This is a genomic window from Paenibacillus apis, from assembly GCF_018333295.1.
Taxonomy (GTDB): Bacteria; Bacillota; Bacilli; order Paenibacillales; family Paenibacillaceae; genus Fontibacillus; species Fontibacillus antibioticophila.
The window spans coordinates 1-57427 of sequence record NZ_BORS01000014.1 but is presented as its reverse complement, the minus strand read 5'-3'; the positions used below and the strand labels follow the sequence as shown (position 1 = coordinate 57427).

At 51.3% G+C, this 57427-nt stretch carries 56 protein-coding genes, 1 pseudogene and 1 riboswitch (1 of these 58 cut by a window edge); of the genes and pseudogenes, 23 read left to right on the top strand and 34 right to left on the bottom strand.

What is annotated here, in order from left to right:
- Nucleotides 1-1858 carry the 3' portion of an anaerobic ribonucleoside triphosphate reductase gene (locus tag KI362_RS19030; RefSeq protein ID WP_301629497.1) on the top strand. It extends 119 nt beyond the left edge of the window, so the window shows 1858 of its 1977 coding nt (coding positions 120-1977); its start codon lies beyond the left edge, outside the window; it ends in the stop codon at nt 1856-1858.
- A complete protein-coding gene (gene nrdG / locus KI362_RS19025; protein ID WP_301629495.1) occupies nt 1855-2376 on the top strand; it encodes an anaerobic ribonucleoside-triphosphate reductase activating protein in 522 nt (173 codons plus the stop codon). Before KI362_RS19030 ends, nrdG begins: the two co-directional genes overlap by 4 nt.
- Nucleotides 2377-2821: 445 nt before the next feature.
- Here the strand turns inward: nrdG and KI362_RS19020 are convergent, their stop codons facing one another.
- The 5 genes from KI362_RS19020 to KI362_RS19000 form a co-directional block, all read right to left on the bottom strand.
- Complete coding sequence (locus tag KI362_RS19020) at nt 2822-3607, bottom strand: class I SAM-dependent methyltransferase (RefSeq protein WP_301629493.1); 786 nt, start codon at nt 3605-3607, stop codon at nt 2822-2824.
- Nucleotides 3608-3772: 165 nt separating this feature from the next.
- Nucleotides 3773-3988, bottom strand: a complete 216-nt coding sequence (locus KI362_RS19015) for a DUF4177 domain-containing protein (RefSeq protein ID WP_301629491.1) — start codon at nt 3986-3988, stop codon at nt 3773-3775.
- 75 nt (nt 3989-4063) lie between these two features.
- Nucleotides 4064-4780, bottom strand: coding sequence for an AAA family ATPase (locus KI362_RS19010; protein WP_301629623.1), 717 nt, complete (start codon nt 4778-4780; stop codon nt 4064-4066).
- A 32-nt stretch (nt 4781-4812) separates the two neighbouring features.
- On the bottom strand, nt 4813-6663 hold the full coding sequence (locus tag KI362_RS19005; protein WP_301629489.1) for an ABC transporter ATP-binding protein: 1851 nt from the start codon (nt 6661-6663) through the stop codon (nt 4813-4815).
- Entirely contained in the window at nt 6644-8428 is a 1785-nt protein-coding gene (locus KI362_RS19000) for an ABC transporter ATP-binding protein (RefSeq protein WP_301629487.1), read from the bottom strand. The genes KI362_RS19005 and KI362_RS19000 overlap by 20 nt, the downstream gene beginning before the upstream one ends.
- Nucleotides 8429-8637: 209 nt before the next feature.
- Between KI362_RS19000 and KI362_RS18995 the strand changes: the two genes are divergently transcribed.
- The 3 genes from KI362_RS18995 (at nt 8638) to KI362_RS18985 (ending at nt 11530) form a co-directional block, all read left to right on the top strand.
- Complete coding sequence (locus KI362_RS18995; protein ID WP_044480299.1) at nt 8638-8859, top strand: heavy-metal-associated domain-containing protein; 222 nt, start codon at nt 8638-8640, stop codon at nt 8857-8859.
- A gap of 66 nt (nt 8860-8925) precedes the next feature.
- A complete protein-coding gene (locus tag KI362_RS18990; protein ID WP_301629485.1) occupies nt 8926-10785 on the top strand; it encodes a heavy metal translocating P-type ATPase in 1860 nt (619 codons plus the stop codon).
- A gap of 28 nt (nt 10786-10813) precedes the next feature.
- Nucleotides 10814-11530: a Crp/Fnr family transcriptional regulator gene (locus tag KI362_RS18985; protein WP_301629484.1), complete on the top strand. Its 717-nt coding sequence runs from the start codon at nt 10814-10816 to the stop codon at nt 11528-11530.
- Nucleotides 11531-12845: 1315 nt separating this feature from the next.
- On the opposite strand, the gene KI362_RS18980 is transcribed toward KI362_RS18985, so the two are convergent.
- Nucleotides 12846-13436 (bottom strand): AAA family ATPase, encoded by a 591-nt coding sequence (locus KI362_RS18980; RefSeq protein ID WP_301629482.1) that lies wholly within the window; start codon nt 13434-13436, stop codon nt 12846-12848.
- Nucleotides 13437-13461: 25 nt separating this feature from the next.
- The gene (gene ssuE / locus KI362_RS18975) at nt 13462-14013 is read right to left on the bottom strand and encodes an NADPH-dependent FMN reductase (protein WP_301629480.1); all 552 of its coding nucleotides are present in this window, start codon (nt 14011-14013) and stop codon (nt 13462-13464) included.
- 184 nt (nt 14014-14197) lie between these two features.
- Between ssuE and KI362_RS18970 the strand changes: the two genes are divergently transcribed.
- Nucleotides 14198-15097, top strand: coding sequence for an SDR family oxidoreductase (locus KI362_RS18970; RefSeq protein ID WP_301629478.1), 900 nt, complete (start codon nt 14198-14200; stop codon nt 15095-15097).
- A gap of 88 nt (nt 15098-15185) precedes the next feature.
- Here the strand turns inward: KI362_RS18970 and KI362_RS18965 are convergent, their stop codons facing one another.
- Nucleotides 15186-15824 carry an NAD(P)-dependent oxidoreductase gene (locus KI362_RS18965; protein ID WP_301629476.1) on the bottom strand — a complete coding sequence of 213 codons (639 nt, stop codon included), beginning with the start codon at nt 15822-15824 and terminating at the stop codon, nt 15186-15188.
- Between the two features lie 164 nt (nt 15825-15988).
- Between KI362_RS18965 and KI362_RS18960 the strand changes: the two genes are divergently transcribed.
- Entirely contained in the window at nt 15989-16903 is a 915-nt protein-coding gene (locus KI362_RS18960) for a hypothetical protein (RefSeq protein WP_301629474.1), read from the top strand.
- 118 nt (nt 16904-17021) lie between these two features.
- On the opposite strand, the gene KI362_RS18955 is transcribed toward KI362_RS18960, so the two are convergent.
- The 5 genes from KI362_RS18955 to KI362_RS18935 all read right to left on the bottom strand — a co-directional run bounded on the left by KI362_RS18955 (nt 17022) and on the right by KI362_RS18935 (nt 21608).
- Nucleotides 17022-17243 (bottom strand): YezD family protein, encoded by a 222-nt coding sequence (locus KI362_RS18955; protein ID WP_301629472.1) that lies wholly within the window; start codon nt 17241-17243, stop codon nt 17022-17024.
- A gap of 43 nt (nt 17244-17286) precedes the next feature.
- On the bottom strand, nt 17287-18129 hold the full coding sequence (cysW, locus tag KI362_RS18950) for a sulfate ABC transporter permease subunit CysW (protein WP_301629470.1): 843 nt from the start codon (nt 18127-18129) through the stop codon (nt 17287-17289).
- 76 nt (nt 18130-18205) lie between these two features.
- Nucleotides 18206-19036, bottom strand: a complete 831-nt coding sequence (gene cysT / locus KI362_RS18945) for a sulfate ABC transporter permease subunit CysT (protein WP_044480309.1) — start codon at nt 19034-19036, stop codon at nt 18206-18208.
- Between the two features lie 90 nt (nt 19037-19126).
- The gene (locus KI362_RS18940; protein WP_301629469.1) at nt 19127-20188 is read right to left on the bottom strand and encodes a sulfate ABC transporter substrate-binding protein; all 1062 of its coding nucleotides are present in this window, start codon (nt 20186-20188) and stop codon (nt 19127-19129) included.
- A gap of 370 nt (nt 20189-20558) precedes the next feature.
- Entirely contained in the window at nt 20559-21608 is a 1050-nt protein-coding gene (locus KI362_RS18935) for a lactonase family protein (protein ID WP_301629468.1), read from the bottom strand.
- 318 nt (nt 21609-21926) lie between these two features.
- On the opposite strand from KI362_RS18935, the gene KI362_RS18930 reads away from it, so the two are divergent.
- A complete protein-coding gene (locus KI362_RS18930) occupies nt 21927-22406 on the top strand; it encodes a CcdC family protein (RefSeq protein ID WP_301629466.1) in 480 nt (159 codons plus the stop codon).
- A gap of 120 nt (nt 22407-22526) precedes the next feature.
- Here the strand turns inward: KI362_RS18930 and KI362_RS18925 are convergent, their stop codons facing one another.
- Together KI362_RS18925 and KI362_RS18920 are read right to left on the bottom strand one after the other, a co-directional pair.
- Nucleotides 22527-22736 (bottom strand): cold-shock protein, encoded by a 210-nt coding sequence (locus KI362_RS18925; RefSeq protein ID WP_044480313.1) that lies wholly within the window; start codon nt 22734-22736, stop codon nt 22527-22529.
- Nucleotides 22737-22831: 95 nt separating this feature from the next.
- Complete coding sequence (locus tag KI362_RS18920; protein ID WP_044480314.1) at nt 22832-23032, bottom strand: cold-shock protein; 201 nt, start codon at nt 23030-23032, stop codon at nt 22832-22834.
- A gap of 441 nt (nt 23033-23473) precedes the next feature.
- Nucleotides 23474-23586: riboswitch (TPP riboswitch) on the top strand.
- A 185-nt stretch (nt 23587-23771) separates the two neighbouring features.
- Here KI362_RS18920 and KI362_RS18915 point away from each other — a divergent pair.
- From KI362_RS18915 to KI362_RS18900, 4 genes are all read left to right on the top strand, one after another.
- The gene (locus KI362_RS18915; protein ID WP_301629622.1) at nt 23772-24764 is read left to right on the top strand and encodes an ABC transporter substrate-binding protein; all 993 of its coding nucleotides are present in this window, start codon (nt 23772-23774) and stop codon (nt 24762-24764) included.
- 224 nt (nt 24765-24988) lie between these two features.
- Entirely contained in the window at nt 24989-25285 is a 297-nt protein-coding gene (locus KI362_RS18910) for a thiamine-binding protein (RefSeq protein ID WP_212940189.1), read from the top strand.
- Entirely contained in the window at nt 25282-26055 is a 774-nt protein-coding gene (locus tag KI362_RS18905) for an ABC transporter permease (protein WP_301629460.1), read from the top strand. The genes KI362_RS18910 and KI362_RS18905 overlap by 4 nt, the downstream gene beginning before the upstream one ends.
- Before the next feature lie 10 nt (nt 26056-26065).
- On the top strand, nt 26066-26875 hold the full coding sequence (locus KI362_RS18900) for an ABC transporter ATP-binding protein (protein ID WP_301629458.1): 810 nt from the start codon (nt 26066-26068) through the stop codon (nt 26873-26875).
- A gap of 36 nt (nt 26876-26911) precedes the next feature.
- Here the strand turns inward: KI362_RS18900 and KI362_RS18895 are convergent, their stop codons facing one another.
- Nucleotides 26912-27526: an HD-GYP domain-containing protein gene (locus KI362_RS18895; RefSeq protein ID WP_301629456.1), complete on the bottom strand. Its 615-nt coding sequence runs from the start codon at nt 27524-27526 to the stop codon at nt 26912-26914.
- Nucleotides 27527-27790: 264 nt separating this feature from the next.
- Here KI362_RS18895 and KI362_RS18890 point away from each other — a divergent pair, with 264 nt between their 5' ends.
- Together KI362_RS18890 and KI362_RS18885 are read left to right on the top strand one after the other, a co-directional pair.
- Nucleotides 27791-28378 (top strand): DUF2087 domain-containing protein, encoded by a 588-nt coding sequence (locus tag KI362_RS18890; protein ID WP_044480319.1) that lies wholly within the window; start codon nt 27791-27793, stop codon nt 28376-28378.
- A gap of 85 nt (nt 28379-28463) precedes the next feature.
- Nucleotides 28464-29726 carry an MFS transporter gene (locus KI362_RS18885; RefSeq protein ID WP_301629453.1) on the top strand — a complete coding sequence of 421 codons (1263 nt, stop codon included), beginning with the start codon at nt 28464-28466 and terminating at the stop codon, nt 29724-29726.
- A 2-nt stretch (nt 29727-29728) separates the two neighbouring features.
- Here KI362_RS18885 and nfsA read toward each other — a convergent pair whose 3' ends face one another.
- Entirely contained in the window at nt 29729-30472 is a 744-nt protein-coding gene (gene nfsA / locus KI362_RS18880; RefSeq protein WP_301629451.1) for an oxygen-insensitive NADPH nitroreductase, read from the bottom strand.
- 63 nt (nt 30473-30535) lie between these two features.
- Nucleotides 30536-31102: pseudogene (locus KI362_RS18875) on the bottom strand (LOG family protein).
- Between the two features lie 151 nt (nt 31103-31253).
- On the opposite strand from KI362_RS18875, the gene KI362_RS18870 reads away from it, so the two are divergent.
- Genes KI362_RS18870 through KI362_RS18860 form a run of 3 tightly spaced genes read left to right on the top strand, consistent with a single transcriptional unit; the run spans nt 31254 to nt 32912 of the window.
- Nucleotides 31254-32108: an SPFH domain-containing protein gene (locus KI362_RS18870; protein WP_044480325.1), complete on the top strand. Its 855-nt coding sequence runs from the start codon at nt 31254-31256 to the stop codon at nt 32106-32108.
- A gap of 14 nt (nt 32109-32122) precedes the next feature.
- Complete coding sequence (locus KI362_RS18865; RefSeq protein WP_301629450.1) at nt 32123-32326, top strand: toxin-antitoxin system HicB family antitoxin; 204 nt, start codon at nt 32123-32125, stop codon at nt 32324-32326.
- Entirely contained in the window at nt 32307-32912 is a 606-nt protein-coding gene (locus KI362_RS18860) for a hypothetical protein (protein WP_301629448.1), read from the top strand. The genes KI362_RS18865 and KI362_RS18860 overlap by 20 nt, the downstream gene beginning before the upstream one ends.
- A gap of 98 nt (nt 32913-33010) precedes the next feature.
- Here KI362_RS18860 and KI362_RS18855 read toward each other — a convergent pair whose 3' ends face one another.
- From KI362_RS18855 to KI362_RS18840, 4 genes are all read right to left on the bottom strand, one after another.
- A complete protein-coding gene (locus KI362_RS18855) occupies nt 33011-35242 on the bottom strand; it encodes a heavy metal translocating P-type ATPase (RefSeq protein ID WP_301629446.1) in 2232 nt (743 codons plus the stop codon).
- Between the two features lie 69 nt (nt 35243-35311).
- A complete protein-coding gene (locus KI362_RS18850) occupies nt 35312-35518 on the bottom strand; it encodes a copper ion binding protein (RefSeq protein ID WP_071784209.1) in 207 nt (68 codons plus the stop codon).
- A gap of 46 nt (nt 35519-35564) precedes the next feature.
- Nucleotides 35565-35957, bottom strand: a complete 393-nt coding sequence (locus tag KI362_RS18845; protein WP_044480825.1) for a metal-sensitive transcriptional regulator — start codon at nt 35955-35957, stop codon at nt 35565-35567.
- A gap of 293 nt (nt 35958-36250) precedes the next feature.
- On the bottom strand, nt 36251-37957 hold the full coding sequence (locus KI362_RS18840; RefSeq protein ID WP_301629443.1) for an ABC transporter substrate-binding protein: 1707 nt from the start codon (nt 37955-37957) through the stop codon (nt 36251-36253).
- Between the two features lie 203 nt (nt 37958-38160).
- On the opposite strand from KI362_RS18840, the gene KI362_RS18835 reads away from it, so the two are divergent.
- The gene (locus tag KI362_RS18835; protein ID WP_044480331.1) at nt 38161-39021 is read left to right on the top strand and encodes a helix-turn-helix domain-containing protein; all 861 of its coding nucleotides are present in this window, start codon (nt 38161-38163) and stop codon (nt 39019-39021) included.
- A 1-nt stretch (nt 39022) separates the two neighbouring features.
- Here KI362_RS18835 and KI362_RS18830 read toward each other — a convergent pair whose 3' ends face one another.
- From KI362_RS18830 to KI362_RS18790, 9 genes are all read right to left on the bottom strand, one after another.
- Nucleotides 39023-40522, bottom strand: a complete 1500-nt coding sequence (locus tag KI362_RS18830; protein ID WP_301629439.1) for a glycoside hydrolase family 43 protein — start codon at nt 40520-40522, stop codon at nt 39023-39025.
- A 510-nt stretch (nt 40523-41032) separates the two neighbouring features.
- Nucleotides 41033-41317, bottom strand: a complete 285-nt coding sequence (gene qoxD, locus KI362_RS18825; protein WP_044480827.1) for a cytochrome aa3 quinol oxidase subunit IV — start codon at nt 41315-41317, stop codon at nt 41033-41035.
- A 10-nt stretch (nt 41318-41327) separates the two neighbouring features.
- A complete protein-coding gene (locus tag KI362_RS18820) occupies nt 41328-41924 on the bottom strand; it encodes a cytochrome c oxidase subunit 3 (protein WP_044480334.1) in 597 nt (198 codons plus the stop codon).
- Nucleotides 41921-43864 carry a cytochrome aa3 quinol oxidase subunit I gene (gene qoxB, locus KI362_RS18815; protein WP_301629437.1) on the bottom strand — a complete coding sequence of 648 codons (1944 nt, stop codon included), beginning with the start codon at nt 43862-43864 and terminating at the stop codon, nt 41921-41923. The genes KI362_RS18820 and qoxB overlap by 4 nt, the downstream gene beginning before the upstream one ends.
- Nucleotides 43865-43920: 56 nt before the next feature.
- Nucleotides 43921-44865: a cytochrome aa3 quinol oxidase subunit II gene (qoxA, locus tag KI362_RS18810; RefSeq protein WP_044480336.1), complete on the bottom strand. Its 945-nt coding sequence runs from the start codon at nt 44863-44865 to the stop codon at nt 43921-43923.
- 427 nt (nt 44866-45292) lie between these two features.
- The gene (locus KI362_RS18805; protein ID WP_301629435.1) at nt 45293-46270 is read right to left on the bottom strand and encodes a diaminopimelate dehydrogenase; all 978 of its coding nucleotides are present in this window, start codon (nt 46268-46270) and stop codon (nt 45293-45295) included.
- A gap of 311 nt (nt 46271-46581) precedes the next feature.
- Nucleotides 46582-47775, bottom strand: a complete 1194-nt coding sequence (locus KI362_RS18800) for an SLC45 family MFS transporter (RefSeq protein WP_301629434.1) — start codon at nt 47773-47775, stop codon at nt 46582-46584.
- Nucleotides 47776-47791: 16 nt separating this feature from the next.
- On the bottom strand, nt 47792-48526 hold the full coding sequence (locus KI362_RS18795; RefSeq protein ID WP_301629432.1) for a glycerophosphodiester phosphodiesterase: 735 nt from the start codon (nt 48524-48526) through the stop codon (nt 47792-47794).
- Nucleotides 48527-48680: 154 nt separating this feature from the next.
- On the bottom strand, nt 48681-49220 hold the full coding sequence (locus KI362_RS18790; protein ID WP_044480340.1) for a flavodoxin family protein: 540 nt from the start codon (nt 49218-49220) through the stop codon (nt 48681-48683).
- 251 nt (nt 49221-49471) lie between these two features.
- On the opposite strand from KI362_RS18790, the gene KI362_RS18785 reads away from it, so the two are divergent.
- Together KI362_RS18785 and KI362_RS18780 are read left to right on the top strand one after the other, a co-directional pair.
- A complete protein-coding gene (locus KI362_RS18785; protein ID WP_301629429.1) occupies nt 49472-49696 on the top strand; it encodes a PspC domain-containing protein in 225 nt (74 codons plus the stop codon).
- Between the two features lie 29 nt (nt 49697-49725).
- Nucleotides 49726-50397: a PspA/IM30 family protein gene (locus tag KI362_RS18780; protein WP_301629427.1), complete on the top strand. Its 672-nt coding sequence runs from the start codon at nt 49726-49728 to the stop codon at nt 50395-50397.
- A 1248-nt stretch (nt 50398-51645) separates the two neighbouring features.
- Here KI362_RS18780 and KI362_RS18775 read toward each other — a convergent pair.
- The 3 genes from KI362_RS18775 to KI362_RS18765 all read right to left on the bottom strand — a co-directional run bounded on the left by KI362_RS18775 (nt 51646) and on the right by KI362_RS18765 (nt 54645).
- The gene (locus KI362_RS18775) at nt 51646-52572 is read right to left on the bottom strand and encodes an SPFH domain-containing protein (RefSeq protein WP_044480345.1); all 927 of its coding nucleotides are present in this window, start codon (nt 52570-52572) and stop codon (nt 51646-51648) included.
- Complete coding sequence (locus tag KI362_RS18770) at nt 52572-53006, bottom strand: NfeD family protein (RefSeq protein WP_301629424.1); 435 nt, start codon at nt 53004-53006, stop codon at nt 52572-52574. Before KI362_RS18770 ends, KI362_RS18775 begins: the two co-directional genes overlap by 1 nt.
- A 244-nt stretch (nt 53007-53250) precedes the next feature.
- Nucleotides 53251-54645: an L-cystine transporter gene (locus KI362_RS18765; protein ID WP_301629422.1), complete on the bottom strand. Its 1395-nt coding sequence runs from the start codon at nt 54643-54645 to the stop codon at nt 53251-53253.
- A 348-nt stretch (nt 54646-54993) separates the two neighbouring features.
- Here KI362_RS18765 and KI362_RS18760 point away from each other — a divergent pair, with 348 nt between their 5' ends.
- From KI362_RS18760 to KI362_RS18750, 3 genes are all read left to right on the top strand, one after another.
- Nucleotides 54994-56706 carry an alpha-amylase family glycosyl hydrolase gene (locus KI362_RS18760; protein ID WP_301629420.1) on the top strand — a complete coding sequence of 571 codons (1713 nt, stop codon included), beginning with the start codon at nt 54994-54996 and terminating at the stop codon, nt 56704-56706.
- A gap of 135 nt (nt 56707-56841) precedes the next feature.
- Entirely contained in the window at nt 56842-57042 is a 201-nt protein-coding gene (locus KI362_RS18755) for a hypothetical protein (protein WP_301629419.1), read from the top strand.
- A 3-nt stretch (nt 57043-57045) separates the two neighbouring features.
- Nucleotides 57046-57306 carry a hypothetical protein gene (locus KI362_RS18750; protein WP_301629417.1) on the top strand — a complete coding sequence of 87 codons (261 nt, stop codon included), beginning with the start codon at nt 57046-57048 and terminating at the stop codon, nt 57304-57306.
- Nucleotides 57307-57427 lie beyond the last annotated feature (121 nt).

Below are 57427 nucleotides of genomic sequence, written 5' to 3'. Positions count from 1 at the left end.
GAACGGGGAGAGCTTCTCCGGCAAAATGAGTAAGCTTGGGAGTGAATATGCGAAATGGTATGCGAACCATTTTGTAATGCCGCCGCGCGTTGTTCAAGCGATCCGCGATAATGTCGTTTATGTCCACGACCTGGATCAATATGCGATTGGAACAACCAACTGCATTTTCATTCCGTTCGAGCGTCTGCTCCGCGAAGGCTTTAACACCGGAAACGGCAGCGTTCGTCCGCCGAATTCCATCATGACCGCGATGGCGCTTGTAGCGATTATTTTCCAATCTCAGCAAAATGCCCAATACGGCGGTGTATCGGCGAATAAGCTGGATCATGATCTGGCTCCTTATGTAGCCAAGTCCTTCAGTAAATACTTCCGTAAGGGACTGGAATATTTCGAAGAAGGCGAATTTACGGACGAGCTTGGCGAAGTCCATATGGGCCGTGCCGACCTGAAAGAACAATATCCTAGAACATTCAAATATGCCATGAAAGAGACCGAGGCTGAGGCGCTGCAGGGCGCAGAGAGTCTGGTCCATAACCTGAATACGATGTCCAGCCGGGCCGGTGGACAGATCCCTTTTACAAGCATCAACTATGGGACATGCACTTCACCGGAAGGACAGCTGGTTATCCAGGCTCTTCTGACGGCGACAATGCGCGGACTGGGCAACGGCGAGACGCCGGTATTCCCAATCCAGATCTTCAAGTGCAAGCAGGGAGTTAACCAGAATCCGGGCGAACCGAACTATGAGTTGTTCCTGAAGGCGGCAGAATGCTCGGCCAAAAGACTCTACCCTAACTTCGCTAATCTGGATGCCCCGCTCAATTTGGCTTACTATAATCCCGCTAACCCGGACACTGAATTTGCAACCATGGGATGCCGTACCCGCGTGCTGAGCGATCGATTCGGGCGTAACCATCTGTCCGGCAAAGGAAACCTGTCCTTCAATACGCTGAACCTGGTGAAGCTCGGACTGGAGCACGGTATCGCGCTTGGACGCCGCCGGACAGCCGATGAACGCGGCTTCTACAAGGAATTAGAGCATTATATGGATATTGCCCTGGAGGGATTGCTTCATCGCTTCCAAATCCAGGCCTCACAAAAGGCAAAAGCCTCGGACTTCATGATGCGTGAAGGCGTCTGGGAAGGCGGAGAACAGCTTGCACCCGACGATCAGGTCCGCGATTTGATCAAGCATGGCAGCTTGTCCATCGGATTCATCGGCATGGCGGAATGCATGAAGGCGATGTACGGCAAGCATCATGGCGAAGACGAGGAAGTTTACAAGAAGGCACTGGAAATCGTCGCCTTTATGCGGGCTTACTGCGACCGTCAGAGCGATCTTCATAATCTGAATATTACCCTGTTCGCCACGCCGGCGGAAGGATTGTCAGGCAAGTTTACGAAGCGCGACCGTGCAACGTATGGCAAGGTTCCGGGTATCGTCGATCGTGAATATTATACAAATTCGTTCCATATTCCGGTCTATTACCCTATCAGCGCAGCCAAGAAGATTTCATTGGAAGCCGAGTTCCACGAATTGTGTAATGCCGGCGCGATCTCTTATATCGAGTTGAACGGTAACGCCCGCAGCAATCCGGAGGCTTTCCTGAAAATCATTCAATATGCGCTGTCCCAAAATGTCAGCTATTTCAGCATTAACCATCCGATCGACCGCTGCTCGGCTTGCGGATTCGAAGGGATTATCGGAGCGAACTGCCCTTCCTGCGGAAAGCACGAGAATGAGGTTCATATCCGCCGTCTTCGCCGGGTAACCGGCTACCTGACCGGTGATTACCAGACTCGCTTCAATGCAGCCAAGCAAGCAGAGGTCCGGGACCGCGTTAAGCACCAAGCATGAATATCTGCGGCTACTATCCCGAGAGCATCAACGAAGGCGAAGGACTGCGGGCAGCCATCTTTATCAGCGGCTGTAGACACTACTGTAAAGGCTGCTTCAGCGTCGCTACCTGGAACTTCGATTATGGCGAGGAATTGACAGAGGTTAAAGAACAGGAAATTATTAATGACATTAAGAATAATCCGTTACTCAGCGGGCTGACGATTCTCGGCGGGGATCCGTTCTTCTCTGCGGCTGAGGTCAGCGGCTTCATCGATCGGCTGCGCGCCCAGGCTGGAGAGATTCCGATCTGGATTTATAGCGGGTATACCTACGAGGAATTGATTGCAGATAAAAATGCTGCCGAGTACGGCTTGCTGGCACGCTGCCAGGTACTGGTGGATGGCCGCTTTGTTCTGGAGCTTCGGGATCCCTCCCTGCTCTATCGCGGCAGCTCCAATCAACGGCTCATTGATATTCCGAGCAGCCTGGCGGAAGACAGAGTTGTGCTGTGGGAGCCGGCGCTCTCCTTTCAATAAATTGCAGAACATAAAGCAAAAAGCGGAGGGCTGTCCCGAAAGGTCGTCAAATTAAATGCCCAGCGTTGCCGGACTTTTGTACGAAATATCAGCCACCCTCGCTTCGGTGGACGGTTCCATGGCGGAGTTTTGTATGAAAAGTCGCACAACATCCCTCCCGCACCGCCTGAATCCAGGATTTTGAACGAAATATCGTATAAAAGCGTCCGTGAAGCGAGGGGTCGAGGGTAATTTGTATGAAATATCGTTCAAACTCCTCCAGTCGATGGCATCAAGGAGCAGTTATATACGGAAATTCGTACAAAAAGCATTCGCGCCGCGGCCACTTCCTACAAACACAAAAAAAGCCGAATGGAAAATATCACCTTTTCCTTCCGGCTTTTTGTGTTTAGAGACTTACTGGGACAGCCCCACCGCTTTTTTTTGCTATGTTCAAAGCTCTGGCTTACGTCGGCTTACGTGCAGTAATCATAAAACGATGCTCCCGGCTCGTGACTTTTCCGTCCCTTTGCAGCCGATTCTGTAATCTCATCAGCTGCGGATAACAACGTTCTACCGTGAAGCCCGGGAATTCCCACTCTATGATCCTGGCAAATTGCACAAGCGCCCCGATGTCCAGAAAGGTCAGTTCCGGAAAGTATTCCTCCTGTTTTAGAATCGAAAAGCCATGTTGTTCAAGCTCCTGCACTGTATTGTAAAGGTTGAATCCGGGATCCGTATGCGAAGCATCCTCTCCCAGCAGAAACCGGGACAGCTCCCGGTTGTTTTGTCCGCCCACCTGCTGAGTAAGGAACACACCTCCCGGCTTGAGAATTCGCCGTACCTCCGAGATGCAGAACGATTCGTGACGATTGATGACCATATCGAACATTCCGCTCTCGAAGGGCAGCTCTTCATCCTTTTCTACTGCTCTGATCTCAATCCCATAGGCCGGGAGCTTCTTCTTGCATAACTCCACATTCGGCGGATACGCTTCCGTCGCATAGGTGCTCCCTCTTGGAGGCGAGAGCGACAAAAGAAATTCACCGCCTCCGGTACCCATATCAAGCAAGGTCGTCTCATCCTTCATATGTTCAAGCACGGCCTTGCGGTAATTCCAAGGAAGTTCCTGTTCCAACATCCGGCCCGACAGACGGGAGAAGTCCCATCCCTGAAAACCCTGAGCTTCCTCCGCTTCCCAGTAGGCCTTAAGCTGAGCTTGCCCGTTGTGTCCATTCTCATTTCTCTTCATACGATTACCCCTCTCTTGGATTCATGGCTTGATCAAGAGCAGGTGCAGCCGTCCGATAACCTAACTTCCTTCAGCCCGGTACATGTGGTTATCAGCTTGTGCAGGCTGCACCGGGCAGTTACCGAAGAGCATCACATCATCCCTCCTTTAAACTTCACACTATACCTAAACTGGCGGCAATGAACCGTCCTTCGGTCTTTTAAAGACAACAATCACTTCCCTGGACGTCCCTTGACCATAACTTGTATCGAAGCAGGACACGACCTCCCATCCCTCTTCCCCGTACCGATTCAGCTCATCTTCAAAATCATCCTCATCCAGCTTGCCGCCCAAAAAACCGCCGGTCATCATTTTTAAAGTCCGGTATTCCCACTGTATCAAGCTATCTCCTCCGTTTTCCATAGACTTGAAAGTTCAGCCCGTATCCTTTTTCAACGCAGCTTCAATGCTAATAATTCATAGCAACTCGCGCAGCATACGCTCGCGGTTGTTGACGAATTCCTTCATGATGATGAAGTGCTCCGTCTCCTCCAGGGTCGTCTCGGCAATCCCATCAGGAGTCAGTTGATAGATCCGGCTATCCGGATAAGCCATTAGAATGGGCGAATGCGTTGAGATAATGAACTGCGAACGCTTGCCGATCAGCTCATGAATACGAGAGAGCATCGCCATCTGCCGAAACGGAGAAAGCGCGGCCTCGGGCTCATCGAGAATATAGAGGCCATGCCCGCTGAACCGGTTCATGAAGGCTGCAAAAAATGATTCGCCGTGCGACATTTCATGAAGCGATTTTCCTCCATAGGAATCAATGATAGGAGGCGCAAAGCTATTTTCCCGGTCTAATATATCAATTTCCGTCGCCAGGTTATAATAGCTCTCCGCCCGGAAGAAAAAGCCGTCCTTCGGCCGAGCCGCTCCGCGAGAAGGGCGCAAATATTTATACAGCTCGGAATGAGTCGCCGCGGTAGAGAACGTGAAGTTCAGTGTTCCGCCTTCCGGATTAAACCCCAGCGCCACGGCAACAGCCTCCAGCAGGGTGGATTTGCCCATGCCGTTCTCCCCTACGATATAGGTCACCTTAGGGTGAAAATCAAGACGGTCCAGACGAGACACCGCCGGAAGATCAAACGGATATTGCCGGAACGTAGGCACCTCGTCACGCAGCAGAATCATGCTCCGCAAATAGCTCTGCGCCTCATACAAGCTCACTGCGTGTCCTCCCCCTCTTCCTCAAAATGTCCCTGATGCAGCTCCTTATAAAATCCGCCCTGGCGCAGCAATGCCTCATGGTCCCCTTGCTCAATCAGCTTGCCGCCCTGCAACACCAGGATTTTGTCTGCCTGCCGAATCGTATTCAGCCGGTGAGCAATGACGAAGCTCGTCCGGCCCTGCATCAAGCGCTGCAAGCCCTCCTGGATCTTCAGCTCTGTCACCGTATCAATACTGCTTGTCGCCTCGTCCAGAACAAGGACGGACGGATTAGCCAGCATCGCCCGGGCAATGGCAAGCAACTGCTTCTGTCCCTGACTGATACCATCTCCTCCGACGCCAAGCCGTTTGTCATAGCCTTCCGCCAGCCTCGTGATGAAAGAGTGCGCATTCGCCAGCTTGGCGGCTTCCTCCACTTCTTCATCCGTAGCATCCAGACGGCCATAACGGATATTCTCGCGAATCGTACCTGCAAACAGGAAGGAATCCTGCAGGACAAAGGCCATATGTCCGCGCAGGCTGTCTCGCGTAATCTTCGACAGGTCATAGCCGTCCAGTGTAATGACACCCTTTGTAGGCTCGTAAAAGCGGGACAACAGCTGAATCAGCGTCGTCTTGCCTGCGCCGGTCGGGCCGACAAGCGCAATCATCTGCCCGGGCTCAGCGCGAAAGCTGATATTTTCCAAAATATCATCATCCCGTTCCTCATCGTAAGAGAAGCTGACTTCCCGGAATTCCACAGCCCCTTCTACCTCGCGCAGCACCTTGGCTCCGGACTCATCGCGGGATTCCTCCGGCTCATCCATTACTTCAAATACACGCTCCGCACCCGCGATGGCCGATAGCAGCGTATTCCATTGGTTCGCCAGATCGTTCAACGGACGGGTGAATTGCCGGGCATATTCGACAAACACGATAATCACACCAACCGTCACCTGACCATGAATAGCCAAAATTCCCCCAATGCCGGCGACGAGTGCGAAGCTGAGGTTATTCAGGGCATTCATCAGCTTGGGAATGAAGCCGGAGATCGCCTGCGCCCAGAAGCCGGATTCCCGGATGGCGGCGTTGCGCTGCCGGAACTCGCCAATCACCCGCTCCTCGCGGGAGAATGCCTTGATAATCCGCTGCCCGGACAGCGTCTCCTCGATATACCCGTTCAGCTCCCCGAGATCCCGCTGCCGCTGCTTGAAGAGCGGACCTGTCCGGCCTGTAATCCAGCGCATCCCTAGCATCATCAGCGGCACGACCAGGAAGGTGAGCAAGGTAAGAAGCGGACTCAGAATCAGCATCACGGTCAAGGTGCCGAGCAAGATCAGAACACTCGAAAAAATCTGAATGGCCGAGCTGTTCAACGTCACGCTTACATTATCGATATCATTTGTAACCCGGCTCATGATTTCCCCTTGCTGCCGCTTTGCAAAGAACGGAATCGGAAGCCGGTGCAGCTTGGCGAACAGATCCCGGCGCAGCCGGAATACGGTCTCCTGCGCAATTTCGATCATCCAGATATTTTGCAGCCAACCGGTCAATGAGGTTGCCCCGTAAGCAAGGGCAAGGCCGCCCAAGAACAGCAGCCACGGCTGGCCGCCGGCACCCTCAAGATAATCGTCGACTGCGACCCCGATCAAATAAGGACCCAGCAACGCGAGCCCCGAGTTGAGCAGCACCATGAACAGAACCAGCAGCAGCTTGTATTTCCGTTCCGCCAGATAAAGCCAGAGACGGCCGAGTGTGCCGGACCAGTTCCTGGCTCTCGCCTTCGGTTTCCTCCCGGTGCCGGCGCCTTGCTGAATAAGCTTGCCGGGATACGGATGGCGAAACGGCTCAGTAAGCGCTTTGAACATATCGATCTCCTCCTCCCTGCTGCGATTCCGCGATGCGGCGGTATAGAGGAGAATCCGTCAGCAATTCCTCGTGCTTGCCGCACGCGATCAAACGGCCCTCATCCAGCAGCAGAATTAAATCCGCGGAGACTGTCGAGCTGACCTTTTGAGTAATCAAGAATGTAGTGCAGGATAACCGGTCCAGCTCCATTAACAGTGCAGCTTCCGTCCGTGTATCAAGCGCACTCGTGCTATCGTCCAGAATCAGAATGGCAGGCCTTCGCACCAGCGCTCGCGCGATCGAGAGCCGCTGCTTCTGCCCGCCGGACAGATTCACCCCTCGCTGGCCAAGCATCGTATCATAGCCCTGCGGCAAGGAGAGAATCGTCTCATGGATTTGCGCCTGACGGGCTGCCTCCTGAATCTCCTCAAAGGCAGCATCTTCCCGCCCCCAAGCGATATTGTCGCGCACCGATCCGGAGAACAAAATCACCTCTTGCGGCACATAACCGATTCCGCTTCGGAGGCGCAAGGCTCCCAGCAGGCCAATCTTTTTGCCGTCAACGGCAATGTCGCCGCCGGTCGGTTCATATAAGCCGGGGATCAGTTGAACCAGTGATGATTTGCCGGAGCCTGTTGCTCCGAGAATAGCCACCCGTTCTCCCGGCCGGACATGGAAAGAAATATCCTCCAGTACCTTCAAATCGCTGCCCGGGTAACTGAAGCTAACCCGCGAGAACTCCACTTCCCCTTTCATACGATCATCTTCCTGCTTCTTTTCCATCCTATTAGAGACAGTCTTTCTCGAAGACTCCGGTTTCTCCTCCCACTGCTCCTCGGAAGGATCCTCGGTGCCCAGCACCTCGATGGTCCGAGCCGCCGAGGCCGAGGCGCGGGAGTACGAAGCCATAATCCACGATAAGGCCGACAACGCACCTACGGTGCGCAGCGCATAGTTCACAACCGCGACCACCTGACCAATTGAAGCGTTTCCAGCTGCAATGTCGATTTTGCCGAACCAGAGCACCGCGAGAATCCCCGCATTCATCATCAGTAACAGAACCGGAGTGGTTGTCTCGGACAACCGAAGCGCGGATACCGTGCCTTGCATCAGCTCGCCGCTGCGCTTGCGGAAGCGTTCATTCTCCTGATTGCGCCTGACAAATACGCGAATAAGCCGCATGCCGGTCATGTTTTCCTGAATGACGCCATTGACGGCATCCATCTGCTTCTGTACCTGACCGAACCGAGCGGATGTCCGATTGATCATCCATAGGACAAACCAGATAACCAGCGGAGTTAATACCGCCAGCATCAAGCCGAGTCTCCCGTGAACAACGACAGCCATGATCATACTGCCGAAGACAACGAGCGGCACCCGGGTGGCGAAGCGAAGCCCCATGAATACCATGTCTTGAAGCTGGGTCACATCGCCGGTAAGCCTGGTAATCAACGATGATGTCGCAAACCTGCCGAATACCGGATAGGACAGGCTCTGTACCTTTTCATAGAGCCGGTCACGCAGATCAAATCCAAAGCCCTGGCTGGCATGGGAGGCGAAGAAGGAGCTGGCTAGGCCCGCGACAAAAGCAATTCCCGCACTCACCAGCAAAATACCGCCCCACAACCAAACTACGTTCAGATTCTTAACCGCAATCCCCTTGTCAATGATCCTCGAAATAATCAGCGGCTGAATCAGCTCCACTGATAGCTCTATCAGCATCATCGCCAGCGCAGCACAAGCCGCAACCCGGTACTTCCTTAAAAACGATAGAACCGTCCTCATGAAAATCCTCTCCCTGCTGCGGTTACAAAATCCGAACCTGCCATATTTGAACCATACTGTTCCATTATAAAACAGTTGGACAGGAATGTGTAAAACGCCTCCTTCGTATCCATCGATAAACTTGAGGTACATCAAGGTGTTTCATCGCAAGCAGGCGTATGCTTAATTCATCAGATCTACCAAATACGAACATTGGAGGATGTATGTATATGAGTAAAGCCGTATTTTCCCTGGAGCCCCTGACTTGTCCGTCTTGCATCAAAAAAATAGAAAAAGCACTGCTTGGCACTCCGGGCGTGGAGGAAGCAAAGGTCCTGTTCCATTCAGGCAAAGTGAGGATCGCCTTCCAGGAGCAGCACGTGTCACTGGATGAGCTGTCCGATCTTCTCCATCGGCTTGGTTACCCCGTTCTGACAATGAAGCTGTCCTGATGCCTGATGGAGGTTGCTCAAAAAGTCAACTTTTTGAACATGCGCTAATATAGAAGGGAGTATGCTATGCAGACCAAAACCATTCATGTCATCACCTTGTTAGCGGGAATTTTACTGCTGTTAGCCGGAGTGCTCGAAATATCAGGAGCCGTCTCTTGGCGCCAGGGAGTCTTGCTAACCGCTACCGTCATTGCCGCTGCTCCGATTGTGACCAAGGCCTTCCGGGCAGCCGTTATGCGTATCGTTACAATCGAGCTGCTCGTCACCCTGGCAGTAGCCGGTGCAGTCTATCTGGGCGAGTACGTTGAATCAGCCGCCGTTACCTTTCTGTTCTTGCTAGGCTCCTGGCTGGAGTCCAGGTCATTAGCCAAGACTCGCAACTCGCTTCAATCACTTATTGCACTTGTGCCTGCCACCGCAACCGTCATTCGCGAAGGAAGCACCGCTTCTGTACCCGTCGATCAACTCCAGCAAGGCGACCGGGTAAGAATCCGCTCCGGCGAGAGAATCGCGGTTGACGGCACCATTGCTTCCGGACAGGCGGCTATTGATGAAGCGGCGGTCACCGGAGAACCGGGCCCGACCCTGAAATCGGCAGGGGATAAAGTCTATAGCGGGGCATTGATCGACAACGGCTCCATCGATGTCATTGCCGAACGGGTCGGCGAGGAGACCACCTTTGCCAGGATGATCCAACTGGTTGAAGAGGCCCAGGAATCGGGATCTCGCACTCAAAAATTCATAGATCGTTTCGCCGCCATCTACACGCCCGCAACCGTTCTTCTGTCCCTGCTCGTCTATGTGCTGACCGGGAAACTGGAAATGGCCCTTACCTTCCTTGTCATTGCCTGCCCGGGCGCCCTTGTCATCGGAGTTCCAGTTTCCCTGGTGTCCGGCATCGGCAACGGTGCGAAGCACGGGGTGCTTATCAAGGGAGGCGAAGCCATGGAACGGCTCTCCCGCATCGATACGGCGGTCTTTGACAAGACGGGCACACTAACCCAAGGACGACCGGAGGTTAGGGCGATCCGGATATTCGAAGGCGAGGAAAATGACGTGCTCCGGCTTGCCGCCGAAGCAGAGTCGGCTTCCGAGCACCCTCTTGGCTATACTGTCGTGCAGGAGGCCTTACGCAGAGGGATTCAACTTACCGGGCAACCGGAGCAAGTGGAGGTCGTAAAAGGCGGCGGAATACGGGCTGTCATCGCTGGACAGCAGATCGTCATCGGCAGCCGAAAGCTGCTGGAGACGAGCGGGATCGGCATCGGCAAGGGGCCGGATGAAGAGGCTGTGGAGCTTGAAAAGCTCGGCAATACCGTCGTTTTTATAGGCGTGGAAGGACGCCTGACGGGGATGTTCGCCATCGCCGATCCAATTCGGGAGGAAGCTTACGCCGCCATCCGGCATCTTCGCAGGTCCGGTGTGACACGAATGATCCTCCTCACCGGAGATAACCGCCATACCGCACAGCTTGTCGGCAATCAGCTTGGCTTGGATGAAGTTCATGCCCAGATGCTGCCGGAGCAAAAGGCGGCATTCATCCAGCGCTTAAGAAGCGACGGCTTTCGGGTAGCTATGGCAGGCGACGGCATTAATGACGCTCCGGCCCTGGCGACCGCCGATATCGGTCTGGCCATGGGCGAGGGCGGCACCGACATCGCTATGGAGACCGCCGATATCGTGCTTATGGCCGACCGGCTCGATCAATTCGCGCATGCCTATGGGCTGGCCAAGGCGACTGTCCGCAACATGAAGCAGAATCTCACGCTGGCCCTCGGCACCGCCCTGCTCCTTATATCCGGCGTCCTGTTTGGCCAGGTGCTGCTGGCCGGAGGTATGCTGGTTCATGAGCTCAGCGTCCTGGCGGTCATTCTGAACGCGATCCGGTTGAACCGTTTCCGCGGTCGTGCTACTGTTACCACATAAGAACCTTTTTTGCAGGAGGAATACTACTATGCAAGATTCCACAAGCTGCAGCTATGGCTGTCATCATAACTCCGACGCAGAGGAGCGTCAGCAATATTGTATTTCCATTGTTCCCCTGTTCAATCATCTGGATCTTGATGAATTGAAGGAGATCGTCCAGACGACTCGTTCCCACCAATTCCCCAAGGGCCAGATCGTCTATCATTCCGGCGAGACCTCGGAGGGCTTGTATATTGTCCATAAAGGCAGTATGAAAATTTACCGCCTCTCCGGCAACGGCAAGGAACAGCTGATCCGGATTCTCGGGCCCGGAGATTTTACCGGAGAATTATCGCTGTTCTCCGCATCCGTGCACGAATCCTATGCCGAAGCGCTCGAGCCCTTGGAGCTGTGCATCATGAGCCGGGACAGCCTGCAGAGCTTCCTGCTGAAATACCCGCAGATCGCTCTGAAGATGCTGGGCGAGTTCACCTCCCGTCTGGCGGAGAGCGAGAAGCAGGCCACTCGTATCGCTACCGAGACGGTCGAAACTCGCATTGCGATGTACTTATCCAATTTGTCTGAAATGCAAAAGAACAGCGGCATCACCTTGCCGATGAGCCGAAAGCACCTGGCCTCCTATCTTGGAACCACCCCCGAGACGATCAGCCGCAAGCTGGCCGACTTCGAAGCATCAGGCTGGATCTCGCAGCAGGGGCAGCGGCAAATCCAGATTCTGAATCTTGATGCGCTGCTGCTTGTATGACGCTGAATGATGCGAGTGTGCACTGCAATGTGAAACCATCTAAAGATTGATTCTGCGTTCCGGGGGCAACGTGTGAAGGTTGCTTTCGATCGCTGTTGCTCGCGGATTTCTTGGATTGAACTAAGCCCTTAGAAGGTAGAAATCCACTCGCAAAGGCGACCACTCCGTTTCTGCAGCAACCTTCACACTTATGCCCTTATTACGCAGGCTCTTCGGCTTTATAGGTGCCGGATGCACCGCACCCTCTCGATGCATTCAAACAGTAAATAGGCAACACCACATCATCATTGGGGGATACCTCCATTTCAACAAGCCCGCAGTGCAAGGCTATTCCAGCAGATTCTGCATAATACCGACCAAGTACGCATGCACAACATGCGTAAACCTCGCACCGAGTGCGGCTCTCAGGGCGCGGTGTTTCGCAGCATGACAGTGATCGTTCGTCCGCATAATCTTACGCATTTAGTGAAAAAAGTTACCTTAAATTCAGTGGAAATGATAGAAATCCGGATATAGTGAAATTTTTGTACTTAAAGTTGGCTAAAACGCGGGTTTGGCTAGTTACTGGTGATTTAAGGTAAGTTTTTTCACTAAAAGTGGGTATGTGCGTCGAATGAAGTTTTTAAGGTAAATAATTTCACTGGAGCGTAGCCGGATGAGGTGAGCTAAATGAGTTTGGTCAAGAAGGGCGGATGAAGTTCGGAGCAAGACTGGAATGCTAGTAAGACAAGTTAAGTTTGGAGAAAACTTCAGTATTGGCAGGACTGACGAAGTTTCTGTGCAAGACCGGAGCATCGTGAGGCAGGGGCGCAACTTTAGGCGCGGTAGGACATTGACGTCGGCGTAAGCTATCGCGCAAGCTTTCATTCGTGCTTTGCCCAAGGCTGTGCGTAGTTTCCTGCTTGTATGCCGCAGGGAGGTAAGTTAATAGCGGTGAAGGTATTGCTATGCAGCTTAGGCTTAGCTATGTGCAAACTCCATTGCAATTAAACTGCAAAGGCGAAGTGATCAGGGCATAAGTGTGAAGGTAAAAGCTTTCTGCAAGAAAGCTACTTCGGAAGCATAGAGCGTCAGCGTTCGCAATTGTGAGCGGATTTCTCCCTTGTAAGAACTTAGTCCAATCATAGAAATCCGCGAAGAACAGCGATCGTAAGATCGTTTCACACGGCGGCCCTGATTGGCGTCAGCCTGTCAACTGTGCCTGTGCACTACCTGCTATTGCACACTTCCCGCCATAACAAACAAACCCGGTCCCAAGGATATGTCGTTCACGCACGCACATAATCCCTAGGGCCGGGTTCTTTTTAGAAGAGGATTATTCTCCAGCTACGAACCGATACAGCTGCTCAATCTTCTCTTCGGTCAGTTCGCCGCTATTATCAAATACAAGAACGGATGATTCCGGGATCTCCCATTGAATATCCGGTACGAATTGGACGCGGTGCTTGAAGTCATCCCAATGCTCGAGCTTCCAGGTGTCGCGTTCTGTCTGGCGGTCAATGATACGCTCCTTCTGCAGGTCCATGTCCTTGAGCGTCACAGCAACCACCTTCACGTCTACTTCAGCATGAGTCTTGCCAGCTGCCGCGAGCACCTCTTCAATCCATGCCTTGTTTTTCAGCTCGGCCGTGAAAGGAGAAATCATGAAGACATTCTGTCCTGCAGCCAGATTCTCAATACAGATATCCTTGGTCGTATCATATTCCAGATCGCGCAGATGCTTCTTGTAAAAGTCGGAATCCCGATCATTCACGTCCAGCCCGTTCATTTCCAGCATCTTCTCCACGAACCTGCCGCCTACCGTATCCCGGTCCAGAAACGCAGCCTGAATCCGTTCTGCCAGCTTAAGCGCCACGGTTGTCTTGCCGGTTCCAGCCACTCCTACAAAAAATACTAATTTTTGCATGCGTCCAATGCTCCCTCCTTTTCACCTATGCATCCGCCGAGGCAATCCGACGCTTCGTCTCCTGTAACAGCTCCTGAATATTATCCCGCAGTCTGGCTTGCAATTCCTCTGCAATTTCGAAGCCGCCTTGCTCTGTTCTGGCAACCTGGGAATCCACGGTATAGACTCCGCCCAAAATATGGCGCGCACCCAGTGCGGATAAGACCGGCTTCAATGCATAGTCAATGGTCAGCAGATGTGCCAGGCTCCCCCCGATAAATAACGGGAGAATGATTTTCCCGGCCAATCCCTTTTGCGGAACAAGGTCCAAAAATGTCTTCAATACGCCGGTATAAGAAGCTTTATACACCGGACTGGCTATGATTACGGCATCCGCTTCGGCAACGAGCGCATTCGCCTTGACGATGGCCTCGCTCTCGAATTTCGTATGAATCAGATCCTCCGGTGGCAATTCACCCACATTGACATGATTTACTTTAATGCCTTCCTTTGCGAGCAGTTCTTCCGCCAGCGCGATAATTGCCGTCAACCTGGAGCCGGGTGTAGGTGTTCCATTGATCACTGTTACCTTTGTCATCAGCGTATCCCTTCCTTTATCTGAGGAGCAATTCCGATTATTCTAGTATACTTTGAATTGATGCTATCAATATTTTCAGCAAAAGTCAACGCACACTCCATACCAGCACGCTCTTATGGGCGGATGCATATATATAGCAAGAATGTTATATCGCGTACCCCACCCGAGAGGAGTTCATATCGTTATGATTCCAGTGTATCCCTATTACGGCTTTGAGCAAGTGTGCAAGGCGCAGCCGATCGCTTTTCCCCCTCAGCATCAACCGGTTCAACCAGGCCTGGAGAGCAAAATGCAGCCCAGACCTATCTTTGAAAATCCAGCCTATTGCGGCAGCGGCAAGTTAAAGGGGAAGACGGCTATCATTACCGGCGGAGACAGCGGCATTGGCCGGGCTACAGCCATCGCGTTCGCCAAGGAAGGAGCCGATCTCGTCATTCCCTATCTCTGGGAAACCTCCGATGCCGAGGAGACCCGCCGGCGCATCGAACAGATCGGCCAGCGATGTCTCTTGCTGAAGATTGATCTTCGGCACAAAAAGAACTGCGAGTATGTCATCGCCGAGACGATCCGCTGCTTCGGCAAGCTTGATGTGCTGGTCAATAACCATGGCGTTCAATACCCGCAGCAGAGCATTGCCGATATATCTGAAGAGCAGCTGTATCAGACGTTCCAGACAAATATTTTTCCGTTCTTCTTCCTGGTACAGGCCGCGCTTCCCCACTTGAAGCCGGGCAGCGCCATTATCAATACGGCCTCCATCACGGCCTATGCCGGTCACAAGACGCTCATTGATTATTCAGCGACCAAAGGAGCGGTTGTCTCCTTCACCCGGTCACTGGCTCTTTCGTTGATAGACTGCGGCATTCGCGTCAATGCGGTCGCTCCAGGGTCCGTCTGGACTCCGCTCATTCCGTCCAGCTTCTCCGCAGAGGAGGTTAAAACCTTCGGAACGGATGCCCCGATTAGACGGGCCGGGCAGCCGTTCGAGCTGGCACCGGCCTATGTATATCTCGCCAGCGATGATTCATCGTTTGCAACCGGCGAGGTGCTGCATGTAAATGGCGGTGCGATGGTGACTACTTAGGCGAGCACAGCAGCCATTGCTGCACCTTGCCGTCGCCCTGCGCCCCTTGAGGCGCAGACGGTTTTACTTAACGGCCGTTCAGTAACTATCAGTAACCAACGGTGAAACGCGCTTGATAGAATTGGGGGTCCTCCACCTCATCCAGCAAAGCCACGGCGAAATCCTCAACAGATATCCTGCTTTGATCCAGTTCGTCCTTCACCAGCTGCGAGATCCCGATTCGGAACAGGCCGGTTCGGGATCCCGGCTCGATGACAGCGGCAGGACTGAGCACGGTCCAGGCAGAATCCGAAGCCCGATATACCTGAAGCGCATCCTCGTGAGCTCGGGCCAAGGGCCTTATCTCATCCGGAAACTCAGGTGTGTCCAACAATCGGACTCCGTTCCCGACCTCCAATCCTCCTGCTCCGCCAACGGCAATAAGGCGGCGCACCCCGCCTTTTTGGACTCCTTCTATAAATGAACGCGTCGCTTCCACCAATTCGCTCTCCGCTCCGAACCTCGGTCCATAGGCGCTGATGGCGACATCACAGCCTTCCACTGCAGCTGCAATCGAATCCGGCATCAGCATATCCCCGCTCACCTTTATCACGCCTTCATGCCCGTCCTTGGACAAAGGCTTTTCCGGATCCCTCAGCACAGCTACGACCTGATGGTCCCTGCGCAGCGCCTCTTCCAAAATGGCCTTCCCTATTGTCCCTGTTGCTCCAAATAACGCAATTTTCATAAATGACTTCCTCCCGAATTCAAGATTCTGTTGCTTGCTATATGGTATTTCCTAATATTAGTTAAGCTAATTAAAAAGTTGGGCTAATGATTGTACGCTGGGCTTGATAATTATATTATCATTGTGCAATAGTGGAGGAAGGAATATCGAAAGGGTGATACCGTTTGTCACTGTCGGAATCGATGGACTCGCTCGTGTTCTTCGGAATGTCCTGGGTCGGAATCCTTGCAAGCGTCACAGGACTGCTCATTATTTATGGTGTAACGCTTAAATTCTCAATCGAACGTGAACACCGCCGGATCGACCGGATTGGAGCAACCCTGAAGCTGTATACATCAGCAGAAAGCGCACTGATCTCCGCACTTGAACAGAATAACCTAACTCGGGAGGATAGACAAATCCTGTTTGATCGGATGCTCGCCTGCCGGAGCGCTCCCTATATAACTACTGATTTGCTGATGCAGATATCCGCATGTGCTGAGGAGCCCGATACAGCTCGCCTGCCCTTATTGCTCAAGACGCTCCAAAGAGAGTGTGAACGCCTATGTATGGAGCGGGATAAGCTGCTTCATCGCTCAGAATCACCTGGATGGGGATATGCCCTATGGAAAACGATCCGTCCTGCTGTTCCATTTGTGTTTGCCATTGTAATATTAGTGTTGCTAAGAAGGTTGTTTTTTCTTATCTATGCGCTTAGCGAGCCCTCATCGACAAGTCTATTAGAGCTTGTGAATCCCTGGAGCGAATTCGGTTCTGCCTTGTTCTCGCTGCTGCTTCTGTATCCTGCAGTGATGGGGGGGAATCGGCCGAACGTCGGTTCCGTACTGCTGCGTCTTTGGTCTGTTCTTATCGCCGCATTGTATCTCTTGAACCTGCTCGGCGAGTCATTCGCTCCATACATTCTGGTATTGCAGCTGCTGTTATTTCTGGCCGGCTTCCGTCTTACCGGCTCAAAGCCGCGCAAATCCCGCCCTTTTGCGGGTCATTACCAGAAGGACTCCCAGGAATTGCTCTCACCGGCTATAGCAGAGTCTGATGCCCCGGATACTTCTTACCCGAGCGATTCCAACAACGACTAGTTCTCTGAAGTTAAGATAAACTTCATCCCATTAAAAATAAGGGACAAAGCAGGGAAAACCTGCTTTGTCCCTTATTTTGCATGCCGCATAGGCAGTCTAACCTCTGCTTCCGCTGAACTTAAATCTCCGCCTTGCGCCGAGGCTTCAGGTCCTGACGCGAAGGCCCTCCCTTTCTTCCGCTAGCTGTGCCGTTCAACTCATATCGCTTTCGTTCCGTGCGTTCTACTTGGACGATTTGTCCTTCATGAACCACGATGTTCAGCGATCCGAACTCCAATTCATCAAGCAGCTCAGCAATCCGGTCCAACCATACCCCATCCACTTTTAACGGTTTCGCCACGTCTGCAGCCCCCTCCCCAAAGGAACCTCAAAAATCTGTGCTGCTAATGGCTGCTCTTGCGTGTGAACCAGCCTTTCAGCAGCAATGTGACCAATGCCAGCAGCAGAAGCAAGGATGCTACAGCAAAGGAAGCCGAAAATTGATACTCGTTGTACAAAATCTCCACATGCAATGGCAAGGTGTTCGTCTCGCCGCGAATATGACCTGATACGACCGAGACAGCTCCGAACTCTCCCATCGCTCTGGCATTACACAATATGATGCCGTACAGAAGACCCCATTTAATATTAGGCAGCGTCACCTTCCAGAATACACGGAACCCTCGTGCTCCCAGTGTAACTGCTGCTTCCTCCTCCTGCTGCCCCTGATCCTCCATTAACGGAATCAACTCCCGGGCAACAAACGGGAAGGTAACGAACATCGTCGCGAGAATAATTCCCGGCAGCGCAAAAATGATCTTGATATCATGTGCCTGCAGCCACGGACCAAACCATCCGTGGGCCCCATAGACAAGCACATAGATCAGGCCGCCAATCACCGGAGATACGGCAAAGGGCAGATCAATCAGAGTCACGAGAAGCTGTTTGCCCCGAAAGCGGAACTTGGTGATCGCCCAGGCAGCTGCCACGCCGAAGATGGTATTTAACGGTACTGTTATAAGGGCAACCAGCAATGTAAGCCGCAGGGCGGATAAGGCATCCGGGTCGCGGATCGCCTCCACGTACACGCCCCATCCTTTCTTTAATGACTCCGTAATCACCACTGCCAGCGGCAATACGATCAGCCATAACAGCACCAGTACAGCCGAGCCGATCAGAATCCATTTCACCGCTCCGGTAGAACGGGTAGTCTGATTCCTTGACACCGGGGCTTTAGCTGTATTCATAGGTACAGAACCGGCCATTTGCATACTCCTCTCCGAATTTCCTTAGGTCAGGTCGCGAGTCTTCTCCAATTCATCCTTAGCGTGCGGTCTTGCGAACCCAGCGCTGAAGTGAATTGATCAGCAGAAGCAGCACGAACGAAATCGTCAGCAGGATAATGGCTACCGCAGTGGCTCCAGCGTAGTCAAACTGCTCCAGCTTCGACATAATCAGCAGCGGGGCAATCTCGGTCTTCATCGGCATATTGCCGGAGATAAAGACCACGGAGCCGTACTCGCCGATTCCCCGCGAGAAGGCCAGCGCGAAGCCGGTCAACAGCGGAGGGAGCAGCTCTGGAAAGACCACTCTCCAGAAGGTGCGAAAACGGCTGGCGCCAAGCGTAGCAGCGGCCTCTTCCACCTCTGCATCCAAATCCTGCAGCACCGGCTGCACCGTTCTGACGACAAAAGGAATGCCTATAAACATCAAGGCAAGCGTAATTCCAATCGGGGAAAATGCAAGCCGGATCCCCAGCGGCTCGAACCAGGAACCGATCCAGCCGTTCTGGGAATAGATGGCGGTTAGCGATACGCCTGCAACTGCCGTAGGAAGCGCAAACGGCAGGTCGATGATCGCATCAAACCATCTTTTTCCGGGAAAATCATATCTGACCAGCACCCAGGCCAGCAGCAGACCGAGCAGCGTATCGATCAAGCCTGCCGCCGCTGCGGTCATAAAGCTGACTTTATACGAAGCGAGCACTCGCGGATCCGTAGCAACACTCCAGAATTTCTCCCAGGTCAACCCGGTCGAATTAAGCAGCAGAGCAGATAGCGGGATTAATACAACAAGGCTCAGATATACAACGCTATACCCCATTGTCAGCCCGAAACCCGGGAGCACCCCGCGTTTGGAGACGCCAGTTTGCATCAAAAGTTCATCCTTTCCTCGGGCTTCGCTACGGCTTCCTTCCGGTCCGTAAAATGCCCCTCCGCTTCGTGCGGTCGGTAATGGTCAAGATTATTTCGGAGCATAAATCTGGTTGAATATGCCTCCATCATTGAAGTGCTTCGGCTGAGCCTCGGCCCATCCTCCAAATACCTCGTCAATGGTAAACAGTTTGATCTCCGGGAACTGATCCGCGAACTTTTCTTTTACACGATCCAATGTCGGACGGTAATAATTCTCGGCTGCGATGGTCTGGCCTTCCTCCGAATACAAATATTCCAGATAGGCAGCAGCAACCTCGGCGGTTCCCCGTTTATTCGCGTTCTTATCCACGATGGCAACCGGCGGCTCCGCCAGAATACTCTCCGATGGATAGACGATATCAAATTTGTCCGGACCAAGCTCCTTCACCGACAGCCACGCTTCATTCTCCCAAGCCAGGAGCACATCGCCAAGTCCCCGTTCCACGAAAGTGGTAGTAGCTCCGCGGGCGCCGCTGTCAAGCACCGGCACATGCTCGAACAATTCCTTCACAAACTCCTGTGCCTTAGCTTCGTCATTATTATTGTTATGCAGCGCGTAACCCCAGGCAGCGAGATAATTCCAGCGTGCTCCGCCTGATGTTTGAGGATTTGGGGTGATTACCTCGACCCCGTCCTTGATCAAGTCATCCCAGTCCTGGATATCCTTCGGATTCCCCTTGCGAACCAGGAATACAATCGTGGAGGTATAAGGCGAGCTGTTCAGCTCATACTCACTCTGCCAGCCCTCATCAATCAATCCGGTTTGTTGAATCGCGTCAATGTCATAGCCCAGCGCCAGGGTGACGATATCCGCCTCAAGTCCGTCGATGACCGCCCGGCTTTGCTTGCCGGAGCCGCCATGCGATTGCTTGATCGTTACCTTTTGCCCCTTTGCCTTTTCCCAATAAGCAGCAAATGCCTTGTTATATTGCTCGTATAATTCTCTAGTCGGGTCGTAGGATACATTCAAAAGTTCTACGCTTCCCTTGCTTTCACCGCTGGAATCTCCGCTTGCGCTCTTCGCATCCGAATCTGATCCGCAGGCGGCGAGCACCGCCGTCATTGCTACAACTATTCCCAGCAGAACTCCCTTTTTGATCCCCTTTTTCATCGTATCACTCCTCATCCTCTTCCCGAATTTTCATTTCTCTCAGCAAGTATTTCTGGTTTTACAGGTTTTGCCGATACAGCAAACGGAGTAACGCGCTGCCTCCTGACCGGTCAGACCGAGCCGCTACCCGTGTCTGCCAAGGCAAGCAGAGCGTTCCTCCGTGTGTACGGCCAGAACAATTTGATTATTCCTACCTGTTTAGTTTGTTATGGTGCTATTCTATATGGCTGAGCATGGGTTGTCAAACCTTTTTTTTACAAAAAAAAGAACACCTTACGGTGTTCCAAGCAATTATTTTAAATGAAACCGCATGTTTAAAAAGCCGGCTGCTCAACACCGGGAAGGTTGCGACAACCTGAAGAGAACCGCCTCATAAAGGTGCTATGCATGACGGTTGCTTAAGCGCCAGTCTATGCTCTGTCGCTGTCAGCCCTCCAGTGGCCGGGTCCCTGCGAAATACGGCAATATCGTCTCCGTTCTGGTTCGCGATCAGCACAAAGCGTTCAAGCACTGCAAAATTACGCGGCCAGTTGATTCTCCCGCAGGTCCACTCCGGCGTCTCCAGCGCTCCCGTCTCCAAATTCACTGTAAGCTTGACGATACTGTCATGGCCCCGATTGGAGCCGTATACGTATCGGCCGTCCGGAGACAGATGGAGGTCAGCCGGGTAATTCTCTCCCCCAAAGTCCTCTGGTACGGTTGAAACATGCTGGAGAATCTCCAAATGGCCTTGAATGCGGTTATAGGCAAATACCGTAATCGTACTGTTCAGCTCATTGATCGCATAGGCATGCTCCCCGTTCGGATGAATAAGGAAGTGGCGCGGCCCTGAACCCGGCGGAAGCTCCACTTTTCCTGCCGTAGTCAGCTTTCCTTCACTTAGATCGTAATAGATAATCTGATCCAGCCCCAGATCGCATACATAAGCATAGCGTCCGTTAGCATCAGGAACAATGCTATGGGCATGAGCCGCCTCCTGCCGGTCCTCGCGGAATCCCTGGCCCACATGCTGGACTAGGGCCGCAAGCTCGGCAGCGGCTCCCCGCTCATCCAGCACATAACGATTCACATGGCCGCTGGAATAGTTGGCCGCATACAGGCTGCCCCTTCCATCCAACGATAAATGACATGGATCCGCACCTTCTGTCGAAATCCGAGCCAGTTGGGTCAGCTTCCCGTTCTCCCGATCAATTTCATAACTGAACACTGCCCCCTCACTTTGCTCGCTGACAGCATAGAGACGGGTATAATCCTGATTGACGACCAGGAACGAGGGGTTCTTAATACCCGAAGCGCCATGCAGCAGTTGAAGCGCTCCCGTGTTGTTATCCAGCTCGCAGAGATGAATGCCATCGCTGCTCTCCTCTGCATAAGATCCTACATAGAACAACAGCTTATCATCCCGGTTTATGTTATTCATTATAATTCCTCCCTGGAGGTTAATTGAAACAGAAGATGCAGAATATGTTATAATGTTCTAAATAAGTTGAACTAAAGATTGTACACTGGAGGCAACGTGTGAAGTGTTCTTACGATCGCTGTTGTTCACGGATTTCTTTGACTGGACTAAGCCATCATAGCGTAGAAATCCGTTCACAAAGGCGAACGCTAACGCTTCTTCAGCACACTTCACACTTTTGCCCTTTCTGTGTATTTTTTTGTTCAACTTATATAGCTTATAGAGGATGTTCAACGAAGTATCACTTAATGATCTGCTGTCAAGAAAGGGATCTGTTAAATGAGCCAACTATTAGATTCGCCGTATTTCCAGCTGTTCTTTACAATCGGGGCCGCATTGATGGCCATATCGGTCCTTATCGTCCGGCTCAAGGCGAGCCGCCGGCCTGTGACGATCAGGAAGATTATCATCCCTCCGCTGGGAATGGCTACCGGCTTCCTAATGTTTATTGAGCCGCAAATGCGAATCCCATGGATTTGGGTGATTGTCGCGTTTGCTGCCGGATGGTTTCTGTTCTCCTACCCCTTGGTTCGTACCACCCATTTCGAGACAGTTGATGGAGAAGTGTATGCCAAGCGTTCACCAGGCTTCGCCTATATCCTGATCGGACTGCTAGCTGTTCGCCTTGCTCTGCATGAGGTCGTAGAGCAGTATATTTCCGTGCTGCAGACGGGCTCCGTCTTCTTCATCCTTGCGTTCGGAATGATTCTCCGCTGGAGATTGTTTATGTACACGAAATTCAAGGCGATTCAGCATTAGTTCCAAGATATTTCATTTCATTCGGAGATGCAATCCCCTGCTCTCATGAAAACAAGCTGCCTTCCGGCCTTTGCCGGGAAGCAGCTTGTTTGTTGTTGCAGAATCAGTGTTAATCTGGGACTAACCTTCGGATTTCAGGGAACTGGAATTAATCAGCTGAGGCAAGAGCTTGGTTCCCTTTACCATTTCAGAGGAACACAGCGGACATACCGGATTATAATCAAACGCAAAGTTATCCCTCATCCATCCGTTGCAATCATCGCTTATGCAAGACCAAACTGCGGTGTTCTCCTCAGGAATCTCTTCAATCGTTTTTTTACGGTAGTTCATGATTACCTCCTAGAATGTTATCTATTGCCAGCGTGCCGAAAAAGAATACAAAAGCCGCCCTCAACGCGGGGGCGTTAAGGGCAGCCGGCTCTGCATTACAGTTTTACGACATTCTCGGCTTGCGGCCCGCGATTGCCCTGAACCACATTAAATTGAACGCGAGCGCCTTCGTCCAGCGATTTAAAGCCATCGCCGGTAATCGCGCTGTAATGAACGAAAACATCCTTGCCGCCTTCAACCTCGATAAATCCGAAGCCTTTTTCGGCATTGAACCATTTTACTGTTCCAGTTTCCATGTTTGTTGCCTCCTCGATACAGATTAACATGTTCCTTTTTTCGTAAAAAAAATTCACACATTGAAAAAAGTTCACTTTAAGAGGTTGTTCAAAAAGTCGTCTTCCCAGGACGGAGTTGTTCGAGGAGTAAATTCGACATCGAATCTTGAATTCAGCCGGGCCTTCCGTTGCTCACGTAGATCTGTCTACGCTCCGCTACTCAGTCCCTAGCTTCATCCAACCTTCTCGGTCCTGTAAACCCGACTTTTTGAACTCGCACTTTTAAAAAATTGACACTCTTTTCAACATGCGAATATCACTTCTTTAAATTTCCAGATGTATTAATTATACTCTGCTGGAAATTAAAAAGCAAATCAATCAGCAAGGATACCCGAGGAATTTTCAGCTTGCCTGCTGGACAGACGGGGGTTACGTGTCTATAATGACTAGTGTATCCGCAGTTACATAGTTCGGGGGAGCTGGAATAAGGCCGGCTGAGATTGTATCCCATCAAGATACTGACCCTTTAACCTGATCTGGGTAATGCCAGCGTAGGAAGAATGACAGAGCATGGCTCGCATATTTTGCCATGAACCTACGCGTCCCGCATTCGGGGCGCTTTTTTTATCCCAATACGCCGTGCAAGGAACTCTATCGCATGTTCTTCACGGTTCAGGAGAACGTAAACCTATCGCTGCGGAAATTCATGCACTAGAAGGAGTGGATTTCTGTGAAGAAAAAAACGCTGTTCCCGCTCGCTATGGCCATCTTGATTGCAGCCATGCTTGCGGGCTGCGGAAATCAGGGCAGCACTACAGACAGCTCTGAAGGAACAAATGGGCAAGCAGCCCTGAAGGACGTAACCGTTGTGCTGGACTGGAGCCCCAACACGAATCACACCGGACTTTATGCCGCCAGGGAATTGGGGTATTACGAAGCGGAAGGATTGAATGTAGAGATCGCGCTCCCGGGCTCGGGCGGCGCAGATGCTATGGTTGCTTCCGATGAAGTGCCCTTCGGCGTAAGCGTTCAGGAGAACGTGACCCAGAGCCGCTTGCAAGGGGTTCCGCTCGTCTCGATCGCGGCGGTCATCCAGCATAACACGTCAGGCTTCGCGGCTCCGGTAGATCGCGGAATCAAATCGCCTAAGGATTACGAAGGTAAAACTTACGGCGGCTGGGGATCCCCTGTAGAGGAAGCGATTATGAAGTCCATTATGGATGTGGACGGCGGCGATATATCCAAGGTCAAGCTCGTCAATATTGGTGAGGCAGACTACTTCACAGCCGTGAAGCGGGATATTGATTTTGCGTGGATCTTCTATGCGTGGACCGGAATTGAGGCCGAGCTGCGCGGAGAACCGCTGGACATGCAATATATTAAAGATTATTCGGACCAATTGGACTACTATACGCCGGTCATCGTCACCAATGAGAAGACCATTGCAAATGATCCGGACCTGGTGCGGGCATTCATGCGTGCCACCTCCAAGGGTTATCAGTATGCAGCCGAGCATCCGGAGGAATCTGCAGATCTGCTGCTGAAGGCTGTGCCCGAGCTGGACAAAGAGCTGGTGCATGCCAGCCAGAAATGGCTAAGTCCGAAATATCAGGATGATGCACCACGTTGGGGAGAACAAAAGCCGGAAGTCTGGAAGAACTATTCCGACTGGATGTACGAGCGCGGACTGATCGAGCAAGAGCTGGATATCGACAGCGCCTTTACGAACGACTTTTTACCTGAGACGAACTGAATTTATTATTCAACTGATATAAGTGTGGTGAGCAAGTAGCCGGAGAGCCGGTATGGAGCTGAAACAGCGGAAGCGGTCGCCTTTAAACCCTGATTTCAACCTTATCAGGTCCAATTCCCAGAAATCCGGGTTTAACAGCGAGTGTAAGCCCATACCGGCCGCAGGCTCCTATTGTTCACCACACTTACAGATCACTTAATCTAATTCAAGAGAGGATGTTCGCTATGTCAAACACATTGCTCAGTATTCAGATTATTCCTAAGACACCTAACGGTGAGGATTCCATTCCTTATGTAGATCGTGCCATCGAGGTTATCCAGAGCTCCGGGGTCAAATATCAGGTCAATGCCTTGGAGACAACGATGGAAGGAGACCTGGATGAGCTGCTGGAAATCGTGAAAAAGATGAATGTGGCGGTCGCTGAATTCGGAAGCAACAGCATCATTTCGCAGGTTAAAATTGTATACAATCCTGAGAAAGGCGTCAGCATGGATAAGCTGGTCGAGAAATACCGTCCATGAATTCCCGCCGTCTCTGGAACAGGATTTGGCCGCCGCTTGCGGCGGTCATCCTGTTTATACTGGTATGGCAAGTATCCACCTCGCTATTTAATATTGAACAGTGGGTTTTGCCCAGCCCTTCAACCATTGCCGATCAGGCCGTATCTGAAGCCGCTGGCCTCTGGGTCCATACCTTCGCAACGCTTCGCCTGATGCTGCTTGGTTTTGTTATCGGGAGTGTTGTCGGGCTTTTGGTTGCTTTTCTGCTGCACTATATTCCTTTTCTAAAATCCGCCTTATACCCGCTAATCATCCTGAGTCAAAACGTGCCTACGATAGCGCTCGCACCGCTTCTGATGATCTGGTTCGGGTTCGGACTGCTGCCGAAGATTATCGTCATTACACTTGTCTGCTTCTTCCCTGTCGCCGTAGCCGCCATGGACGGACTGACGCGCACGGACCGGGTTATGCTTGACTATATGCGAATGTCCGGGGCATCGAGACGGGCTATCTTCACCAAGCTGGAGGTTCCTCACGCGCTGCCGTCGATTTTCTCCGGATTGAAGATCGCGGCAACCTATAGCGTTATGGGGGCCATTATTGCCGAGTGGATCGGGGCGGACAAAGGAATCGGATATTATATGATGCTGCAAAAAGCGTCATTCCGGACAGACCGCACTTTCGTCGCCATCGCAGTGATTGTCATCGTCAGTCTCGCCATGTTTGCTTTGGTCGCTTTGCTTGAGAAATGGCTGATCCGCTACAATCCAACAGAGGATAAACAGAAATGAGGGGAATTCAATGAACATGATTCAATCCCAGCAACCGAATCTTCCAGCCGCTGCGCTTGAGCTTCAGAGCATCAGCCTTGCGTTCGCCGATGGTTCACAGCGACTGCCCGTATTGAATGATATCTCCCTCACTGTGCCCTCCGGTCAGTTTGTCTCCATTATCGGACCCTCCGGCAGCGGAAAAAGCACGCTCTTTCATGTGATTGGCGGTCTGCTTCGGCCGGAACAGGGGCTTGTACGGATACACGGACAAGATGTGACTGGAGAGCGGGGCTATATCAGCTATGTTCCGCAGAGGCCTGCACTATTTCCCTGGCGAACGACCCGTGATAACATTTTGCTGGCAAGAGAAATCTCCGGAGGTATCGATCAGCATGTTCGCGCCGAGGCGGAGAACTGGATAGCGAAGGCCGGATTAAAGGGCTTCGAGAAGGCTTATCCTCACATGCTGTCCGGAGGAATGCAGCAACGCGCCTCCTTCCTCCGCGGTCTGATTGCTCCGCAGGAGCTGCTCTGTCTGGACGAGCCCTTCAGCTCGCTGGATGAATTAACCCGTCATGAAATGCAGGAATGGCTGCTGGAGCTATGGGAGGAACAACGCCGTTCTGTCTTGCTCATCACACACAGTATTGAGGAAGCTCTCTTGCTCTCGGACACGGTCTACCTGTTCTCCAATCGACCCGCCTCCATTATCCATAAGGTAGATGTCCCCTTTGAGCGGCCCCGCCGCAAGGATATTGCCAATGATCCCGAATTTCTCAGGCTCAAGCGCGAGGTCAGTGAACGTATGGTTGAACAACAACGCAAAAAGCCAATCTGAGCAGCGTTTCCCGCTCGGATTGGCTTCATTTATTTATTATAAGGAATATATATTCAGCGTTTGTTCCGATATTTCCATCATTGCATGCACGATTTCCGGGTCAAACTGAGCGTTGGCATTGCGGATCAGCTCGAGTCTCGCCTCGCTCAGACTGATTCTTCTCCGATAAATTTTGTTTGATGTCATGGAATCAAAGGCATCGAGCACCGCACAGATCCGAGCCCCAAGCGGGATATTCGTACCTGCAAGCCCGTCGGGATATCCTCTGCCATCCCACCGCTCATGGTGATGCCTTACAATCGAGATGATCTCGGGGCTAAAGCCGGGGTCTCCCTCCAGCATCTTCGCACCGATCTCCGGATGACTGCGGATGATCTTCCATTGCTCCTCATTAAAGCTATCCCTTTGCGTGATCAATTCCCGAGAGATGGCCGTCTTACCGATATCATGCAGAAAGCATCCTCGGCTCAACTGGCCTGCGGCCTCCTCGCTCAGCTCCAATGGAACAGCTATCTTCTCGGCCAGCATGGCCAAGCGCGACGAATGGTGATAGATATCCGGATGCGTATCTCTCAGCTTCTTAATCCATATTTTCGCTTCCGGACCCCGTTCCCATCCCAAATTATCCACGTTGATATTTGAAGCAACCAACAGCCTGCCTCCTAATACCTGTTTCACAAGTCGTTATATTTTCTGTTCTACTTTTGGAACACTTTTACATTATAGGTCAAAAGTTATGAAATGCATAGAAATAAGCGACAACAAACTTTCAAAATACTAACTTTTCGCCAAAAACAGGCCTTTAGTTGCATATAAAACTACCTGCAACTTTGTCGATTGACTTGTAAGCCCGATCATGGTAATTTAATTATATTCTAATTAGACATATGTTTAATTTGTTGGGGAGGGATCAAAATGCAGATTGATCGTATTGTTCAGTTCCATAAGACGATGGGCGATATTACCCGTGTACGCATAGTTGCTTTGCTAAGAAACGGTCCCCTTCACGGTCAGGCATTGGCCGGAAAGCTGGGAGTGTCCCCTCCGACGATTACTCATCACATGACTAAATTAAGGGAGGCGGACCTCATTTACGAACGTAGAGAGAAGAATACAATTTATTTCTATTTGAATGAGAAGAGCCTGAATCTTCAGGCGGAAGCGATATTAAGCATCGGGGGCGGCGGAGCGGAGCCTTCTTCTCGTGAGCCTGCCGGAGACCTGGCCCTGCAGAAACAGACGGTCATCAAGAATTTCTTTACCAAGGAAGGCAGGCTCAAGCATTTGCCGGCCCAGCAGAAGAAGAAGCGGATCGTACTTGAGCATCTGGTCGAGGGCTTGAAGCCGAACACGAAGTATACAGAGAAAGAGATTAATGAGTATATCAAGCAATACCACGAGGATTATGCGACGATCCGGCGCGAATTTATAATGCATCAATACATGTACCGGGAGAATGAAATTTATGAATTGAACCCTCGGGAAATCTGGGAGAAGCCTTAATGGCTTCCCTACTTTTTTTGGAATGTTAATTAGATATATGTCGAATTAGGTTAATATCAAATTTACTTTATAGTAAGGAGTTATCATGCTTATTCGAAAAGGAGTACTTCACCACGAAAGAGATTATGCAAAATTATTCGGGGCTGGAATCGTGAACGGAATTGGCGATCGCATTAGCCAGGTGGCTGTGCTGGGGCTGCTGTTGTCATTAACTGGCTCCGGGCTTGCCGTAGGAATCGCGTTCGCAATCCGGCTCGTTCCCTACCTGATCTTTGCGCCGCTTGGCGGCTGGTTGGCAGACCGTTTCCCCAAGAAGCGATTAATGATTGCTGCGGACCTCATCAGGGCCGCCTTCGCCCTGCTTCCGTTATTCGTCAGAGACGTTGGGGACATCTGGATCATCTGGTTATCCATGTTCCTGCTGTCTGCCGGAGAAGCGCTCTATGTCCCCGCCCGGATGTCAGCAATCCCGCTTCTGGTCAGGAAGGAGCATCTCCTGAACATCAACAGCCTGGAAGAGGTAATGACCGGCTTTATTTTAATTTTCGGCTCCGTAACCGGGGGCGCGGTGGCGGTCTGGCTCGGTTCGGAGGCCTCGTTCTTGTGTAATGCCGTATCCTTCCTGATATCCGCACTGCTGCTGGCGAGGCTGCCTCAGCTATCCAGGACTGCGCAGCATGACGAGCACGCTCAGCCGCAATCAGCCTCCCCAGGCTCCCTGGATCATTCACAATTAGAGCCGATGGCACGCAGACAGGGATGGGCTGAATTCAAGTCCTTGCTTGCCGCCTCTCCCTACCTGCGACTCATGCTCTTTATCTTTGCGGTATGGCCGATCGGTGACGGGATCTTTAATATTTTGCTCAGCATATATGCCACAGAGGTGTTCCATGCGGGTGATTTTGGAATCGGGCTCATGTACGGGGCGCTAGGCATCGGGCTTGTCGCTGGTTCAGCCTTGACCGGAAGATTCGCCGGTCAGCTTCGGATCGCCGCGATCCTCACGCTGCTCGCCGAAGGAATATGCCATATCCTCGTCAGCCAGAGCGGTTCTATGCTGATTGCCGCTGGACTTATGGTGCTGACAGCTGCCATCTCCAGTATCGGCGGAGCCTGCAACCAGACCCTTCTGATGAATACCGTACCGGAGTACCTGAGAGGAAGATTCATGGGCATGCTCGGTTCCATGCAGAACACGATCATGGGAATCTCCATGTTCCTGAGCGGATTTCTGCTGGAGGTTCTCACCCCGAGGATGCTTGGACTGGCCGGAGGCCTATTCCTCATGACGATGGGCGCTTGCTTCACCGCCGTTTACCTGTTTTTCCGCCCTCGTCTGCAGGCTTGATGCTATTCCTTAAGGAATCCCCTATCCCGCAAAAATGACTTCATATGCGCCCGGGACGGGTGAACAAGCTTCTCCGCCATCAGGACCGACCATGGCGTATCCTTCGCACCGCCGGTTCTCTCCCGCAGGTACTCCGCCATGACCTCATCATACCGCTCCACAGCGACCTCCCCTTGCTGCGGGCGGTAATGTTCCCAATGGAGCACCGCTTCCTGCGGCAGCCGTGGCCGCTGTCCGGGGTTCTGATCGGGGTAGCCGAGACACATGCCGAATACCGGATAGTCCAGCTCTGGCAGACCCAGCAGCTCGGACACCTCCTGACTGTGGTTCCGGATACCGCCAATATAGACTATGCCAAGTCCCAGTGATTCCGCAGCCACTGCCGCATTCTGTGCTGCAAGCGCCACATCCACGGTCGCCACAATGAAGTTTTCCGTCGTTTGCTCATAGCTTTGCTTCTCGGGAAGATGACGCTCCGCAGCGCGCTTCAATCGTGACAAATCACCGCACCAGACCAGAAACACCGGACACTCTGCGATGTAAGTCTGCTGTCCGCACAGCTCCTTCAGCTTATCCTTTTGCTCCGGGTCCGTAACTGCAATCACCATATACGCCTGCACATTGCTGGAGCTGGAGGCCATCTGCCCTGCAGCAACTATCGTCTCTACCTGCTCCTTCGTCACCGGTGCATCCGAATACTTCCGGATCGAGCGATGATTCATCAATAATGAGATCGTATCATTCATATCGGATTCCGCTCCCTTCAATGAACTAATGAATAGGGTGTGCTGCATCAAACGTCTTTCCTATTACACTTGATATTGCCGAATACCGGGCGGTATGTAGCTTTCAATAAAAGCCTCAATTTGCCCGATCGAATCTGAAAACAGGATTTTACTCCGATCTTCCGTGCTCAAGAAGCCTTCATCCACCATTTTGCTGTAAAAGGAATCCACAAGATCGTAGTACCCGTTTTTATTATAAAAAATACACGGATGCTCATTCTGTCCGATTCTCGCCCAAGAGACGCATTCCGTAATCTCCTCCAGAGTACCGGGACCGCCAGGCAGGGCCAGATACGCCTTGCTTAAATCCATCATATATTTCTTGCGCTCCGGCATGGAATCTACCACGATCAGCTCCGTCAGATGAGGATGCGCCAGCTCACGGTCGCGCAGGAAGCCCGGAATAATCCCAATAACCTCTCCGCCATGACTCAAAACGGTATCCGCCAATATCCCCATCAATCCTGCTCTTCCGCCGCCATAAACCAGCACATGACCCTAGCGGGCGATCCACTCCCCAATCTCAACCGCCGCCTCCTGATAAACAGGCGAGTTGCCCAAACTTGCTCCGCAATATACCGCTATATTCATCTACCTGATCCGTCCTTTCCTGCTTAGTCGCTTAATTATCATAACACAGAACATATGTTTGTCTCTATCCCGAAGTTACCTATTTACAGTAATATACAAAAGTGATATCATTAAAATATCAAATCAATATCCACTATAAGGAGTGCTCGCTATGTTAAAAGAGAAAGAGTTGTCCTATTTGAACGGGTTTGCTGGCCTGCTGTTTATTGTTCTTATCGGCGTCGCAGGAGGCTATTTGATCTCCCTTCAATCCACACTCCCGCTAATTGTCGGGATTATCGCATGTGCGATTGCGTTTATTCTGCTAACCGGACTTACCATTGTACAGCCGAACCAGGCCCGCGTCCTGACCTTCTTCGGCCGATATCTGGGGGTCATCCGCAAGAGCGGCTTCTATCTTTCGATTCCATTTTCCACACGCAAAGCGGTATCGCTCCGCGTTCGCAACTTCAACAGTGCCAAGCTGAAGGTGAATGATGTGAACGGAAATCCGATCGAGATCGCAACGGTCGTTGTCTTCTCCGTCGTGGACTCGGCGGCCGCCTTGTTCGAGGTTGATGAATACGAGACTTTTGTCGAAATTCAAAGCGAGACGGCACTGCGCCATGTAGCCAGCAAATACGCTTATGATCAACCGGACGGTACGGGCTTCTCCTTGCGGGGCAACACCGAGGAGATTGCACTGGAGCTGACCGAGGAACTGCAAAAACGGCTTGAAATTGCCGGCGTAAAGGTCATTGAATCCCGTCTCACCCACCTGGCTTATTCCACTGAAATCGCAAGCGCCATGCTGCAGCGCCAACAGGCCGAGGCCATCATCGCCGCCCGCGAGAAAATTGTCGACGGTGCCGTTACCATGGTACAAATGGCTATCGAGCGCCTGCAAAGCGACAATGTCGTCGAACTGGATGATGAGCGCAAAGCAGCTATGATCAACAATCTGCTTGTTGCCGTCGTGGCCGACCGCTCCGCCCAGCCGGTCATTAATACAAGCTCGCTGTACTAAGGGACATCCAGACGATGCCAGCTAAAAAAAGCTTCCCTTTGCGTCTTGACCCATTGTTGTACGAAGCTTTGGAGCGCTGGGCGGCGGATGAATTCCGAAGCGTGAACGGCCATATCGAATATTTGCTGCGGGAGGCTCTAAGGAAAGAGGGACGGCTGCCTTCTCCGAAGCGCGCTCCCGGCAAGGAGGTCAAGGATCATGCAGACGAAGACGAGTAAGAAGCTTAATAAGCCTTGGTGGGTATCCAAGGCCACGACTGTGCTGCAGCAATTTGCCCAGACCGGAGGCGGCTCCTTCGTTCCCGCTTCCTTCAAAAACTGGAAGTATACCGGACAGCATGTACGCATCGAGCTGGGACATGGGCGCGGAACATTATATGTCACCATAAAAGATTCCGGCTCCGAGTCCTCCCAGCTCATTACGAGTATCCAGTACTCCTTTCAGCCTCGAAGAAAGTTTCAGTTTCATCTGTGCAAGGTCAATCGGCTGATCTTTATTCCGTTTCATTCGGAGCTGAAGGATGCGTCTATGCCGAATTCTGCGATGCAGAAGAGCTTTCACGCCAAGGCCACTCACCCTAGCCTGCTCCGTCAACTGTTGAAGTTCGAAGGGCTTCAGGAAGTGTTGGAGAGCAAGCCGGACGCTTATATCTCGCTGAAAACAAAGGATCGCAGGCTGCTGCTAACCTTGACGGAAGCGAGCAAAAACCCCGATGCCGACAGCTTGAATCAAGGAGTACGGCTTATGCGGTATTTTATCGCGGCCCTGGAGGAGCATGGAGTCATTCGGGAGAATTATCGTTAAGAATGGTTAGAGCACATCAAAGCCTTTCCCTTGCCGGAATCACTCCGTTGCGGGAAAGGCTTTGTGTGTTAGTCCTTCCATATTCCAATTACCGATACCTACAGCTTCACTCTCTGCAAGCGAAGCGCGTTGAGAACCACCGATACCGAGCTGAGCGCCATAGCCGCTCCCGCCAGCCATGGAGCCAGGAAGCCCGCCGCAGCGACCGGTATGCCGATGGAGTTGTAGGCGAGCGCCCAGAACAGATTCTGCTTGATATTGCGCATCGTGCGCTTGCTCATCAGAATCGCATCCGGCACGCCTTCCAGGTCGCCCCGCATCAGCGTCACATCCGCGGCCTCCATCGCCACGTCGGTGCCCGTACCGATGGCAATGCCGACATCGGCCATGGCGAGGGCGGGCGCATCGTTGATGCCGTCTCCGACCATCGCAACCTTGCGGCCCTGCTCCTGCAGGCGCTTCACTTCGGCTGCCTTACCCTCCGGCAGCACCTCGGCCAGCACCTCATCGATGCCGACCTCGGCGGCAATCGACTTGGCGGTCCGTTCATTATCGCCCGTGATCATGACCACCCGAAGGCCGAGCTCCTTCAGGCGGGCTACCGCCTGCCGCGAGCTGTCCTTCACCTGGTCGCTCACGGCCAGCATGCCGGCGTACTGCCCGTCGACGGCCAAGAGCAGCACGGTCTTGCCGGCCTCCTCGAGGGCCGTCATCCCGTCCAGGGCCGTGCCGGCGTCCACGCCCTCACGCGCCATCAAGCGGCGCGTTCCAGCCAGCACGCGGCGGCCCTCCACTACGGCGGCGATGCCATGGCCCGGCACCGCCTCGAACGCGGAAGCCTCCGGCAGCTCGTGGCCCCGAGCACGGGCCCCGGCGATCACCGCTTCCGCGAGCGGATGCTCCGAGCTGCGCTCGGCCGCACCGGCCAGGCGCAGCAGGTCCGCCTCGTTCCAGCCATCGGCAGGAACGACGCTCTCCAGCTCAGGCTGGCCGCGCGTGATCGTGCCGGTCTTATCCAGCACGATCGTGTCCAGCGCCTGAGCGCTTTCCAGATGCTCGCCGCCCTTGAACAGAATGCCGTATTCGGCCGCACGGCCCGAACCCGCCATGATCGAGGTCGGCGTCGCCAGACCCAATGCGCACGGGCAGGCGATGACAAGCACTGCGATTGCTTTTTCCAGCGCCCCCGCAAAGCTGCCCGGCTCAACGATAAAGAACCAGACGAGGAACGTTACCAACGCGATCCCGACGACAATCGGCACGAAGATGCCGGAGATGACATCCGCCACCCGCTGAATCGGCGCCTTGGAGCCTTGCGCTTCCTCCACGACCCGGATGATCTGGGCCAGTGCGGTCTCGCGGCCAACCTTGGTCGCCCGGATGCGGAGCGAGCCATTCTTGTTGACGGTAGCGCCGATGACAGCATCGCCCTCCCGCTTCTCTACAGGAATGCTCTCCCCGGTCAGCATCGATTCATCCACCGCCGACGTGCCGAAGACAACCTCGCCATCGACCGGGATCTTTTCCCCCGGCTTTACAATAATTACGTCTCCGGGCACAACCTCTTCAATCGGCACGCTGATCTCTGCCCCGTCCTTAAGCACCAGCGCCGTCTTCGCCTGCAAGCCCATCAAGGTTTTGATCGCTTGGGAGGACCGTCCCTTTGCCATCACCTCGAACCATTTGCCCAGCAGGATCAGCGTGATCAGCACCGAGCTCGTTTCATAATACAGCTGGGGGGTATGTCCGTGGCTCATCGACAAGCTGTCCAGACTGAGATACAGACTATAGAAATACGCCGCCGACGTCCCCAGCGCAACCAGCACATCCATGTTGGCGCTCTTGTTGCGCAGGGCCTTGTAAGCCCCGATATAGAAGGTTCCTCCGATCAGGAACTGAACCGGTGTGGCCAGAATGAGCTGGAACCACGGATTCATGAACAGCTCGGGGGTCCAAATAAACGAAGTGAACGAAAAATGCCCGGCCATCGCCCACAGGAGCGGAAAGGACAGTACCGCCGAGACGATCAGCCGAAGCTTTTGCTTGCGGATCTCCGCCTTTCTTGCCTCATCCGTGTCCTGCTCGGATTGCTTCAGAGCCGCCTGATACCCGAGCTGGCTCACCTTCTTCAAGATGTCATCCATCGACACTTGACCAGATGTATACTTAACCTGAGCTGTCTCCAGCGCAAAATTGACATTGGCCTCCACGCCTTCCATCCGGTTCAGACCCTTCTCGATCCGGTTGGCGCAGGCCGCGCAAGTCATCCCCGTAATTTGCAGGGTTGCCGCTTGATCACTGGCCGCAGGATTTGTCTTTGCCGTTTCCATACCCACACTTCCTTTCGATGCTTCATACCCCTAGGGGGTATATAGAAGGCGACAGAAATTTCTTTCTGTCTATTCGCCTACCACGTCATAGCCTTGCTCTTCAATGGCTCCCTTGATCGCTTCAACCGTAACCTTATCCGCGTCGTAGGCTACCGTGACACTCTTTGCAGCCAGATCTACCTTCGCTTCAGCGCCAAGCTCTTTTACCGCGCCTTCCACAGACTTTACGCAATGGTTACAAGACATTCCTTCTACCTTCAAGGTTACATTCGACATCTTATTCATCCTCCTAAAAGTTTTATAAAGCAAGCTCAATTTCCTGCTACTTCATCAGCTTCTGAACGGTTAACAACAGCTCATCAACTACTTCTGTCTCTCCCGCCTGAATGCGTTCGATCACGCAGCTCTTCATGTGTCCCTCCAAAAGAAGCTTGCCCACACTATTTAAAGCCGATTGAACAGCCGCAATCTGATTGAGCACATCATCGCAATAGGTATCCTTCTCGATCATCCCTTTAATTCCGCGAATCTGTCCCTCGACCCGGTTCAACCTGCTGATCAGATTGCTCTTCACCGCATCGGAGTGGTGACTGTGCCTTGCATGAGCATGCTCGCCAGCCTCATGAGAACAACATGCTTCCGGCTTGGCCGCTTGATCCTGATGTCCGGCAGCACCATGACCAGATAGCTTGCTTAACTCTTGTTCATTCACCATCTTCACTTCCTCCTCCCCATCCTTTTGTCCAGGGAACAACAGTCTATTCACATCAAACTTCCTGCTGTTGAGTACATCATACTATACCCCCAGGGGGTATGTAAAGAGACCTTCTTTTTTTATTTTTCACACATACCATTCAATCTATGTATCACACTCGCACTGATAAAGAGCATTTAGCAACTTTCTTTACGCGCTTGTTTCGACGCCCGAGCAGATTACGCATGCATAAAAAATCCGGTAATGCCTCGCTATGACGAGGGATTACCGGGGAACGTATCTGCTGTCCAGTTTTAATCGATAGCCTTGCCTGTAAAGAGCTCAACTCTTGCTTTTACCAGCGCTGTGTATTGCTCCTCCATTTCTCTAGCTCCAGCCTTATCTAATTCGGCGAGGAATTCATCATACACCTGATCGAACTTATCCGGCGCTTCCAAGATGGCTGCTGGAATTCTCTTTTGGATAATATCCTGTGTTTTCTGATATGTAACCTGATAGTCTCCATCCGTCGGAACCTGCATATTGTACAAGGCTCCCCACTCTTTGACCGGAAGCTCCTCCTCACTAGGGAACAGATCCTTCCAGGTCGTGGCGCTATAAGCAGCGAGAGTTTCTTTTTCAACCTCCGAATAACTGGCGATAATCTGCTCCGGGAAATTGGTTGTATAATAGTTGCCTGTGGCATCCTTCACGCCATCCCCGTAACGCGGTCCGAAGATGGTGTATAGATCAATCCCCGTCTCCTTGGCAAAACTGTTGGTATCGTTTACTTTTCGATCGAGTACATCCTCAGGGATGACACGAACGCCATCTTCCACGTTATAGTGTTTCCCCTCGATTCCCCAGTTTCTCAGCACCTGGCCCTCGTCCGATGCCAGCCAGTCAATGAACTTGATCGCACGCACCGGATTTTTGCAAGCGGTTGTAATACTGATTCCGTAGCCGTCCACTCCGAAAGACTGCATCGCATGGTCCTTGTATTCTTCACTCAGTGTCACCGGAAAGTGCGCGTAGGTGTACTCGTGTTTGCCCGCGGCTTTCAGTGCATTCTCCGCTTCACCGTATTCCCAATCCACTGAGGTCAGACCCAGGACACGGCCGCTGGCGATTTTGGCTTTGTATTGATCTTCTTTTTGGACAAAGGAATCCTTATCCAGCAATCCGTTATGATACAATTTGTTCAACCAGCGGAAATATTCCCGTTCTACCGGTCGTTTATAATGAAGCACCGCTTCATAGGTTTCAGGATCCACATGATATTCGCCGTCATTCATTCCATTCGTAGTGTTATTGGCTTGATTCGTTACGGTTATCATCATTTTCCAGCCATCCGCATTCAGCGTGAGAGGAATCGTCGGTTGTCCGTCCGTGGTCGGATGTTTCTCCACATAGGCTCTAAGTACGTTCTCAAAGTCATCGATCGTTTTGACTTCCGGATAACCAAGCTCCTTCAGCACGCGATGCTGAATCTGGAAGCCGTTTACGGCATCAAAATATTGCTGTCCAACGCCGATATTGGTCGGAATTGAATAGATCGCCTGATCCTCAATACTGTATTTCATGCGGTTCATATTTTCGCTCATCAGCTTTTTAATATTAGGGGCATGCTCCTCGATCAGTTCCGTAAGGTCGATAATCGCCTCACTGTCTACCAGCTTGCCAAGCTCGCCTTTTGCAAAAATAAGATCAGGATAATCGCCGCTGGCCGCCATAAGTGAAATTTTATCCTGGCCGCCGCCGCTGCCAACATCAAACTCCGCATTCAGGGTAACTCCGGTTTTAGCGGTGATTTCCTTGCCGACTTCATCCTTCATGTTATTCCAGTTCGGGCTTGCATCAGCACCAAAAAAGGTAAACGAGATCGGACTATTCTCATCTCCGCCGGTTCGATTCCCCGAATTTGAATCCACGGCATTATTTCCTGAACTACCGCAGCCTGCAGATATGAGCAACATACCAGCCAGTGCAAAAACTCCAATTTTTTTATTTAAGCTTCGCATCTAATCATCCTTCCCCCTGTCTATTTCCTGATTCATTTCAATTGAATGCGCTTACTTTCATCGAAGCGAACCACCCTGGCCGGCGAATGGTGGTCTTGCTTACAGGTATTATTCTAGCGTACCGAATAAGACCGAACCTTGATTTTCAAGTCATCCAATAGCATGATATAGACATGTATGCAGGCTAAGGGGGCATTGAGGTCATGACGAACGTCTACTTGAACTGGTTTACAATGGATGAGGATTTCCCTTTCTTCATTCAATATGGAGGCCATGATGAAGACACCAACACCCATAACCATGAGGATTTCTCCGAGCTGGTCATTGTCCTGAACGGGCATGCCACACATATCGTGAATAATGAAGAAGCTTTTATCAAGAAGGGCAATGTGTTTGTCATTAACGGCAGCACCTCCCATGCCTATAAAGAGCCTCAGGACTTCAGGATCTGCAACATTATGTATAAACCGGAGTTGCTTGAATCCGCCGCCCAGGATCTGCGGACACTGAACGGCTTTCAGGCGCTGTTTATTCTAGAACCGTTCTATCGGAACATTACGACGTATAAAAGCAAATTGAGCTTGACCATGTCCAGTCTGGAGTATGTGGCGCATCTGGTCGCTGCCATGATCGAGGAATACGAATCCCGGCTTCCCGGCCGTCAAACGATGCTTACTTCGCGCTTTATGGAGCTCGTCGTTTACTTATCCAGACATTATGACCATGGTGAAAAGGATCTGGACAGTGCCATGATGCATCTGGCGAATGCCGTCTCCTACATTGAAGATCACTACCTCGAGCCGATTACGCTGGAACGCATCGCTGCGAAATCCAATATTTCCATTCGGCATTTGAACCGGATTTTCAAGGCCTATTATCAGACCACGCCGATCTCTTACCTTCAACGGCTTCGTCTTGAAAGAGCCTGTATGCTCCTCAAGCAGACCCACTTATCCGTCACGGAGATCTCTTATACCTGCGGATTTAATGACAGCAATTATCTTACCCGCCAATTCAAAAAAGCTTACGGCGTGTCGCCGCAAGCCTATCGGAAGAACCGATGAACTAGCTCACCGGTTCGTAGTCGAACCAGTCGAAATACGCCGGAGTCGCATGCTCTGAAGGACTTGTTGCATACATCGCAATAAAGACCCCTGTAAAGCCGCCGGCGATTTCCGTGGACAGCAAATGCGACTCGCCCCAGCCCATCTCAAGCACCTGCGAATCCATCGTAAGGAACGAAGCTTCGAACCTCTCCGGAAGCGCACGGATTTGCAGCACGCCACTCCCCTCCGGGCAATCGCGAAGGTCTTCTACCTTCATCGAGCCGACCGTCCGCCGGAATACCAGAACCTTCCGGCTTCCTTCGAGTCTTACAGCGAGCTCATAATGATACTTGCTGTTCATGTATATGGTTAACCCCGCCTCTTCCCCCTCGTTCAACGGCTCAAATTCTATCGCTGCTTGTATGCGGCTGGAGAAATGACTGAGCCGGCGCCCGACAAAGGCTGGAGAACCGTAATCGCTCAACGTCGTTGGTTGACCATATAAGGTCAGATATCCAGGGCGCTTTTCCAACGACCAGCTGCCCAGCTTCGGATTCCGCAAAAAGGCCCATTCCCAGCCCAGACGGGATTCGTCGAAATCATCTCTTACCGGCCTCTCAGGCCAACGGGTCTCGGGGAGCTCGGGCGCCTCCATCACGGGATGAATATGACCATGATTGCCGATGATCGGCCATCCGTCCTCCGTCCAGGATACGCCGGCAAGAAATACTTCTCTGCCCAGATGGTGGCGATACGGATAGGATACCGGTCTTATTCCCAAGCATACCGCCCACCAGCTGCCGTCCTGGGCTTGGACCAGATCCGCATGGCCGGTAGCTTGTATTGAAATGTCCATGCTCCGGTTCGAAAGAATGGGATTGTCGGAGAAGGATTCATAGGGACCGTACGGATCTGCGCTCCTGGCAATGGTCACCATATGGCCGTATTCAGTCCCGCCCTCGGCGATCATCAAGTAATAGAAATCCTTGATTTTGTATATGTGAGGGGCCTCAGGATGGGCCCCGCCGGCCCCCTTCCAGATCAGGCGGCTCTCGGTCAGCATCCTTCCGGTCTCGATATCGATTTCACATTGATAAATACCGCCGATACGCGCAGATTGAAGGTACACACGGCCATCGTCGTCGAACAAAAGGGAGGGGTCTATGCCATCCTGAGCAACTGTTATCGGCTTGGACCAGGGACCTTCCGGATTCCTCGTCTTCACGTAGAAGTTTCCGATTCCGCCCACATTGGTGGTCACCATATAGAACCACCCCTTATTATAACGAAGGGTGGGCGCATAGATACCGCTAGAATTCCCTGCACCTGCAAGCAGCAGTTGCTCTTCGGTAGTTAAACAATGGCCGAGCTGCCGCCAATGAACCAGGTCCTTGCTATGAAAAATAGGTACGCCCGGAAAATATTCAAACGTGCTTGTAACCAAATAATAGTCCTCACCGACTCGGCAGATGCTGGGGTCAGGATAAAAGCCAGGGATAACGGGGTTCGTGAACTGCATCCATTGCACTCCTGTCTGAATCGTATTTAGCGTGCTGTATAAGTTGAATCAATATGCTTACTTCCAGAGGCAGCGTGTAAAGTGTTCCTACGATCGCTGTTATTCGCGGATTTCTTTGATTCAACTAAATTAGGATAAGGCAGAAATCCGCTTTCAAAGGCGAACACTATCGTTTCTTCGTAACACTTTACACTTATGCCCTTTGAAGTAGTTTTGAATTCAACTCATATAGAATACTTCTCCGTCTTGCCGGAGGAAGCTCTCAATCCCTATTATATTTCACGATAGGACATGGAACCTTCACTTTCGGGTCATGCTACTAGCATGATATAGACATTGTGATATTCGTTTTGTCCTGCCTGGTTTTTAGCTGCAAATACTCACTTCTTCAGTTCAACGCAAAATAGTAAAGACCCTGAGCATCACAAGGATGCTTCAGGGTCCTGACAATTCAGCTCTATTCAAATCTGCTAACTCATGTTCATCCGAGCCTCAGGCTCTCCCGATCGATTACTGGTAGCCCCAGATCATCGTGAACAGGGTTCCGAATATCGTCACCAGGCCTACAAACAAGGCATAGATGAGGTTAGTGTAAAGTGCCGTCTTGGAGCCGTTCTCCCCGATATGCATGAACAGGAAGAGCTGGACGCCCATTTGAATCGCCGCGCTGATGATGAGGATCGTCATGCCTACTGCCGCAGACATATCCAGGAAGACTACGGACAGGGCAACAACCGACAGCAGCAGGGATAATACATAGCCCAGAATGTGCTGAATCGGGAACAATTTTTTCATGTCACTCATGTCACATCATTCCTTTCAAGTATACGAAGCTGAAGATGAAGATCCAGACGACGTCAAGGAAGTGCCAATACAGCGAGAAGATAAAGGTCTTGTTCGAAGTATCGAGCGTGAAGCCCTCCTTCTTGATCTGCAGCAACAGTCCGCCGCCCCACAGCAGACCCAAGGTCACGTGGAGGCCGTGCGTGCCGAGAAGTACAAACAAGCTGGACAGGAATGCGCTCGTCTGCAGCGTTGCTCCTTCATGCACATAGGTAACGAATTCCATGATTTCAACGCCAAGGAACACCAGACCAAGCACAAGCGTAATTCCAAAGAATAGGAGCGCGGGCTTTTTCAACCCCAGACGCATACTGTTAATCACCAGACCAATTGTGAAGCTGCTCGTCAACAGGACAAACGTTTCAATCAATACAGGTCCAATCTCGAAAATCTCATGTCCGCCCGGGCCGTTCCCCGTCCGGTTCCACAGCGCAAAATACACGGCAAACAGAGTTGAAAACAGAACAATTTCAGCGCCAAGGAACATCCAGAAGCCAAGAATCCGATTGCTATTCTCCTCGGAACGGTACTCCAGCGGCAGTGTATTATCTAGCTTCATACTTGTTCACCCCGCAATCTTGACTCGGTCTCTTGAATTTCTTTCACCGGAATATGACGCCCATGATCGCGTTCGAAGGAACGAACTGCAAGCATGATCAGAATGCCGATCCCGGAAATAATGGCTGGAGTCCACCAGCTGAATACCATGAAGAAGCCCCAGAAGAAGAACAGTATGGCCAAAATCACCGGCTGGCCGCTGTTATTCGGCATATGGATTTCTTCAAGCTTACCTTGATACAATTTATGTCCGCCTTTTTTCGCTTCCCAGAATGGGTCGAGTCCTGTAACCGTCGGTTCAATCGCGAAGTTATACTCCGGAACCGGGCTATGGGTGCTCCACTCCAGTGTCCGTGCGTTCCAAGGATCGCCTGTAGTATCTCTTGGCGCATAACGGAAGCTCCAGTAGATGTTATACACCAGAATAATAAATCCGATAGCCAATCCCACTGCACCTATGGATGCAATCAAGTTCAACGGACCATAGCCGGTGCTTTCCGAATAAGTGTACATCCGGCGCGTCATCCCGTTCAGTCCGAGGAAGAACAGCGGCAGGAAGGTTACGTTGAAGCTGATTGCGATCGTCCAGAAGGCAAGCTTGCCCTGACGTTCGTTAAGCCGGAAGCCGAACAGCTTAGGGAACCAGTAGTAGAAGCCGGCAATAACGGCAAACACCGTACCCGGAATCAATACATAGTGGAAATGCGCCACCAGGAACATCGTATTATGATACTGATAGTCGGCGCTGGCCATCGCCAGCATGACGCCCGTGACGCCGCCGATCGTAAAGATCGGGATAAAGGCGAGCGCGTACAGCATCGGCGTCGTAAACTCGATCTTGCCTTTGTGCATCGTAAATAGCCAGTTGAATATTTTCACACCCGTAGGAACCGCAATCGCCATCGTCGTGATCGAGAAGACCCCGTTGACCATCGCTCCGTGTCCCATCGTATAGAAGTGATGCGCCCATACCACGAAGGACAGGAGCGAGATGACGACCATACTCCATACCATCGATTTATAGCCGTACAGATTTTTGCGCGAGAAGGTCGAGATAATTTCACTATAAATCCCGAACGCAGGAAGAATAACGATATATACTTCCGGATGCCCCCAGACCCAGAACAGGTTGGCCCAGAGCATATCCATCCCGCCATTGGCCATCGTGAAGAACTGAGAGCCAAACAAGCGGTCGAACATCATCAGTCCCAAGGCCACGGTCAATACCGGGAAGGCAAATAAAATAATGACACAAGTAATCAAGACAGACCAGGTGAACATCGGCATCTTCATCAATGTCATGCCTTTGGCACGCATTTTCAGAATCGTGACAATGAAGTTGATCCCGGTCATCAACGTACCGATCCCCGCTATCTGCAGTGCAATCGAGTAATAGTTATTCCCTACCGTCGGGCTGAACTCAATGCTCGCCAGCGGGAAATAAGCCGTCCAACCCGCGTCCGGCGAACCGCCGATAACGAAGGAGATGTTGAAAAGCATCGCCCCTGCGAAAAACAGCCAGAAGCTGACCGCATTCAGCCGAGGGAACGCCACGTCGCGCGCTCCGATCTGGAGCGGAACAACCACATTCATCAGGCCGATAATAAATGGCATTGCCATAAACAGAATCATGACTACGCCATGCGTTGTAAAAATCTCATTATAGTGCTGGGCATCCAGCAATCCGTTCTCCGGTCTTGACAGCTGTCCGCGCATCAAGAGCCCGTCTACGCCTCCGCGGAACAGCATCAGCAGCGCCGAGATGATGTACATAATCCCGATCCGCTTGTGATCCACGGTCGTCAGCCATTCACGCCATAAGTAGCCCCATTTTTTAAAATAGGTCAGGCCGATCAGAATCGCCAGTGATGCCACGACGATGCTCACCATCGCGCCATAGATCATCGGCTCGCCGGTGACGAAAAATTCGTCCCATTTCATGTCAAGCTTGCTCCCTTCCGTTCATAAGTTGCTGTTAATGTTCTGCCTTTCAAGTGCTACTCATGGTTGTGTTCCGAATGCTCCATCTCGGAGTGATCCATCTCGGAATGATCCATCTCCGAGTGATCCATCTCCGTGCTCTCTTCATCCGTGCTGCCATGATTATGTCCTGCATGTTCCCCTTCAGGCGCCGGGCTGAACTCCAGGTGTGTGGAAGTAAAGGTCTCACGACCTACATGGTCCGCATCAAGCAGAGATTGGAACTTTTCCTCTGTCAAATCCGAAGCCGTCATCTTCACTTCGTCAATCCATTCCTCAAATTCTTTAGTCGAGGTAGCGTAAACTTCAAATTCCATATGGGCAAAGCCTTCGCCCGAGAAGTTAGAGTTCTTGCCCATAAAGGAGCCCGGATGCTCGGCAACCAAATTTAGCTTCGTAACCATGTCACTCATAGCGTACTTCTGTCCGCCAAGCTGCGGCACCCAGAAGCTGGTAATCGGTCCATACGAATAAAGTCTGAATTCGATTGGACGGTTTACAGGAATGTTCACATAGTTCACCGTCTCAATGCCTTCCTCCGGATAGCTGAAATGCCACTTCCAGTTAGATGAAGCCGCATAAATGACTAATGGCTTTTGATCCTCATACCCAGCCGGTACCGTTTCAACCGCATACGTACTGCGAACAGTAACAACTGAAAGCACAGCCACGATAATAACCGGGATCGCGATCCAGGTTATTTCCAACCACTTGTTGCCCTCCTCATGCGGCGGCTCATAGTCAGGCGCTGCCTTGGAAGCTCTGTATTTGGTCAGCATATAAATGTACAACACATACACCACTAGCAGTACAAGCGCCATTACGATGATCGAAAAGATAATAACATTCGACTGTGTCTTGGCTACCGGTCCCTTGGGATTCAGTACCATCAGCGAGCTGCAGCCAGACAGCAGGAGCACCAGGGCCGAAAATACCGCAAGCAGAAGTCCCTTCCTCTTCATAGGATTACGATTCCCCTTTCATAATGTAAGACTTCTCATTGTAGAATTCTCATGTCATGGTCAGACGGATCCCAACCACGCTCAAACATCACTCTAAGATTATGTTAGGGAAGCCCCGATTCATTGACAATTCATATAGAAAGGAATATATGTAATATATTTACAATTAAAAGCGTTATCTTTTTTTATTTATTCAATAATTTCTTGATTTAAGGGCAAATTCGGTTGAATTAGACCGTTTTCGGCGATTTTGATAATTGTTCACAAACCCTTCCTTCACGCCTTTAGTTCGGAAATTTGTCATATTCATCGCAGATTCTTGTGATAATAATCACTTACGTATGTATTTTAAAATCAAATAAAGGACCTCCCTATCGATTGACAGGAGATCCTTTAGTTGTATGTTTTGTATCTATTCTATTACACCTTACAGCAATCTTTGACGCAGCTCTTCAGGTGAAAATTGTGACAATAAACCGAACGGAATATCGAATACCGTTTTGGCTCCTTTTTGCCCTTCCTGGGATAAGCGGTGGGCGGCACGCGCATAAGCAACTAGTACGCTCGCTGTGAACTCGGGATTGCTGTCCAGCTTCAAGCCGAACTCCACAATTTGCTTATTGTTCTCACCCGTTACTCCGCTGCGCAGCACGGTTCCGCCATGCGGCATGGCCGAGTGGTCACGCTTCAATTCCTCTTCACTGATAAAGTGAACGGTGGTATCGTAGTCGGCAAAGTAGTTAGGCATCTCTTTGATCTGGCGCTCAATCTGTGCCCGATCTGCACCTTCCTCTGCTACGACAAAACATTCACGCAAATGCTTCTCTCTGGTGGTTAGCTCCGGATTTTCGCCACGGCGAACACGTTCGACTGCCGCTTCGACAGGAATCGTATACTGCACACCGTTTTTCACTCCGGCTACGCGGCGGATAGCATCGGAATGTCCTTGGCTGACGCCTTTCCCCCAGAACGTATATTCCTTGCCTTCAGGAAGCACCGCTTCCGCCAGAAGTCGATTTAGCGAGAACAAGCCCGGATCCCACCCCGTTGAGATGACGCTGACATTTCCGCCTTGAAGCGCAGCCGCGTTCACTTCCTCGAAATACGCCGGAATTTTGGCATGCGTATCAAAGCTGTCCACCGTATTGAACAAAGCCGCCAGCTCCGGTCCCTGCTCTGGCAGGTCAGTTGCGGAACCGCCGCATAGAATAAGCACATCAATTTCACCTTTATACTTTTCTACTTCCGAAATATGAACAACGCCCTGTGACGCTGCCACCTCATTTGGATGTCTCCGGGAAAAAATAGCGCGAAGCTCGAAATCCGGATTTTGCCGGATCGCCTTCTCCACGCCTCGTCCCAAATTTCCATAACCTACAATTCCTGCTCTGATGGCCTTGGTCACTTATTTGTCCTCCTTCAAAAATAATATGTCCCATTTTAGCGCACCAAGCAATTTTTTTAAATAGCTGACACTAAAGAGGCTGTTCAAAAAGTCAGCTTTTGATCACGAGGGGGTTCAAGAGGTTGATTCGACATCGAATCTTGCGTTCACCCTCGAAGTCCGAGCGGATGCTTACGAGGTATGCTTCCTTTGGAAGCATTTCGCTCTTGTAGGTTCTGCCTACACTCCGTTCCTCCTTCTTCGGATTCTCGCAACCTTCTCGGTGCTGAAAAGCCGACTTTTTGAACTCACATTTAAAGTAAAGAAATTTCTTATGCGGCGCTGCGATCCTCTGCGCTTCGCTCGCCGGAGGAGGCGCCCAGCAGGAAGCACAGGGCCAACAGCAGCCCCGCTGAGGCGCTTATGAACAGTGCCGAATACCCGAACACATCAATCACCCAACCAAGCAGCGGAGGGGAGGTAATAGCCGCAAGCGAGGAGACAAAATAGTAGATCCCGGTCCGCGTCCCGATACTCTCCTCTGCACCGGTTGAAATCACCCAAGGATAGGAATTGATATTAATGCAGGCCCAGAAAACACCGCCCACAATCAACATGACCCGCAGCATCAGGATGGAATCGAGAAAGACGATCGAAGCAAACACAAGGAATAACCCGGCCACACCGGCCATGATCACCTTCTTCTTGCCGAACTTAGCCCCGAGCCATCCGCTTGGCAGCGCAAAGATCAGAAAGGCCAGCGAGAAAAATGTCAGCGAAAATGAGGCCTCTCCATCCATCATGCCCATATGCTTCGTTCCATATAACGTAAATAAAGCCTCCACGCCCTGATAAGCCACGAACCAGCAAAATATAGCCCCAAGGATAAACAAAGTCGTCCGGTCCAATTGATCCTTAATACGCACCGGCGGACGAGCCTCACTCTTGGAAGACACCGCAAGCCCTGTAACGATGGGCTCCTTGATTACCGCCTTCAATACGGCCATACAGATCAGCATCGTAACTCCCGCAAATAAAAAGGGCACAAACGAGCCGATTCCATAGAGCTTGGATCCGACACCAAACGCCAGCACCGAACCGATCCCGCCCATCAGGTTGATGATCCCGTTGGCCCGGGTCCGCTTGGCCTCCGGCGTAATATCCGGCATCAGAGCCACGGTAGGGGCTCTGAACAGACTCATGGACAAGTTCATCAGCACCATGAACAGCACCAGCGTCACAAAGCTGTTATGAAGCGGGATCAAAGAGGCAAATACCGCCCCAAGCGGCATGCCGATCAGAAGGAAAGGCATGCGGCGCCCGAAGCGTGTACGAATTTTATCACTGCGATGTCCAATCCACGGCTGCAAAAACATGGCGAAATAATTATCAATGGTCATCATAAACCCGATTAATGCCGCACTTTTCAGATAGTTATCCAAAAACAGCGGTACAAAGGCATTATACAGCGCCCAGGTCAAGCTGATACTGAAGAAGCCAAGTCCCAGCAGCCATGTTTTTTTCATTGCTTCACGCTCCCGTTTAGTTTGACAGCAGGCCGGCCAGACGGTCAGGGTAGTCGGTGATCATCCCGGCCACTCCCGCCTGAATGAGCGCGGTCATCTCGTGAATTTCATTAACCGTAAAGGGATGATAGGCCACCCCATGAGCAGTTGCTTCAGCAACAAATTCCGGACGCACGGCATACTGAATGGCGTGCAACGCCTCAGCCCCAATCGACCCGGCATACTTCCAGGGCTCATACAGCCCTTCCATATAGAGAATGCCGGTTTTGATCTCGGGTGCCAAGGCTTTACATTCAACCAGGGAATAATGATTGAAGCTTGAAATGACCGTCTGTTCAGACAATGCACAGGCTCTCACGGCCTCAATCACTTTCCGCTCCAGTTCCGGATATTGAATTAGCCCGTTCTTCAATTCCAAATTCAACACCACTCGACTTTTTGCCTGACGGACAAGCTCAAGCAATTCCTCCAGCGTCGGGATCCGCTCCCCTCTGTACTTTTCATCGTACCAAGACCCTGCCTCCAGCTGGCGCAGTTCCTCCAGCGTAACGTCCTTTACCCATGCCGGAGATCCTGTTGTTCGTTGCAGCGACTCATCATGGATCAATACCAGATGCCCGTCCCGGGTCATTTGCACATCCGTCTCAATCCCTGTAGCGCCCAGCTCCAAAGCATATCGAAAAGAAACCATCGTGTTTTCCGGACGGTGCCCGGCCGCACCGCGATGTGCGAAATTTATCAATTCAGACAAAGCAGTTCCTCCTCCATATATCTGCATTTTTAGATGATTAAATATGTATTATCCACGCCCTAAGTATAATCCTGCATTGTCAGCGGAATATAAACACAAAGACCCTCAGCCAGAAATTCAGGCCAAAGGTCTGTAAGGTAGAGCGAGTGTTGCCCTAAGAGCCTAGCTCCCGATTCAGCAGCATGGCATCAGAGAGCGCACGGGTATCCTGCAAGATGTCTCCCGGACGGCTGGCTTTGCCGATAACGTAAGACTCGAATGACATCCCGACAAATTCAAAGCAATATTTCATCTGCTGAATTAGCGGCATCGCCTTCATGCGGGGATCATCTCCTCCGACCGCAATGACGTACGCCTTCTTTTGCGCCATGCTCGCCTTGAAGTCATAGTCAGCACTCCGCAGACTCTGCGACCAGCGATCAATAAAGTTCTTCATCACTCCCGACATCGTATACCAATACACCGGCGTAGCAAAAATAATCTTGTCATGGCGAAGCACTTCCATGATCACCGACTCATAATCGTCAGCCACCGGATCAAACCCTCCCCGCTCATGCCGCTGATCCCGAATCGGTAAAATAGACAGCTCGCGAAGCAGAATCTGTTTATGAGGGAGTCCCTCAAGGGCCAACCGGGTCAATTGCTCGGTATTCCCATCCGCTCGACTACTTCCCTGCAGCACCAAAATACTCATTTTTCTCCACATCCTCCTGCTTGTAATAACATCGCCATGGCCTTGCAAGATTTGCAATCCTTACGACGCAGCCTTCACCGTCCGCCTCCTCCCTGACCCTGCGACGAGGTGGCTACTGGCCTTAGGTCCAGTTCAAAAACCGTCTGCAGCCTGTTATGCCGAGACCCGGAAATCGGTAGAATAAAGACATGAATAACAAACGAACCGCATAACCATCCCCTTTAAATAAACCAAGAAAGCGAGTGTCACCTATGAAAAAATTATTTCGTTCCTCCACCGACAAGCAAGTCTCCGGTCTTTGCGGCGGGCTTGCAAGCTTCCTCGGAGTTGACTCGACAGTCGTCCGCCTGATCGCTGTCGTGCTGGGTATATGCAGCTTCGGCACGACGATCCTTATCTACCTGATTGCCAGCTTGATCGTACCGAAGGAGCCGACCGGCTTTTACAGCTACGATGATCCATTCAACCAGTACTAATTCTATATTATCAAAAGGAGTGTATAAACATGAGTCTATTTGATCGAATTTCCAATTTAACAAAGGCTACCTTGCATGAAGCTTTGAATAAGCTGGAGAATCCTGTTCTGATGACAGGACAATATTTACGGAATTTGGAGGAAGACCTTCGGGTTGCTGAGAAGCTCTTGAAGGAGCAGCGCATGAATGTCAGCATCCAGGAACGCAAACAGCAGGATGCCCTGGAAGCGGCACGCTATAGCGAGGGGCAAGCTCTGGCAGCCCTGGAAGCCGGTGACGATGTAAAGGCCCGTGCGGCGGCGGCAGCGAAGATTCGCCATGAAGAGCTGGCGGGGCAATACGGCGAAGAGGCTTCACAAGCTCGCAGCCGGGTGGTCGAGCTTGAGATTCGCCTGGAGGAAGGCAAGCAGGAGTATGCACGCTTGAAGGAGAAGCGCAATGAGCTGGCGGCTCGCGCCCGCAAGGTCGAAGAACAGAACCAGGCGCAACGTCCGAACTTCAGCTCCGGCCTTGAGACAGGAGCAGCCGCCCGCGGATTCGAGCGTATGGAAGAGAAGATTCTGGAATGGGAAGCCGGCAGTCAGCTCAGAGGAACAACGAGCACAGGCTCCGAGGGCTCTTCATCACTAGAAGACAACTCCGCCGTCAATGATGAACTGCAGCGGCTTAAGGATCAACTGAACAGCCGCAAGGAAGTTTAATTCGGAGACGCGCGTTAATTAAGAGGCTGTGCCGGATGGTTTGATCCAATGACCTCCGGTGCGGCTTCTTTGCGCATTATCCTGCGAGAGCGCAGCCATGCGAGGCCGTCTGAAGATTGATTCAGCGTGCTGGGGGTACTTTCTTGATTTACTAAGCCATAACAAGGTAGAAATCCGCTCACAAAGGCGACCACTCCGTTTCTGCACCAACCTTCACACTTATACCCTTTTACGCAGGCACATTAGGTCGGCATCGTATTGCGCCGCCGAATGCTTAGAAGCTCCACACGTCCCTCCGCAAGTCTGAGGGATGGCAGAATGCACCAGAGTCACTTGCCTAGTCTACAGGCTCGTTCATCAGCATAGCATCTTGATGCCTGATACATTACAAACAGTAAATAGGCAACACCGCATCATTATTAGGGGATGCCCCAATTTCAACAAGCACGCAGAGCAGAGTTATTCCAGTAACTTCAGCAATATACCCACCAAGTACGCATTCAGTGAAAAAAGTTACCTTAAATTCAGCGGAAATACTTGAAATGCGGATTTAGTGAAATTTTTGTACTTAAAGTGGACAAAAACACGGATTTGGCTAGTTACTGGCGATCTAAGGTAAGTTTTTTCACTAAAAGTGGGTTCGTGCGTCGAACGAAGATTTTAAGGGAAGTAATTTCATTAAATCGTTACCGGATGAGCATGAGCAGAAGAATGAGGTGCTCATATCGTCTTGTAGGGCAATTGAAGTTCAGAACAAGACTGGAATGCCGGTGGAGCAAGTTAAGTTCGGAGAAAACTTGAGTATTGGCAGGACAGGCGAGGCTTCGGGGCAAGGCTTGGAGCATCGTGAGGCGGAGGCGCGACTCTAGCGTGAGCGGTACCCTGCATGCATGATGCCGCGGGCTGCAAGCTTGCTGAAATGGCATATGACGCAGTCATGTGCACACTGGAATGCAGTTGAACTGCAAAGGCGAGGAGTCAGGGCATAAGTGTGAAGTGTGCTGTAGAAGCGTCAGCGGTCGCCTTTGTGAGCGGATTTCTCCCTTGTTAGAACCTAGTCCAATCATAGAAATCCGCGAACAACAGCGATCGTAAGCATACTTCACACGTTGCCTCATCTAACTCGCCCTCTTATGTTTTACTGTTTCTCATTATTGCACATGCAGACAACGGCAAACGAAGAAGCATAGCCATTCAGAGGAATTCCCCTGTCGGCTATGCTCCTTATTAACCGTATGAAATAAAATTTTACTTGCCGCTCTTGAACAGCTCACCCATTGCGCCGAGGCTGCCCAGCGTCTCCACCGCATTCGAAGGGATGAAGATTTTGTTAGCAGGCCCCTTAGCCACTTCTTTGAGTGCTTCAAAGGACTGGTAAGCAAGGACTTGTTCATTCAGAGCCGCGTTACGCAGCATTTCGATCCGCGCCTGTTCGGCAGCAGCAACAGCTTCGATCGCCTTTGCTTCCCCGAGAGCTTCCAGCTCTTGAGCTTGACGCAGACCTTCCGCTTCGCGAATCCGTGCTTCCTTGTCACCTTCCGCCTTGAGGATCTTACTTTGCTTATCCCCTTCAGCACGCAAGATCATGTCTTGCTTAGCAGCTTCCGCTTCAAGGACGATCGCACGCTTGTTACGTTCAGCCTTCATTTGCTTATCCATCGCTTCCTGAATATCAAGCGGCGGTTTAATATCGATGACTTCTACGCGCTCAATCCGTACGCCCCATTTTTCGGTTGCTTCATCCAGCGCAATACGGATATCGGAGGAGATTTTTTCACGCCCGGACAACGTTTCGTCCAGCTCCATTTTACCGATGATTTGCCGCATGGTTGCTGTCGAAATGTTGCGAACCCCGTATACATAATCGGAGATACCATAAGTGGCTTGTTCAGGACCTACAACTTGATAGAAAATAATCGTGTCGATCTGAACCTGCACGTTATCCTTCGTGATTACGGTCTGTGGCGGTACATTGGCTTGTTGAATCCGCAAGTCATGGTACGTGCGCACCTGATCGATCACCGGAATCAGGATGTTCAGACCCGGACTCATTAATCTGTGGAATCTACCCAGACGTTCCACAACCCCAACCCGCTGCTGCGGTACAATCTTGATGGTTAGTGAGACAAAGACAACAACAACAATAGCAATGACCGCAATAATAGCCCATTCCATTAAGTGAATTCCTCCCATCGTTCTACTTCGATAATCGTACTGCTCCGTGAAATCACCCTTACCCGCTCATCTTTGGCCAGCAACTGAGTTGATACGGCACTCCACGTGTCGCTCCCGACCTTAACGATTCCGTACTGTCCCGGCTCGATCGGATCGACGACAACTCCCTGTCTCCCTACTAATTCGGTACCCGTGTCCTGAAATCCTTTGGAACTCCGAACCTTTTTGGAAATTGGCTTGGTGAAGATCGTCAGCACGAGCGTTACGATACTTCCAGCCACTACCTGGAGCAAATATGCATCTGGGGCAATCCATGCCACTAACGCTGCCACCAGGGCTCCTATACAGAACCAGAGCATATAAAAGGTCAGCGTAAACATTTCAAGCACCAATATGATACCTGCGGCTATCAACCATACAATCCATGCATCCATTGTGTCAGATGCACCACCTTTCCGCATGATAGTAATATATACGAGGCTCGAACAAAAAAGTATCAGGAATTTCTTTCTTTAGCAAGCTATTTATCGGAAGGCAGGTAAGAAACGGTAAAGGTTAACGGCAGAAACGAAATGAGCTGACGCCGGTTTAGTACCGACGCCAGCTCGCAGCTTAGTTATTCAATACTCATTAAAGGGACATTCATGCGTTTTTGTTGAATTCCTTATTCAACCCTTTTTATGCCTGCACAGCACTATCCAGATCTACATTTTGTTTAAAGACGTCCTGATCGTTCTCGCCCAGAATCTTGCCCGTAATGACACCGGCTGTGATCGAATCGTTAACGTTCAAGGCCGTGCGCCCCATATCGATCAACGGCTCGACCGAGATCAAGAGACCAGCGAGTGCAACCGGCAGATTCATTGTAGATAGGACGATCAGCGAGGCAAAGGTTGCGCCCCCGCCAACGCCGGCTACGCCGAACGAGCTGATGGTAACCACCAGAATCAACGTCAGGATAAAGTCCCAGCTCAAAGGATCGATACCGACGGTTGGTGCGATCATCACAGCCAGCATGGCAGGATAGATCCCTGCGCAGCCGTTCTGACCGATGGTTGCTCCGAAGGAAGCAGACAGGTTAGCGATCCCGTCCGATACGCCAAGGCGTTTCGTTTGTGTCTCTACGTTAAGCGGAATAGTCGCTGCACTCGAACGCGAGGTGAATGCAAAGATCAGTGTCGGCAATACTTTTCTAACATACTGCACCGGATTATACCCGAACAATGCGAGCAGAATCAGATGAATGATGAACATAACGATAAGCGCTACATAGGAAGCACCAACAAACTTGATCAGCTTCAGAATCTCTTGCGGATTGGTTGTTGCCACCGTATTTGTAATCAAAGCCAGAATTCCGTATGGCGTAAGCCTTAACACCAGCGTCACAATTCGCATAACAACCGCATAGACAGCGTCAACCAATTTGCGGAAGGTGTCTGCCTGTTCCGGTTTTTTCTTATCCAATCCAAGTACGGCTACCCCGATAAATGCCGAAAAGATAACCACTGCCAGTGTCGAGGTGCTGCGGGCACCAGTCATATCTGCAAACGGATTTGTTGGAATGAAATCCAATACTTGCTGCGGAATAGATTTATTCGCGACCGATCCCGCACGTTCTTCCAATGCAACACCACGCGCTTGCTCCGCTTCACCCGCTTCAATCTCGATGGCCTTCAAATCGAAGCCAATACTCGTGATGATGCTGACCGAAGCTGCAATCGCCGTGGTAATTAACAGCACTGCGATGATCAGACCGCTGATCTTACCCAGATTTTGCTTGCCCTTCAGCTTCGCAATCGCTGAGATAATCGATACCATGATCAAAGGAATCACTATCATTTGCAGCAAGCCTACATATCCCCGTCCAACCAAATTGAACCAGTCGGTGGACTTTGCAAGCACCTCCGAATCAGCATTATATACCAGCTGCAGAATCACACCGAATACCAAGCCTAGCCCGAGGCCGGTGAAGACCCGCTTCGTAAATGAAATATGTTTCTTTTGCATCCATACCAGCACGCCAAGCAATACCAGCATTATTGCAATATTCAGGATAACTTGAAATGTACCCATCTTAAAATACTCCCCCTGCTAATTATTGTGAACCGTACAGATTGGCAACCTGACTCTTGGTGTAAAGAAGTCGGATCTGTTCAGCTGTTATCTTAGCACATATCATACTAAATAGATAGGATTAATTTATCTAGGAATTTTCGTTATAACTCCCGATGCGAAGGTACCATATATATGAAGTATATATAAGTAATTTTCAATAATACTATCTTTTACCCAATAATTTGTTGGATTAAAAGGTAATTTGCTTCAATAGTCAGAATTACGGTTGTGCAAACGTTTTAACAAAACGAGTTATTCGGTTATGATGGACATAGAATGCTAACTTGAATGGAGGCAACTCTCATAATGAATCGTAATAAAAACACAAAGCCCGGATATCTCAAATGGCTTGGAAGCGCTGTCCTGATCATAGTGATATTAACAGGATGTACTCTCGGAGGCCATAGCAGTCAGGAAATTAATTCCGCTTCTGGGGACTCCGCGAACAGCACGCAACAAGCAGATTCACCGGCCAATTCCGAATCTGTCCCTGGTGGCAGCCCGGTATCGATGCTTGCTACCCAGCCTTCGGACGTATATTATGAGATATTTGTCCGTTCCTTTTATGATTCGGACGGAGATGGGATCGGTGACTTCAAGGGCCTCATTGAAAAATTGGACTATCTGAATGACGGCAACCCGGATACAGACAATGATCTGGGCGTCGAAGGAATTTGGCTTATGCCGATCAATCCTTCCCCCAGCTATCATGGGTATGATGTAACCGACTACCGCGCTATTCATCCTGATTATGGGACGATGGAGGATTTCAAGGAATTTCTCGATGAAGCTCACAAGCGCGACATCAAGGTGATTATGGATCTGGTCGTGAACCATACGAGCAAAGAGCACCCTTGGTTTCTGGAGGCCGCAGCGGACAAGAACAGTCCGTATCGCGACTGGTACATCTGGGCAGAGGATCAGAACCGCAAGACTGGAGGATCCAGTGCTGCCGGAAGCGGAAGTCCGTGGCATACAGCGCGAGGCGACCACTATATGGGGATTTTTTGGGAAGGCATGCCTGATTTGAACTTCGATAATCCTGAGGTTCGTCAGGAGATGAAGGAGACCGGACGATTCTGGCTGGAATTGGGACTGGATGGATTCCGGCTCGATGCGGCCAAGCATATTTATGAGGATCTGATTACTGATAAAGGGCAAGAGACCACGGACAAGAACGTGGCATGGTGGCAAGAATTCCGCAGCAGTATGCTGGAAGTCAACCCTGATGCTTATCTCGTCGGCGAGGTGTGGGATCCTTCACCGGCTCTAGTTGCAAATTATTTGGACTCCGCTCTGGATTCCGGCTTCAACTTCGGACTGGCCGAGACGATTCTAAGTGCAGCCAAGCAGGAGAAGGACAACAACATTGCCTTCACCCTGGAAAGAACTTATAAGCTGTTCGAAGAAAAATCAAAGGGCCAGTTCGTTGATGCCACCTTCCTGACCAATCATGATATGAACCGGGTGATGACTCAACTGGAAGGAAATGCGGATCATGCCAAAATGGCAGCCGGATTAATGCTCACACTGCCTGGGAATCCGTTCATCTATTACGGAGAAGAAATCGGCATGACCGGCGCCAAGCCCGACGAGAGCATTCGCGAGCCGATGCAGTGGCATGCAGGCGGGGCCGGGATTGGGCAGACCACCTGGGAACCTGTTCAATTCAATACCGGCAAGCCCGGGACCAGCGTCGAGGAGCAGCTTCAGAACTCGGATTCCCTACTGTCGCATTACCGGAAATTAATCGCCCTGCGCAATGTCAGCAGTGCATTGAAGGATGGCGCCGTTAAGGAATTTGCTTCAGGCCATGACGGTGTAATTGCTTATCTTCGTCAGAATGATAAGGAATCTGTACTGGTCCTGCATAACCTGACCGGCAAGGAACAGACCCTTCTTCTCGAAGCTGATGAAGAGCAGGCATTCACGAAGATTGCCGGAACCACAAGGGAAGGTGCACAGCTCAGCGCCAATCAGCTTGTTATTCCAGGCTACACTACAACCGTACTTCAGTAACGAAAGGAGGGTGTCCCAGTCATTTAACTGCGCCCATCATAGATGGTTGGGACACCTTTTTAAGAGTGAGATTACGCCGTGCGTTGCGAAATAAGTGCCGAAAGGCATTAAAATTGCTGGTGTGGGCGTCGTGCGGTGATTTTAGTGCACAATGTCACTAAAATTGCTGGCGTGGGTGGTCGAGCGCCGATTTTAATGCAAAATGTCACTAAAATTGCTGGCGTGGGTGGTCGTGCGCGGATTTTAATGCACAATGTCACTAAAATTGCTGGTGTGGGTGGTCGAGCGCCGATTTTAATGCACAATGTCACTAAAATTGCTGGCGTGGGTGGTTGAGCGGTGATTTTAATGCACAATGTCACTAAAAATTGCTGGTGTGGGCGTCGTGCGGCGATTTTAATGCACAATGTCACTAAAATTGCTGGCGTGGGTGGTCGTGCGGTGATTTTAATGCACAATGTCACTAAAATTGCTGGCGTGGGTGGTCAAGCGCGGATTTTAATGCACAATGTCACTAAAATTGCTGGCGTGGGTGGTCGAGCGCCGATTTTAATGCACAATGTCACTAAAATTGCTGGTGTGGGTGGTCGTGCGGAGTAGAGTCCATATAATTGTGTAAAAAGCTAGGCTTCAAAAATAAAAGGAGCCATAGTCAAAATCCTCGTTTAGAATGAGGTTGTCGAGACAACATTCTTTGGAGGGGATTTTGATATGACTCAAT

Coding starts and splice junctions, on each gene's coding strand:
- nrdG (WP_301629495.1), top strand. CDS start 1,855: ATGAATATCTGCGGCTACTATCCCGAGAGCATCAACGAAGGCGAAGGA.
- KI362_RS19020 (WP_301629493.1), bottom strand. CDS start 3,607: ATGAAGAGAAATGAGAATGGACACAACGGGCAAGCTCAGCTTAAGGCC.
- KI362_RS19010 (WP_301629623.1), bottom strand. CDS start 4,780: ATGATTCTGCTGCGTGACGAGGTGCCTACGTTCCGGCAATATCCGTTT.
- KI362_RS19005 (WP_301629489.1), bottom strand. CDS start 6,663: ATGTTCAAAGCGCTTACTGAGCCGTTTCGCCATCCGTATCCCGGCAAG.
- KI362_RS19000 (WP_301629487.1), bottom strand. CDS start 8,428: ATGAGGACGGTTCTATCGTTTTTAAGGAAGTACCGGGTTGCGGCTTGT.
- KI362_RS18995 (WP_044480299.1), top strand. CDS start 8,638: ATGAGTAAAGCCGTATTTTCCCTGGAGCCCCTGACTTGTCCGTCTTGC.
- KI362_RS18990 (WP_301629485.1), top strand. CDS start 8,926: ATGCAGACCAAAACCATTCATGTCATCACCTTGTTAGCGGGAATTTTA.
- KI362_RS18985 (WP_301629484.1), top strand. CDS start 10,814: ATGCAAGATTCCACAAGCTGCAGCTATGGCTGTCATCATAACTCCGAC.
- KI362_RS18980 (WP_301629482.1), bottom strand. CDS start 13,436: ATGCAAAAATTAGTATTTTTTGTAGGAGTGGCTGGAACCGGCAAGACA.
- ssuE (WP_301629480.1), bottom strand. CDS start 14,013: ATGACAAAGGTAACAGTGATCAATGGAACACCTACACCCGGCTCCAGG.
- KI362_RS18970 (WP_301629478.1), top strand. CDS start 14,198: ATGATTCCAGTGTATCCCTATTACGGCTTTGAGCAAGTGTGCAAGGCG.
- KI362_RS18965 (WP_301629476.1), bottom strand. CDS start 15,824: ATGAAAATTGCGTTATTTGGAGCAACAGGGACAATAGGGAAGGCCATT.
- cysW (WP_301629470.1), bottom strand. CDS start 18,129: ATGAATACAGCTAAAGCCCCGGTGTCAAGGAATCAGACTACCCGTTCT.
- cysT (WP_044480309.1), bottom strand. CDS start 19,036: ATGCAAACTGGCGTCTCCAAACGCGGGGTGCTCCCGGGTTTCGGGCTG.
- KI362_RS18940 (WP_301629469.1), bottom strand. CDS start 20,188: ATGAAAAAGGGGATCAAAAAGGGAGTTCTGCTGGGAATAGTTGTAGCA.
- KI362_RS18935 (WP_301629468.1), bottom strand. CDS start 21,608: ATGAATAACATAAACCGGGATGATAAGCTGTTGTTCTATGTAGGATCT.
- KI362_RS18930 (WP_301629466.1), top strand. CDS start 21,927: ATGAGCCAACTATTAGATTCGCCGTATTTCCAGCTGTTCTTTACAATC.
- KI362_RS18925 (WP_044480313.1), bottom strand. CDS start 22,736: ATGAACTACCGTAAAAAAACGATTGAAGAGATTCCTGAGGAGAACACC.
- KI362_RS18920 (WP_044480314.1), bottom strand. CDS start 23,032: ATGGAAACTGGAACAGTAAAATGGTTCAATGCCGAAAAAGGCTTCGGA.
- KI362_RS18915 (WP_301629622.1), top strand. CDS start 23,772: ATGGCCATCTTGATTGCAGCCATGCTTGCGGGCTGCGGAAATCAGGGC.
- KI362_RS18910 (WP_212940189.1), top strand. CDS start 24,989: ATGTCAAACACATTGCTCAGTATTCAGATTATTCCTAAGACACCTAAC.
- KI362_RS18905 (WP_301629460.1), top strand. CDS start 25,282: ATGAATTCCCGCCGTCTCTGGAACAGGATTTGGCCGCCGCTTGCGGCG.
- KI362_RS18900 (WP_301629458.1), top strand. CDS start 26,066: ATGAACATGATTCAATCCCAGCAACCGAATCTTCCAGCCGCTGCGCTT.
- KI362_RS18890 (WP_044480319.1), top strand. CDS start 27,791: ATGCAGATTGATCGTATTGTTCAGTTCCATAAGACGATGGGCGATATT.
- KI362_RS18885 (WP_301629453.1), top strand. CDS start 28,464: ATGCTTATTCGAAAAGGAGTACTTCACCACGAAAGAGATTATGCAAAA.
- nfsA (WP_301629451.1), bottom strand. CDS start 30,472: ATGAATGATACGATCTCATTATTGATGAATCATCGCTCGATCCGGAAG.
- KI362_RS18870 (WP_044480325.1), top strand. CDS start 31,254: ATGTTAAAAGAGAAAGAGTTGTCCTATTTGAACGGGTTTGCTGGCCTG.
- KI362_RS18865 (WP_301629450.1), top strand. CDS start 32,123: ATGCCAGCTAAAAAAAGCTTCCCTTTGCGTCTTGACCCATTGTTGTAC.
- KI362_RS18860 (WP_301629448.1), top strand. CDS start 32,307: ATGCAGACGAAGACGAGTAAGAAGCTTAATAAGCCTTGGTGGGTATCC.
- KI362_RS18855 (WP_301629446.1), bottom strand. CDS start 35,242: ATGGAAACGGCAAAGACAAATCCTGCGGCCAGTGATCAAGCGGCAACC.
- KI362_RS18850 (WP_071784209.1), bottom strand. CDS start 35,518: ATGTCGAATGTAACCTTGAAGGTAGAAGGAATGTCTTGTAACCATTGC.
- KI362_RS18845 (WP_044480825.1), bottom strand. CDS start 35,957: ATGGTGAATGAACAAGAGTTAAGCAAGCTATCTGGTCATGGTGCTGCC.
- KI362_RS18840 (WP_301629443.1), bottom strand. CDS start 37,957: ATGCGAAGCTTAAATAAAAAAATTGGAGTTTTTGCACTGGCTGGTATG.
- KI362_RS18835 (WP_044480331.1), top strand. CDS start 38,161: ATGACGAACGTCTACTTGAACTGGTTTACAATGGATGAGGATTTCCCT.
- KI362_RS18830 (WP_301629439.1), bottom strand. CDS start 40,522: ATGCAGTTCACGAACCCCGTTATCCCTGGCTTTTATCCTGACCCCAGC.
- qoxD (WP_044480827.1), bottom strand. CDS start 41,317: ATGAAAAAATTGTTCCCGATTCAGCACATTCTGGGCTATGTATTATCC.
- KI362_RS18820 (WP_044480334.1), bottom strand. CDS start 41,924: ATGAAGCTAGATAATACACTGCCGCTGGAGTACCGTTCCGAGGAGAAT.
- qoxB (WP_301629437.1), bottom strand. CDS start 43,864: ATGAAATGGGACGAATTTTTCGTCACCGGCGAGCCGATGATCTATGGC.
- qoxA (WP_044480336.1), bottom strand. CDS start 44,865: ATGAAGAGGAAGGGACTTCTGCTTGCGGTATTTTCGGCCCTGGTGCTC.
- KI362_RS18800 (WP_301629434.1), bottom strand. CDS start 47,775: ATGAAAAAAACATGGCTGCTGGGACTTGGCTTCTTCAGTATCAGCTTG.
- KI362_RS18790 (WP_044480340.1), bottom strand. CDS start 49,220: ATGAGTATTTTGGTGCTGCAGGGAAGTAGTCGAGCGGATGGGAATACC.
- KI362_RS18785 (WP_301629429.1), top strand. CDS start 49,472: ATGAAAAAATTATTTCGTTCCTCCACCGACAAGCAAGTCTCCGGTCTT.
- KI362_RS18780 (WP_301629427.1), top strand. CDS start 49,726: ATGAGTCTATTTGATCGAATTTCCAATTTAACAAAGGCTACCTTGCAT.
- KI362_RS18775 (WP_044480345.1), bottom strand. CDS start 52,572: ATGGAATGGGCTATTATTGCGGTCATTGCTATTGTTGTTGTTGTCTTT.
- KI362_RS18770 (WP_301629424.1), bottom strand. CDS start 53,006: ATGGATGCATGGATTGTATGGTTGATAGCCGCAGGTATCATATTGGTG.
- KI362_RS18765 (WP_301629422.1), bottom strand. CDS start 54,645: ATGGGTACATTTCAAGTTATCCTGAATATTGCAATAATGCTGGTATTG.
- KI362_RS18760 (WP_301629420.1), top strand. CDS start 54,994: ATGAATCGTAATAAAAACACAAAGCCCGGATATCTCAAATGGCTTGGA.